We start from the raw sequence: 57671 nt of genomic DNA, 5'->3' as shown, positions 1-57671 counted from the left end.
GACGTCGGGCTCCTGCCGCTGCGGTGGTGTGTGCTGCGCTGAACTCATGCGGGCTGCTCCTTCGGTGTCTTCGTTGACACGGCCGGCCGTGACCGGCCTCCGCTGGCCGATGCGCACTGTGACGGAGCACACATCGGGGCGTTATGAGTATTGCGCTGCCCAGAGTGCTGATCAACGCCGATTAGTGCAGACCACTTCTGCATTTACGCACAGGAGGGGCCCATCACCGCTGTCGGACCCACTCCCGGTGCACCGGCGTCGACCACGACAACCGGTGGGCCACGCGTGCCGGCGCGGCCTCTCCCGTGTGAGTGTCGGAGCTCCTGGGTACGGTACGCGTATGGCTACCCCTGACACCCCCGGTCCCGATGCAACCCACCAGCGCCCCGAGGGCGTCTCCGACCTCACCGTCGAGGCCCTCGGAAAGCTCTCCGAAGCCCTGGAGGTCGTGGAGCACGCCCGCGGCTACCTCTACGGCTTCCACCGCCTCACCGGCAAGGCCGACCTCAACCTGTCCGATGCCGAGGACCTGTTCCGGAAGGCGGGCCACACCGAGATCGCGGACAAGCTGGCCACCGAGATCATCGGCCGCAACGTGATCGAGGGCCGGTGGACGTTCCAGATCATGGAGGACTACGACGACCACTACTACTCCGAGTTCAAGTCCTTCGAGAAGGAAGCCCGCGACTCCCTGGTCCAGGGCAAGCGGCACCTGTTCGAGGCGGAGATGAAGGAGGACCGCCGCACCAAGGGCAAGGAACACCACGAGGCGCTCCCCCCGGAGGCCTGAGCCGCTCCTGCCGTCGTCACCTCGCAAGACTGGTGTGTACATCTGTACGCATGATGCGTACGATCGTACCCATCGGCATCGACGACGGCAGGTAACGCATGACCCGGCACGAATTCATCGAGGACGACGGACGCAGCATCCGCAGGCTCGCCCCGTGACGCCCCGTCCGGTCACGCGCACGGCCGCGGACCGCACGGGCAGCCGCGGGGCACCAGCCGCTCCTGCCGCAGGCGACCCGACGCGCGCCCGCCGCCACGACCCGCAGCGCCGCGAGCGGCTCATCGACGTGGCCCTCGGCGTCATCGCCGAGCACGGTGTCGCCGGCACCACGCACCGCCGCATCGCCGCTGCCGCAGATGTGCCGCTCGGCTCCATGACCTACCACTTCGACGGCATGGACGACCTCCTGCACGCGGCCTTCACCGTGCTCGCCGAGCGGACGGCGGACGTCTTCGATGCGACACTCTCCGCCGCCACCAGCAGGGCGGACGCCGCCGAGGCCGTCGTCGGGCTCATCACCGGCACCACCCTCACGTCGCCGGAGACCATGCTCGCCAGCCTCGAGCTGTATGCGCTGGCCGCCCGGCGTCCCGCGTTCCGCAGCATCACCGACGCCTGGATGGCGCGCAGCCGCGCCGCCCTGCACACCCACTTCGATCCGGAGACCGCACTCATGCTCGACGCACTCATCGAGGGCACCACGCTCCACCGCGCCCTCTCCCTCGACCCCATGGGCGTCGGGACGGTCCGCGCCGCGATCCTGAGGATCGTCCGGCCATGAGCGCCACCACCCCGACGCAGGAGACGGAGTACACACCCCGCCGCCTCGCCCGCGCGCGCTTCGCCGTCAGCGCCCTGTTCCTCGCCAACGGCGCCCTGTTCGCGAACATCCTGCCGCACTACCCGGCCATCAAGGACGGCCTGGACCTCAGCAACGCGGCGTTCGGCATCTCCGTGGCCGCGTTCCCGCTCGGTGCGATCACGGCGGGCCTGGCCTCGGGCGCCCTGGTCCGCCGCTTCCGGTCCTCCCGGGTCGCCACCGCGGGGACCTGGTTCATCGGGCTGTCGATCCTCCTCGCCGGGATCGCACCCTCCTGGGCGGTCCTCACCGTCACCCTGTTCCTGGCCGGGGCGATGGACGCGATCACCGACGTCGCCCAGAACTCGCACGGCCTCCGCGTGCAGAAGCTGTACCGGCGCTCCATCCTCAACTCCTTCCATGCCGTGTGGAGCATCGGCGCGGTGATCGGCGGGCTGATGGGCGCGGCGGCGGCGGGTCTCGCCGTTCCGCGCGGCCTGCACCTGACGGTGTCCTTCGTGCTCTTCAGCGCCCTGACCCTCGTGTGCTACCGCCACCTCCTGCCCGGCGCCGAGCCCGCGGACCCGAGGGATACGGCCGGCACCGCCGACGCGGCAGGTACCAGCACCGAGGGTGCCGGTGGTGCACGGGCACGGCGGCGATCCCTCGCGACCGCCGGCATCCTGGCCGCCCTCGTGGTCATCGGGATCGCCGGAGCCCTCGTCGAGGATGCCGGCAGCACCTGGGCCGCGGTCTACCTCAGCACCTCCCTCGATGCGACGCCGACCGTCGCCGGGCTCGGCTTCGTGGCGCTCGTCGGGCTGCAGTTCGTGGGACGGCTCTTCGGGGACCGCCTCGTGGACCGCTTCGGACAGCGTGCCGTGGCCCAGGCGGGCGGGGTGCTGACGGCGGCCGGCATGGGTATCGCGCTCCTCGTCCCGTCCGTGCCGCTCACCATCCTCGGCTTCGGCCTCGCCGGGCTCGGCGTCGCCACGCTGGTGCCCGCAGCCATGCACTCGGCGGACGAACTGCCGGGCCTGCGTACCGGGACGGGCCTGACCGTCATCAGCTGGCTCATGCGCCTCGGGTTCCTTCTCTCACCCCCGATCGTCGGGGCCATCGCGGACGTCTCCTCGCTCCGCGTGGGCCTAGTGGTGGTGCCGCTCGCCGGGATCCTCACCCTGCTCGCCTCCGGCGTGCTGCCGCGCAGGGTACACCCCCACCGCTGATGCCGTGCGGCGCAAGCTCTTCCGGGGAACGTCAGTACACTTCGAATATGTTGCGCATCCCCGCCGGGTCCCCGAGAATCCCACGTCCGTGACGCCGCCGAGCGGGGCCGCAGGCGCAGCGGTTCAGTCAGGACCTCCCCGCGAGACGGCCGGATCGCCCGCGGACACCTCGGACCCCTCGCTCCGGTTCCTCACGGACAGGGTCGAGGCCGTACGGGACTCCCTCCCCCGGACCCTCGAGCTCGCGCTCGACCTCGGCGCCGCGGTGCCCCTCCCCGGCTCGGGCCGCACCGCCGTGACCTGGCAGCTGCTGACCACCCTCGCCGCGGCGGACCTCACCGTCGCCCGCGTCGTCGAACCCCACCTCGATGCACTCGCCATCCTCGACCAGGCCGGACTGCCCGACGCGGCCGGTCCGGGCGGCCACGGAACCTGGGGCGTCTTCGCGGCCGAGCAGCCCGGCCTCGCCCTCACCGCCACCTCGGGGACGGGCGACGCCTGGACCCTGACCGGCACCAAGCCGTGGTGCTCCCTCGCCGGACACCTCGACCGCGCGGTCGTCACGGCACACCTGGACGACGGCGGCCGGCGGGCCTTCGCCGTGGACCTCCGCAGCGCCGGCGTCACGGCCGAGCCGGCGGGGACGTGGATCAGCCGTGGCCTGCCGACCGTCACGAGCGCGCCCGTCCGCTTCGACGGCGTCACGGCCGCACCGATCGGCGGGACCGACTGGTACCTCACGCGGGACGGCTTCGCCTGGGGCGGCATCGGCGTCGCGGCCTGCTGGTACGGCGGAGCCCTCGGCATCGCCCGCACCCTGCTCGACGCCGCCCGGCGCCGCACCCCCGACCAGATCGCGCTGATGCACCTCGGCCGGGCGGACGCCGCCCTGCACGAGACGCGCACCCTGCTCACCCGGGCGGCGGACGAGGTGGACGCCGGCCGCGCCACCGGACAGGACGGAGCGCTCCTCGCGGCCCGCGTCCGCGCGACCGCCTTCCGCTGCGCCGAGCTCGTGCTCGACGCGGCCGCCCACGGCCTCGGCCCCGCGCCGCTGGCCTTTGACGACCACCACGCCGGGCGCGTCGCGGACCTGCACCTCTACCTCCGCCAGCACCACGCCGAGCGTGACGACGCCGCCCTCGGCCGGCGCGTCCTCGAACGCGCGGCGGCGGGAGGTCCGGCATGGTGAGCTTCACGCACGACGGCGCAGGCACGCCGGAATCGCACTGGCGCACGTGGGAGCACGACCGCACCGCAGGCGACCTGCAGGTCGAAGCCCTGTTCGACGGCCGGCTCCCGGCCCGGTTCCTCCTGCTCGCAGCACACCCGGACGACGAAACCCTCGGCGCCGGCGGCCTCCTGGCGCGGCTCGCGCGCGACGGCGTCCGGTGCGACGTCGTCGTCCTCACCGACGGGGAGGGCTCGCACCCGGACTCCCCCACGCACACCCCGGCGCGGCTGGCCGAGGTGCGGCGCGAGGAGGTCCTGAACGCCGTCCAGGTGCTCGCACCCGCCGCCCGGGTGTCCTTCGAGGGATTGCCCGACGGCGGGGTGGCCGACGACGACGTCGCCGCCGTGCTGGGGCGCGAACTCGCCGACGGCGAGGACACCCGCACGCTCGTCGCCGCCCCATGGCGCAGTGACGGGCATCCCGACCACGACGCCGCGGGCCGGGCGGCGGCAGGGGTGTGCACCGAACGCGACATCCCCCTGCTCGAGTACCCGATCTGGCTCTGGCACTGGGGGTCCGTCGAGGAGCAGGAGGAGGAGCTCGACGGGATCCTCCTGCTGCCGCTCGGCGCGGAGGACCACACCCGGAAGGAGTCCGCGCTCGCCACGCACGTCTCCCAGACCCAGCCGCTCTCGGATGCGCCGGGCGACGAGGTCCTGCTGACGCCCGATGTGCTGGAGCACTTCAGCCGGAACGTCGAGGCGTTCTTCGTGACCGAGGGCCGCTCCACCTTCGAGCGGCTGCACCGCGACCACGCCGATCCCTGGGAGGTGGCCGAGCGGTTCTACGAGCAGCGCAAGCGCGCCCTGACCCTGGCCAGCCTGCCGCGGAGCCGCTTCTCCCGCACGCTGGAGATCGGTTGCTCCGTCGGGGCGCTGACCCGTGAGCTCGCGGCGATCTCGGACAACCTGCTGGCCCTCGACACGAGCGAGACCGCGGTCCGGCGCACCAACGAGGCGCTCGTCCTGGCGGACGCAGCCTCGGCCCGCCTCGCCACGGTGCCCCGCGACTGGCCGCGGGAGGACGGACCCTTCGACCTCGTGGTCCTGTCCGAGACCGGGTACTTCCTCTCGTCGGACCAGCTCGACGACGTCCTCCGGCTGATCCTCGGTTCCCTCGACGAGGACGGCGTCCTGGTCCTGTGCCACTGGCGCCACCCCATCGAGGGCTGGGAGCTGGACGGCGACGCGGTGCACGAGCGCGTCCGCCGGCAGTCCGGCCTGGCGACGCTGGCCCTCCACACCGAGGAGGACTTCCTCCTGGAGGTCCTCGTCCCCGCGCCGGCCGTTTCCGTGGCACGCCGCGAAGGCCTGCTGTGATCCCCGGCCACGTCGCCGTCGTCGTCCCCGCGCGCGACGAGGAGCAGTGGCTGCCCGCGTGCCTCGCCGCGATCGACACCGCGCGCGTGCATCTCCTGCGGACCGTCCCCCGCGTCCTGGTCTCGGTCACGGTGGTGCTCGATCGCTGTACCGACCGCTCCGAGGCCGCGGCCCGCAGCATGCCCGGTGTCTCCGTCATCGCCGGGAACTTCGGCTCGGTCGGTGCGGCACGCGCTGCCGGTGTGCGCTACGCCCTCGCCCGGTCCCGCAGCCAGCCTGCGCGCATGTGGGTGGCCAACACCGACGCGGACACGCTCGTCCCGCGCGACTGGCTGGTCGGCCACCACCGCCTCGGCTCCACGCACGACGTCGTCCTCGGCACGGTCCGCCCCACCCTGACCGCGGACAACGCGGACCGCCTGCAGCTCTGGTCGAAGGCGTACACACCCGACGACGGGCACCACCACGTCCACGGCGCCAACCTCGGTGTCCGCGGCAGCACCTACGAGGACATCGGCGGGTTCCGGGCGCTGGCCCAGGACGAGGACGTCGATCTCGTGCACCGTGCCCGGGAAGCCGGGGCGCGGTGGACCGCCTCAGGGGCGCTGCAGGTCACGACGTCGTCGCGCACCGTGGGACGCGTCCCCGCCGGCTTCTCGACCTACCTCGGAGCCCTCGGCGTGCGGGCGGTCTGACGTTTTTCCTGAATGTCCGGGGGATCTGTTAGACAGGACCTGTCATCAGCGGCCCGCCGTACGGAGCGGGTTGCGGGGCACTTCGGGGGGAAGAACACGGTCATGCGATTCGGGGAGATGCTGCGCCAGGCGCGCGGCGCCAAAGGGCTGACACAGGCCGAACTGGGGGCCGAGGTCTACTCCCCGAGCTTCATCTCCCTGCTGGAGCAGGGGCAACGCCAGCCGACGCCGGACATGGTGCGGCACTTCGCCGCACAGCTCGGCATGGACGTGCAGACGCTGGGCTGGTGGGTGGAATCTCCTGCCGCGGATGACCAGCCCGCGCTCGCGACCGCGATGTTCGCCGCGAACTACGCCCGGGACCTGCAGGACGATTCCCTCGCCGCCTCGGAGGCCGAGCACGCCGCCGTCATCGCCCACGAACAGCAGAACGCACCGGCCTGGTGGGACATGTCGATGCTCCAGGCGCAGTCCCTGATCTCCCGGCGTCGCCTCGAGGAGGCCGAGGCCGTACTCCGGCGCATGCACACCTCGTCCCTGCTGGCCCCGACACCCGAGATGTCCTCGATCGTCCTCGGACGTCTCTCGATCATCGCGCGGAGCCTCGGACGGCTCGACGAGGCCGTGGCGCTCGCGCAGGAGGCCGTGCAGATCGTCGAACACCTGGCGGACCATGACGCGTCCGTCCGCTTCCAGGCGACGTTCATCCTCATCGCCGCCCTGTCGGTGAAGGGCGACCTCGACGACGCGTGGGACGTCGCGACCGGCCTCGACCTGACACCCGATTCGGTGACGGTGCCGTCACTGCTCATCGCCCGGGGAGCCTGGGCCGTCGGCAACATCGCCTTCCGCCGGGGGGACATCGAGAAGGGCCGCGAATACCACGCACTCGCCGCACGGCTCCTCCTGCCGCAGGCCGATCTGGCCGCGTGGGCCCAGTTCCACCGATCGAGTGCCACCCTGCACCTGCAGGCAGGTCTCGCGGACGCGTCCGTCCGCCGTTCCCTGGACTTCGCCGAGCTCGGGTTCACGGTGATCGGCACGGAGGCGCAGCGTCTCGAACTCGCACTCGCGCTCGCCCGGTACGCTCTGCTGGTGGGCGACCTCGACACCGCCGGCCGCTTCCTGGGGACGGTGTCGGGGCAAAGGGAGCTTCTGGATTTCGAGACCCTGACAGATCTGGAGGAATGCCTCGGGATGTACTACGCAGCCCTGGGCTCCAGCAGGCAGGCGGTGCACCACTTCGGGGAGGCGGCCCGCCTGCACGGGGAAGCCGGTGCCGACGAGAAGGCCCGTGAGCTGACGGACCAGATACGAGCGCTCGACGCCTGAAGCGACGATTCGGTCGTTCGGCCGTACGGGCTGTCGCCTACATCGACGCGAGCAGGGCCTCGCAGGCCTGCTCGCAGCGACGGCAGGCCTCGGCGCAGATCCGGCAGTGCTCATGCATGTTCGCGTGCTGCGAGCACTCGTCACCGCAGGCCGTGCAGGCCGCACGGCAGGCTTCGAGGACGGCGCGGCTCAGGTTCGCGTCGTACCCCGTGTGGCGGGACAGGATGCGCCCCGTCGTCACGCAGATGTCGGCGCAGTCGAGGTTGGCCCTGATGCATGTCCGCAGCTCGGCCACCATGTCCTCCGCAAGGCAGGCGTCCGCACAGGCCGAGCACGTCTGGGCGCAGTCGAAGCACGCGTCCAGGCAGGCGACCAGCAGATCGCGGTCGAAGCCGTCGCGGTCCTGCGGGTAGGTGTCGAGCATCGCACCGGCGTTTGTCATGGCAGACTCCTTCGGATCGGTCTCGTGCCCGGCCGGACACGCATTCGACAGTACGCTTACTACTTTCCGTTCCGCCACCGGATCCTCGGATCGGGACCGACCGGTGATCGTCAGCCCACAGGGCGGAAGCGCCGGATGCTGTAGACGATGAAGGCCGCAGCAAGGAGCCCGGAGAGGATCAGGCTCGAGCCGACACTCCAGCCACCGGGCAACCACCACCGTTCATCGAGCGGCCACCAGGCGGGCACCGGTGGGTTGAGACCCCAGAGGACACCGAGCAGCACCAGCACCAGGGCGCCGAGGAAGCTGATGACGATGTTCCGGATGCTCGCCACGCCCTGCGCCGCTGCGGCGAAGGCCTTGCGTTTGACGGGTTGCAACCAGCGCCGCGCCCATTCGTACTGCTGGGCGAGCACCGCGAGGCCTGCCACGAGCGCAAGGAGGCCGGGCCCGGGAAGCACGAGCGCCGCGAGTCCGACGACCACCAGCAGCCATCCGACCACCAGGCCGAGGATGCGGCCGACGCCGTGGGGGCGCGTCCGTCCGGCGAACACGGACCCGCGCCCGCGCCGTTGTCGAGGAGATCGTGCCATCACGAAGTACTCAGCCAGCTGTGCATTCCTCTATCGTTGAGGGGACACCAGATCGCGGCAAGGACTCCGACACCGCTTGGCACCGGGTTGCTCCCCCCTCGAGGAAGTGGTTCGGCATCAGGGTTCGTGACCGGCACGATCACTCACAGACTTCCCGCCCGCAGGGCGGGCCGCTACAGAAGGAGAACATCATGATCGGATTCCTCGTCGCAGGCCTCATCATCGGGGCACTCGCCCGCCTCATCAAGCCGGGCAAGCAGAACCTCGGGCTGCTCGCGACCCTCCTGCTCGGCCTCGTCGGCTCCATCATCGGCGGGCTCATCGCGCAGTTCTTCAACACGGGCGGCATCTTCGAACTCAACGTCCTGGGCTTCGTCCTCGCCGTGATCGCCGCCGTGCTGCTCATCGGCGTCGCCGAGTCCCTCGCCGGTCGCCGCCGCGTCACGCGCTAGGGCCCATCGCGGCACGAAAGGGGCGGCTCCGGCCGCCCCTTCTTCGTGTCACCGGTCCGCCGCCGACGCCGCATTCCGCGCCGTGCAACGCCGTCCGGCGGATGCCGGCACGCCTCGGCCCTCCCGCTCGTTCACCCAGTACACGTGCCCCGAGAACTGTCACAGTGCAGGTGTAGCGTTGACACCAGATGGGGCACAGAAACGTTCGGAAGGCTCAATCATGAACAAGAACTGGCGCTGGCTCCCCGCCGGCATCGTCCCAGTCGTCATCGTCGCTGCCGCCGTAAGTGGGTCCGCAGTGGCCGAAGCCCAACCGCAACTCCCCGCGAAGACCGCGCAGGAGTTGCTCGAATTCGTCGCGACGAGCAGTGACGACGCCTACTCCGGCACGGTGGAACAGTCCTCGGACCTCGGCCTCCCGGACATCGGCATGGCTACTCCCCCGGGCGGGACCTCCAGCTCGGACCCGACCTCCATGGCCCTCGAACTGCTGACCGGCGACCACACCGCGCAGGTGTATGTCGACGGTCCGGACAAGGCACGTGTGCAGGTCCTCGATCAGCTCGCGCAGCGGGACGTCGTCGTGAACACCACCGACGCCTGGTACTACGACTCGGAGTCCAACGAGGCCACGCACGCCGTGCTGCCGGACCAGGACGCCGCGAAGGCCGAGCTCGAAGCGAAGCTGCAGCAGAAAGCTGCTGAATACCCGGAGCTCCAGAACGTCCCCCGCACACCCGCCGAACTGGCCCAGACCTTCCTCGCGAGGATCGACCCCAGCACCGAGGTGGCCGTGGACGGCACCAGCCGCGTCGCGGGACGCAGCGCGTACCAGCTCCTGCTCACCCCTGAGGACCCTGCAACACTGATCGGCTCCATCGCCGTCAGCGTCGACGCCGAGACAGGTGTGCCGCTGAGCGTCACCGTCCAGGCCAAGGGCCAGGAGGATCCGGCCTTCACGGCGGGCTTCAGCGCCGTCGACTTCAGCACCCCTGATGCCGGCATCTTCGACTTCACGCCTCCTGCCGGAGCCACCGTCACGGAAGCACCTACCGCGGACGAGGCCCGGGCGAAGCTGGAGGCAGAGGGAGCACCGGCCGAGACGCCGGAGCAGCCGACCGTCATCGGCGAGGACTGGAGCACCATCGTGGAGCTGCCCGCCGGCAGTGCGGGTCAGCTCGGCCTGGACCTCGGCGACGGGGAAGCCGCGGGAATGGGCGAGATCATGGAGATCAAGCCCGGCATGGACCCCGAGGAAGTCGCCGGAGCCCAGGCGCTCCTGCAGCAGGCACTCACCGAGGTGGACGGCGGCAAGGCCCTGCAGACCTCGCTCGTTTCGGTGCTCGTCACCGATGACGGCCGAATCCTCGCAGGCGCGGTCGGGGTCGACCAGCTCGTCGCCGCCGCCCAGCAGTGACCGGAGCACCACCGAGGTTCTCGAGCGGGCCCGCACGGACAGTGCGGGCCCGCTCGTGAGCGGGGACACCCTCGCGATCGAGACGCTCGGTCTGACCAAGGTCTTCGGCAGGCAGAAGGCCGTCAATGGCGTCGATCTCGCCGTTCCCCGTGGCTCGGTCTTCGGCTTCCTCGGCCCAAACGGTTCAGGCAAGACGACCACCATCCGCATGCTCCTCGGACTGGCTGCCGCATCGAGCGGGGAGATCCGCCTGCTCGACGGCGTCATGCCGAAGGATGCGCGGGCGGTCCTGCCGCGGGTCGGCGCCCTGGTCGAAGGCCCGGCCATCTACCCGTTCCTCTCGGGGCGCGCCAACCTGCAGCGCTTCGACGCCGCGGACCGCCACACCTCGCCCGCCACCCGGAACGCCCGCGTCGACGCCGCCCTCGAACGGGTGGGCCTCAGCCATGCCGCGAAGAAGCGGGCGCAAGCCTACTCCCTCGGCATGAAGCAGAGGCTGGGCATCGCGAACGCGCTGCTCGCCCCGCGGAACCTGCTCATCCTCGACGAGCCGACCAACGGACTCGATCCGCAGGGCACCCGGGAGGTCCGCAGCCTCATCCGGTCCCTGTCCGATGACGGCACCACCATCTTCGTCTCGAGCCACCTGCTGGCCGAGGTCGAGCAGATGTGCGACCGCATCGCGGTCATGAGCGCCGGTCAGCTGGTCGCCCAGGGCACCCTCGACGAGCTCAGGTCCGCAGGCACGGCTCGCGTCCGCGTGGCCACGCCGGACTTCGCGGACGCGCACCGCGTCCTCAGCGGACTCGGGCTGACGCCCGAACCGCACGGACGCGACGATGTCATCACGGCCGAACTCTCGGTACCCGGGCTCCTGCCCGAGACCGTCAACGCCGCACTCGTGCGTGCCGACGTGCGGGTCCGCGGCTTCGAAGCCAGCGGTGCCTCGCTCGAGGACCGTTTCGTCGCACTCACCGGAGAGGGGTTCGACGTTGCCGGCTGAATCCGCAGTCACCCGCCCACCCCGCGCCGGAGGATCGCTCGGGCTCACGCTCGTCCTGTCCGAGGTCACCGTGCTGTTCCGGAGGCTCCGCACGTGGGCGATGATCGGGGCGCTCGCTCTGATCCCCATCCTGATCGCCGTCGTCGTCCGCGTGTCCTCCAACGGTTCGGCCAGCGGACGGGGACCCGCCTTCCTCAACAGCATCACGGAGAACGGCCTGTTCGTGTCGCTGACCGCACTCACCGTCGCCATACCACTCTTCCTCCCGCTGACCATCGGGGTCGTGGCAGGCGACACCATCGCGGGTGAGGCGAACCTCGGCACCCTGCGGTACCTGCTGGTCGCTCCTGCCGGGCGCATCCGGCTGCTGCTCGTGAAATACGCCGGCGCGGCCCTGTTCTGCTTCGTCGCCACGCTCACGGTCGTGATCACGGGCGCCATCATCGGCGCACTGCTGTTCCCCGTGGGGCCGGTGACGCTGCTGTCCGGCGACACCGTGGGCGTCGGCGGGTACTTCGGGCGGCTCCTGCTGCTCGCCCTCTACGTCACGGTGTCCCTCATGGGTCTCAGCGCCATCGGCCTGTTCATCTCGACGCTCACCACCATCCCGGTCGGAGCCATGGCGGCGACCGCCGCGCTCGCGGCCGTCGCGCAGATCCTCGGGGCGCTGCCCCAGCTGGAGTGGCTGCACCCCTGGCTGTTCACGAACTACTGGCTGGGCTTCGCGGACTTCCTGCGACAGCCCATCGTCTGGTCCTCCTTCATCGACAACGCCGTGCTGCAGGCCGGATACATCGCCGTCTTCGGCACGCTGGCCTACGGGCGGTTCAGCACCAAGGACATCCTGAGCTGACGGGGGTGCGGAAACCCTGAGGCAATCCTGCCGTCCCACGGCAGCTCGTGACGGATCCGCCCTGAGGACTCCCCGATAGATTCAAGGTGACCCGGGCGGGGCTTAGACCGCCCGGGTCACCTTGGGGCTGGACGGGTCCCGTCGGGAACCGATCGAACGGGCAGGAACAGGCGATGAGCAGTGCCGAGCCGATGGAGGAGCACCCGGGGCTGATGACCGGGAAGACGGTCGGCCTCCTCATGCGGCGGGAGCCGGGACAGTCGGTCATGGAGGAAGTGCTGGCCCTCCAGTCCGGGCAGCCGGCCCGTGGACGCCTGCAGCGCCTCTTCGGAGCCAGCCCGCTCGGAGCCTCCGCCTGGCCCTGGTACCAGGGCGCGCTCGGGGAGCGCGCCGTCGGGCGGCGCCTGGCAGCCCTCGGCCCGGACTGGCGGGTGCTCCACGCCGTGCCGGTCGGCGAGAAGGGTTCCGACGTCGACCACGTGGTGATCGGCCCCACCGGTGTCTACACGCTCAACACGAAGCATCACGCGGGCCAGACCATCTGGACGGCGAAGGGCACGTTCATGGTGAACGGTGTGCGGCAGCCGCACGTCCGCAACGCCGAGCACGAAGCCACCAGGGCCGCGAAGCTCCTGGCCGCAGCGGTGTGCCATCAGGTCACCGTGGACGCGGCGATCGTCGTCGTCGGAGCCCGCAGGCTGACGGTCAAGGAGAAGCACAGCAGCGTCACCGTCCTGACCTCCGACCAGCTCCTCCGCTGGCTCACCCGTCGCCCCGTGGTCCTGACCGCCGACCACGTCGCCATCCTCGCAGCGGCAGCGGCCCAGCCGTCCACCTGGCGCCGCACGCCACCGGAGCTGCACTCGCCCGCCGACGTCGTCGCCCGGTTCTCTGCCCTCCAGCACCTGGTGCACCAGGCACGACGGAGGCGCATCGGCTGGCTCCTGGCCATGCCGGCCGCCGCCCTCGCCACCGTGGCCGGCGTCCTGCCGCCGTTCTGACCGGTCCGCCCCTCCCCTCCCGCCGAAAAGACACCCGTGCTCCATTTCCCCTCGACGAACACTGCCGCCCATACGGCCGCTCCGGCAGACGTTCACCGCCTGCATCAGCTTCTCGGCGACCACGTCTGGGCGTTCAGCAACTGTCGGGTCGACGCGCCGGGATTCCCGGTCGCCGAGGTGGACTGGCTCTTCTACAACGCGACCAGGGGCACGTTCATCCTCAGCGAGTGGAAACGGTACCCGGCGGCGGTCTCCCGGGTGCGGGACGTGGGCGAGCCGTGGGTCCTCGTGACCGGTGCCGGCGTGCCGAACCCGGTCGAACAGGTGGCGCGGCAACTCGACGCGGTCCGCAGGGTCCTCCGGCAGGTCGTCGCGAAGGACCACTTCCCGTCCGCTGACCTCGTCTCCATCAACCCCTTCCAGAGCGTCTACTCGCCGCAGGTCGGGCCGGCGACGCAGGAGGAGCGCCTGCGGTTCGGGGCGGTGCACGGATCGCTCGAGGAACTGGCCCGGACCATCGAGAGCCGCTCCTCGCCCGTACCGCTGGTGGTCGCGGCCGACGCGGGGAGGACCGCGCTCGCGGAGACACTGGCCGCACTGTTCCGCTGCGCCGTCTCGACCGTGATCCGCCGTAAGCTCGCGACCGGTACCGGTACGCCGGGCCCGCCGTCGAGGGTCGCTGCCATCCACCGCGAACTGGCGGCGCTGCATCTGGAACTCGCGGCGCTCGCCGAGCAGGAGCTCACTTCGGCAGCAGCACCCGCCCCGGAGGCAGCCGCGGTTCCGGTGCGACCGGCAGCAGCGGTTACCGCTGCGAAGGCGCCGGCGGGTGCCCCGGCCGTTGTGGCCACGCCACCAGCAGCACCTCCCGCCGCCGGAACGCCCAGGAGGAACACCTCGGTCAGCGGCCACCTGCGACGCCACGTCGTGCAGCACGTCCCACCGTCGGCCGGTCCCGAGCATGTCCGTGCGGCCTTCCTCGCTGCCCTGCAGGACGGGCAGCTACGCGCGAGCGGAGTGCACGTGGGGCAATTCGGTGCGCTTGTGGGGCAGCGCCTCGACCGGGACAGGAAGCTCGCGAGCCTTGCCCTCGGCGGCCTCGTGACGTGGTGCCTCGCGCAGGCGGCGGCGGCAGGTATAGCTGCCGTGAAGGACCCGGCTGCTCCATCGATCGTCAGATTGAGCAGGTAGAGGTCTTTATCATGATCGGCCCCGTGAGCCCTCGTATCTGTATTAAAAAGTCGTCCGCCTATCCGATCCCCAAAGATGAAACGGTCTCAACCTTGAAGCACTCACAATCATCCGAAATCAGGATTTTCGACACGTCGTTCGACTACAAGTCAGACCGACCCGCCAAAACCAGACCCGATGCGGACAGAGACAGTCCGAGACTCCGGTTGGACCACGAGTTGCTCTGGACAAAACCTCTGCGCTCCGGCCTTATTTTTTCCCCAACCGCGCAGAGAAGACGTCGGGACGGCTACCTGATCTTCACCGACACGTCTGGAGGAAGGTCCTGGTATGGCAGTGATGCAATCACCAATTCCTACACCACGTGGTCCAGGCCGAAATCGCTGGCCAGCGCACTCGCCTCGCTGGAGGAGGACCAGCGGTCTCGCTACCTCAACCCGCAGTACACCATCGGCAGTGCAATGATCTGGCCCGTCCGATCGAAAGACCGTCCCACCATGAACACGGCGCGAGGTCTAAGACTGCGGATCGCTGATCGTATTGACCTCACCCTCGAGTGCATCCGCCGTCACTACCTCGGAGTACCAGAAAGCCCTCTCGCCAGCGTCATCGACGCCTACGCGGACTTCTTCGCACTCTTCGACGGGTTCACCGAATTCGTGAACTTCTTTCACCTGCGGGATCTCGTCGCGCATGACTACACCGAGGTCCAGTTCTTCCTGCCGTTCGATAATTTCAGATACGCCGGAACACCCGCGACGACCGAGGAGTATGTCACCTACCGTGAGGCTTCGCTTGAATTCATCGCTGGGCGGCAGCATCGAATGGCTAGGTGGGTCTCAGAAAATCACCCCGACATAGAGGTTCGTCAGTAGCGCCTGAGTTGTCGGGACGGAGTGCCTACAGGGCCGGCGCCCGCTTCGCCCAGCCCGTCGCCTGCTCGAACGCGTACGCGACCTGCAGGAGTCCGACGTCGCTCCCGTGCGGCATCGCGAGCTGCAGCCCAACGGGCAGGCCGCCCTCACTGAACCCTGCCGGGACCGAGACCGCCGGTAGCCCGGTCGCCGAGACGAGGCACGCCGAGCGCATCCAGTCGAGGTATGTCGCGAAGTCGACGCCGTTGACCGACGTCGGGTACCGCGACGCCGCGTCGAAGGGCAGCACCTGCGCGGAAGGGCTTGCGAAGACGTCGTACCTCCCGAAGTAGCGGCGCACGCTGGTGTCGAGCCGGGTCCGGGCGAGGGCTGCGTCCACCAGGTCCTGCGCCGTCAGCTTCCGCCCCTGCTCGATGTTCCACCGGATCTCCGGCTTGATCGCGTCACCGTGCTTCGCGGCCAGTTCACCGAGTCCGAGCACGAAGTCGAAGGCGCGCGTCGTCCCGAACACCTGGTCGGCGTCGCGCAGGTCCGGGGCCGCCTCCTCGACTATCGCGCCGAGGTCCGTGAAGACCTGCAGCTGCCCCTCGAGCACCCGGAGCACCTCGCGGTCCACCGGCACGCCGAGACCGAAATCCGGTGACCACCCGATCCGCAGGCCCGTGAGATCCCGCTGCAGCGGATCGGCGAAAGAGCTGGTGACGGGGTAGCCGAACGGGCTCGCCGGATCGGACCCGGCGATCGCGGTCATCCCCAGGGCGATGTCCTCGACATCGCGCGCCATCAGCCCGTGCCGCGAGAGCCACGCCCAGGCGTTGCGCGTGGGCAGGGACGGCACCACGCCGATGGACGGCCGGTAGCCGACGACGTTGCAGAATGACGCCGGGATGCGGAGCGACCCGCCCATGTCGCTGCCGTCGCCCAGCGGCTGGATGCGTGCCGCGATCGACGCCGCCACGCCCCCGCTGCTGCCCCCGGCGCTGCGACGCGTGTCGTAGGGATTTACGGTCGTCCCGAAGACCTCGTTGAAGGTGTGCGATCCGGCGGCGAACTCCGGCACGTTGGTCTTGCCGGTGGTGACGACTCCGGCTTTTTTGAGGCGCCCGATGATGAGGTCGTCGAACGTCGGCACGAAGTCCTTGAAGATCGCCGACCCCTGCGTGGTCCGCAGTCCCCGCGTGTTGTGGGTGTCCTTGTGCGTCATCGGCAGGCCGTGGAGCGGCGGAAGATCAGCGCCCGACGTCGTCAGCCGGTCCGCCGCGGCCGCGAGCGCCGCCGCACCCTCCCGGTCCTCCGCGATGACCGCATTGATCGAGCCGTTGACGGCGTCGATCCGCGCGACGTGCGCGTCGAGCGCCTCCCGCGCAGACACCTCGCGACGGCGGATTGCACCGGTCAGCTCGACGGCGGACAGCTCGTGCAGCGCAGCGCTCACGCCGTCGTCCCCACCGTCGACAGCAGCGCGGTCATCGCCGCGCGGACGCCGGTGGTCAGGGTCGGCTCGATCACCGGTGCGAAGAACGGCGAGTGGTTGCCGGGCGGGGTGCCGGCGTCGAGCGTGTCCTGCGCGTGCCCGCCGAAGAACCAGTAGACGCTGGGGACGCCGATGGCCTCCGCGAGGAGGCCGAAGTCCTCGCTGCCCATGACGGGCGGCGCCTCGATGACGGCGTCCTCGCCCAGCACCTCGCCGAGCACGGCCATCAGGTCCGTGGTGGACGCGGGGTCGTTGTAGCACTGGGGGAAGCTGGTGATCTCCTCGATGATCGGCTCGGGCGCCCCGGATGCCGCGGCCTCGGCGCTGATGATCCGGCGGAGCGAGGCCAGCACGCGGTCCCGCACCTCGGGATCGAACGTCCGCACATTGAGGGTGAGCTCCGCCGAGGCGGGGATGATGTTCTCCTTGAGTCCGCCATGGAACGTGCCGATCGTGACGACGGCCGACTTCATGGGGTGCACCTCCCGCGAGACGATCGTCTGGATGCGGACCACCATGTGGGCGCCGAGCACGATCGGGTCGATCGACTGCTCGGGCTGCGAACCGTGGGCCTGCCTTCCGTGCACCGTGACCCGCCAGGAGTCGGCCATCGCCATCGCCGTGCCCTTGCTGATATTGACGGTTCCGGCCAGTCCGGGCCAGACGTGCTGCCCGTAGATGATGGACGGCTTCGGCGCCTTGTCCCACAGCCCGTCCTCGACCATCGCCTCGGCGCCCTCACCGATCTCCTCACCGGGCTGGAAGATGAACACCACCGTGCCGGCCCACGCTTCGCGGTGCTCGGTCAGCAGCTGTGCCGCTGTCAGGCCGACGGTGATGTGCGTGTCGTGGCCGCAGCCGTGCATCACCGGGACGGCCGTCCCGTCGGCCAGGGTGCCCGTCGTCGTGCTCGCGTAGTCGAGGCCCGTGTCCTCCTGCATGGGCAAGCCATCCGTGTCGGCTCGGTAGCCGACCACCGGTCCGTCGCCGTTGCGCAGGATCCCGACGACGCCGGTTCCTCCGCACATGAACGTCTCCAGTCCGAGGTGCGTGAGCTTCTCGAGGATGAAGGCCGCGGTGTGCGTCTCCTGCATGGAGAGCTCGGGGTGCGCGTGCAGGTGCCGGTACAGCTCGTGCATCGCGGTGGTGTGCGCATCGGAGAGGTCGAAGACGGCGGTGTCGATGGTCATGGTGTCCTTTCGGAAGACGTGGCCCGTGCACGAGTACATCAGGTGGTGGTTCCCCGACGCGAGAGCTGGCCCCGGAACTCCGACCTCGACACTGCGTCCACGGTGACGCGTGGCCTTCCCCGATAGGTCATGATGGCTTCGGCTCCTTCTCTGGCGTCGTGCAGGAGGAGATCGTATGTCCATCACGTCCAGTCGGGCTCGCAGCTCCGTACTCGCCCTTGCCCTCGGTGTCGCATTGTCGCTGACGGCCTGCGACGCGCCGGCAGGGACGGGGGACGAACCGCCGGAGGCGGGGGCGACGACGGCTACGGCCACTGCTACGGAGGCAGCACCGTCGACTGAGCCGGCGCTGGAGACGGCGATGCCCGAAGCCTCGGCGCAACCCACCGCTGCCCGCGCCGAGCCGAGGCCGGCGTCGTCGGCCGCGCCCGCCGCGAATCTGCCGATTCCAGCAATGCCGGCGGAAGCGGACGAGGAGTCACGCGAGGGGCTCGAGGCCTTCACCTCGCACTGGCTGAGTCTGCTGTCGTACTCCTACGAGGCGAACGACCTCGAGCCACTCCGAGCCGTCAGCGACCCCGCGTGCACCTTCTGCGCGGATGCCGAAACCGCCATGGCACAGATCTATCAGCTCGGGTGGGCTCTCGGAGGAGCCACCACCCTGGCAGACTTCTCCACCGACTTCGTCCCGGATGCCGCCGGGACCTACACCGCGGAGATCACCACCACGCAGGGCGAGATCTTCTACTTCTCCGGCGAGGGGTGGCTCGGTTCGAGCGAGGCCAGCCCGAACTCCCCGCACACCGTGACGGCGCGCTATGTCGATGGCGCCTGGCAGCTGGTCGACTACACGGCACCACCCGTGACCGAGTCACCGGAGGGCTAGGCACCGCGGCGGACGGAGTTCGCGCTGGTCGGCCCGGATCAGAGGGGCGCGATCCTCCCCACCGTGTCCGTGGCCAGCTCGTACGCCCGGCCGACGGCGAGGACGGTCTGCTCGGCGAAGGGCCTGCCCATGATCTGCACGCCCAGCGGCAGGCCCGCGGCGGAGAACCCGCAGGGCACCTGGAGCGACGGCAACCCGAGGAGGTTCGCCGGGATGGACAGCCGGCCGAACTCGACGTTCGCGTCCTCGCTGGTGCCGTCCGGCCGGAAGCGTTCCGTGTCCTGCGCGGGGAGCGCCGGGGTGAGGACGGTCGGAGCGACGACGACGTCCACCGTCCGCATCATGTCCTTCCACGCGTCCTTCATCGACTGCCGGAAGCGGAGGGCGTCGATGTAGTCGGTCGCGAGGATGGTCTCGCCCACCTCCAGCAGGCTGCGGACCTCCTCGGTGAACAGTTCCGGCGTCTCGCGCAGCGCCCGCCGGTGATAGGCGCTGGCCTCGGGCATCATGATCCCGGTGATCACCGCACCGAGGTGCTCGGCCTTCGGGACCACGACGGGCACGACGACGGCGCCGAGGCCCTCCAGCACCCGCACGGCTGCTGCGACGGCCGCGTCCGTCTCGCCGTCGAGGTCCTCCGTGAAGAAGTTGGTCGGGATCCCGATCCGGAGACCGTCCACGCCGTCCTCCAGCCGCTCGGTGAAGTCGGGAACGGGCGTCCGCGCGGAGCCGGGGTCGCGCGGGTCGTGGCCGGCGATCGCGTTCAGCACGAGGGCCGCGTCGGTGACGTTGCGGGTCAGCGGCCCCACGGTGTCCAGGGACCAGGCCAGGGAGGCGACGCCGACGCGGGAGACCCGGCCGAAGGTCGGCTTGAGGCCCACCGTCCCGCAGAACGACGCCGGGATCCGGATGGACCCGCCGGTATCGGAGCCCAGGGCCGCGAGCACTCCCCCGTAACCGACCGCGGCGGCGGATCCACCGCTGGACCCACCCGCCATGCGCTCGAGGTTCCAGGGGTTGCGGGTGGTGGGCGTGACTCCCCCGTACGCGAATTCGTGGGTGTGAGTCTTCCCCACCATGACCATCCCCGCGCGCCCGACGGCCTCCACGACGGCCGCGTCGGCGTCGGGCACGAACTGCGCGCGGACCTTCGAGCTGGCGGTGGTGGCGGTCCCCGCGGTGTTCATCAGGTCCTTGATGCCCACGGGGATCCCGTGCAGCGGTCCGCGGTAGGTCCCCCGGGCGATCTCGGCGGTGGCGCGGTCCGCCTGTGCGAGCGCGATCTCCGCGGTGACGGCGGCGAAGGCATGGACGCGCCCCTCCACGGCCTCGATGCGGGCGAGCGCGGACTCGGTCAGTTCCCGCGGCGAGAGCTCGCCGGAGGAGATGCTGGCGGAGGCCTCGGTGAGGGTCAGTTCATAGGGCTGCATCGGCGCCTCAGTCCCACGCCGCGTCGAAGGAGAGGGCCGGTGCTGTCTCGCCGAGGTCGACGGCGGAGAGGGTGCGGAGCCGGGCATGGATCGGTGCGGCGGCCGCCGCCAGATCCGCGACGCGCTCCTCGGGGAGGTCGAGGCGGGCCTGCAGGGCGATGGCCCGCACGAAGGCCTGGTCAGGGGTGGATTCGCTCATACCTCGACCGTAGCCGGTGCACCGGAGCACCTCGGTGTCGGCGCCGCACAGGACCGGTAGCCTGAGGCAATGAAGCCTCTCGCAGACCTCCCTCCGTACATCTACGGCACCACCCGGCTGGGGCACGACGACGTCCCCCGCGACCAGCAGGCCCATATGGCCCGGACCGCCATCGACACCGGTCTGTGGCTGCACACGTCCCGGCAGTACGACCACGCCCTCGAGGTCCTCGGCGCCGCGTTCGCCGAGGACCGGACGAAGGTCCCGCCGGTCATCGTGAAGCTGGGCGGCGGGACGGCCGACGACGTCCGGGCGACCATCGCGGAGAACATCGAGCCCCTGGGAATCAGCTCCATCGACATCGGCCAGCTCACCGGCGTCGGGGCGTTCGCCGATGACATGCGAACCAGCGGACCGGTGCTCACCGAGCTGCAGCGCATCACGGACGAAGGGCTGGTGGGACGCTTCGTCCTCGAGATCTTCCCCTGGACATCGGAGGCTCCCCTCGCAGCGCTCCGGGCCGGGCACCTCGACGGTCTGATCGACGGCTACATCTTCTACCTCAACCCGCTGCAGCGCTTCGCGTCGAACGAGCTGTGGGACGAGCTGCTCGCGCAGGACAAGGCGATCATCTCGATGCGGACCGTCGCCGGCGCCCCCGTCCACACCCTCCGTGACGTGCCGGGCGCCGCCTGGAAGCCGTACCTCCAGGAGCGGGCCGTCGAGGTGGCTCCCATCTTCGAGCGTTCCGGTGTCGCGAGCTGGGCGGAGTTCTGCCTGCGCTTCGCCCACAGCACCCCGCAGGTCGTCTCCACGGTCGGCTCGGCGAGCCGCGAGGAGAACCTCCGTGAGCTCCTCTCCTTCAGCCGGGACATCGAGCCTCTGCCGCGGGACATCGTCGACGAACTCTTCGCCCTGCAGCACCGCTGGTCGGACGAGACGGATGTGCACGCGGAGCTCTGGAGCATGTAGCTCGTCCCGGGCAGACGACGACGGCGGGGCAGTCACTCTCGGTGACTGCCCCGCCGCCGTTCGTAATGAGGTCGGGCTAGCTGTCGCAGCCGATGCCGTCGCCGTCCCGGTCGAACTTCGGCTGGAAGCCAGGCGTGCCGGCGTAGATCGGTGCTGCGCCCGCTGCGCGGACCGCGTCGCAGTTGGCGTAGACCGGTGCAGGGGCCGGCGCGACGGGAGCAGGTGCTACCGGGGCCGGCGCGACCGGAGCGGGCGCAACCGGCACAGGTGCCGGAGCGACCGGCTCCGACGCTCCGCCCTCGCAGGCGACGCCGTCTCCGTCGCCGTCCTGGTCGGGTGAGTACGCGGCTGAGCCGACGGGGATGTTCGAGAAGCCGGCTGCTGCGGCTTCGCTACAGTTCGCGAACGGCCCCGGCGCGGGCGCGACGACGGGCGCCTCCGGTACCGGCTCCGGCGACGGCGCAGTCTCGACCGGCTCGGGCGGTGCAGTCACCGACGGCGCCATCTGGTTGGTCGGGGCCAGGATGCCATTGCAGTCGGACAGGATGCGCGCCATCGCGTCGTGCTCCGCCTGCGTCACCCAGAGGGTGTAGGTCGCCTTCACGGACACCTGCCGCGCGACGTACTCGCAGCGGTAGCCCTTGTTCGGCGGCAACCAGGTGGCGGCGTCGCCCGCACCCTTCTGCTGGTTCGTCGGTCCGTCGGTGGACTGCAGGTTCAGTGGATCGTTGGCGAAGGCGACGCGCTGGTCGAAGGTGAGCTGCTGCGCACCCTTCTGCCAGGCGTCGGACAGGGCCACGACGTGGTCGATCTGCACCTTCGTGCTCGTCGACTGTCCACGCTGGAAGGCGATCGACATCGCCGTGTACGGGTCGGCCAGCATGCCCGACTGCACCTTGCAGGGCACGGCATTCGTGTGCACGATGTCCGTCAGATCACGGTTGAGCATGTCGTTGCGGGTGTCGCACCCGTTCCGGTCGACGTCGAGCCAGGCCTGGCCGAACTGCTCGCGGTCGTACCCGGTCTTCGGTGCACGGCCCTTGATGGCCAGGGTCTCGAGGAGTGCCAGCGCCGTCGTGTTCGCGGCCGGCTGCTCGGCCGGCGCACGCGGCGTCCCTGCTGCGTCGACGACGGCGTCACCGTCGAGGGGTGCGACATCAGCGTCCGTCGGCGTCGGAGTGGCAGACGGCGTGCGCGTGGGCGTCGGGCTCGCGGAGGGCGACGGCGTGGCCGGGGCTGTCGAGGCGGCCGTCGTCGGCGTCGCCTCCGGCGCAGCCTCCTGGGTCTGCTCGGCGACCGCGGTCGGTACGGACTCGTCGGCCGGGGCGATCGCTCCGCCGATGAGGAGCGCGACGACGCTCGCGCCGGCGGTGATGGCGCCCGCCCTGCGCCCATTCAGGCGCGCCCAGGAGGGCCGGTTCGTCACGGCCGTGTAGAGGCCGGTGACGAGGGCGACGACGGCCGCCATGATGATGCCCCCGCTCAGACCGCTGACGATGAGGCCGATCACGACGAGGAACAGGGCGACACCCGCAAGCACGGCGGTGGACCTCTGCACGTAGAAGCCTCCCGTGGGTGACGGCTTGTGGGCAGGCGGAGGTGAAGACGGCAGCATGGAACCCCATTGGTGTACGCGAGAAAGCGCTGTCATCGAGTGATGACGCGACAGTCTGAAGTGTAGAACGTGCGTTCAGGCATGAACGCGCCAAGGAGACCGGACACGAGCGGCGTAGGTGAAGATCGGCCTGAGATGAAGCTTTGCCCCCGGACCACCCGTGCACACGCACCGTTCAGCCGCGTCGTAGAGAATGAGGCGATGATCGACTCCTCCTTCGGCCGCCACGGGCGCTTCGCCGCCTCCGCGGCGATCGCCGTTCTTCTCCTGGCAGGCTGCGCCACCGAGCAGGCAACCGTCGTCGCCTCCCCCTCGCCGGCGCCGCCGTCGGCATCCGCGACGGCCACGGCCGGTGTGCCGACGCCTGACGCCGCGACCGCTCCGACCACCGCTCCCGACGCCGTTCCCGACGCTCTGCCGGAGGTTCTGCCGCGGTCCGAGCCTGTTACCTTGAGCCTGCCGTCCACCGGCACGACTACGGACCTCATGTCGCTCGGGCTGCAGGACGACGGGTCCCTCGAGGTGCCGCCCGGCGAGCCCGGGTCCCCCGCCGGTTGGTACAACCAGTCGCCGACGCCGGGCGAGCGCGGCCCCGCCGTCGTCCTCGGGCATGTCAACGCCACCGACGGCGGAGCGGGTGTCTTCGCCTCCCTCCGCGACCTCGGCGAGGGCGACACGATCGAGGTGACCCGACAGGACGGCTCCGTGGCGACATTCGTCGTCCAGCGCGGCGAGCAGTACGCGAAGGACGAGTTCCCCACGATCCAGGTCTACGGCAACACCAACGGGGCGGAACTGCGCCTGATCACCTGTGATGGGTACGACCCGGAGACCGGCCTGTTCGATGACAACTACGTCGTCTACGCGACGCTGCAGGTGACCTGAGCCGCTGGCCGCCAGGCGGGTGGCCCGGCAGGTCCTCTGCTCTCAGTCCTCGACTCCTCCGACATTGATCCGTTGCAAGGAACCTTCCGGGTCTCCCGTCCCTTAACCCTTCAGACGCTCTTCCCGACGGTCGGGCGAATCATGGCATCGCAACGGAAGGGTTGGCGTCAGTGAGCTGGACCAGCACAACACGTGCCTGCCGAGGCGCGACGGCGTGCGGTGCCTACCCGGTCCTTCGCGAGACTGGTGCCGGCTGTGGTCAGTAGCAGCGTTGTGCGGCGTCGACGGCGCGCTGCCGCGGCCCTGCTCGGGCTCGTGGTGGTCGCAGCCGTCGTAGCGGTGCTCGTGCTGATGGGTCCGGGGCTCGTCGGTGGGCTGCGCGCCGGCAGCGGTCCACTCCTCGGCGGGTCGGAGTGCACGGTGCAGACGCCGGGCGGAGAGGTCGGACTGACGCGCGACCAGGCCCAACAGGCGACGACGGCGGTTGCACTGCAGGCGCGTGGCGTCGAGGCTGCGGCGCCTGCGGACGTCGAGGAGGGCGTTCTGCAGGCTCTTGCCGACGGGCCCGTGGACGACGCCGGGGCGGTCCTCAGTTGCCGGGGCAGCGTGGACGCGGACCTCCAGGTGGAGGAGCTGACGCCGTCGGGCCTGACACCGAGGGCCGAGCAGGTGCGGACATCCATGGCCGAGGTGTTCGGCGAGCAGAGCCTGGGCGGGTTCGAGCCTGGCGGCGTCGGCTCCGGGCACGGCGGGGAATCGACGCACTACGACGGGCGTGCCATCGATGTGTTCTTCCGTCCTGTGTCCGAAGAGAACCGGCGGCAGGGCTGGGCGCTCTCCCACTGGCTCCTCGCCCATGCCGAAGACCTGGACATCCAGTACGTCATCTTCGACGATCAGTTCTGGAGCGCGCGCATCGCTCGGGGCGGGTGGCACCCCTACGACGCCCCCGCGCCGGCGAATGAGATCCTCCGGCACGTCGACCACGTGCATGTGGATGTACTGGCGGGCGAGATCTGAGCTTATGGTTGCGCACGTACCGCTAAGGACGATGCTGCGACAACTGCTCGGTGCCATTGCCGCCCGCGGCTTCCGGCTTCCGGCTTCCGGCTTCCGGCTTCCGGCTTCCGATCGATACGCAAGTGACAACTGCTTGTGAGCAAAGGGGCTCGTAACGCCGCCGTCCACGGTTACCGGTGAACCGGGAGGGGCGTCTGTGATGCCTTGCCTGCTCTAGAGCTGACCGCAACGGTACCGAAGTTCGGAAATGACTGCTTCCTCGCGGGTGCTGACGGCACCATCGACCGTGGCGACTCGATTGGCCACATCAAGGATGTCGCTCAAATCCCCGGGTTCGGCGTCAATGCGGCGCCAAACATCGGCGGGGTCAATATCGACGAGCCGGGCAAGCTGATCATCAATGATTTGATGGTCTTCTCGGGCAAGCTTCACTAGGTGCCTGATCAACAGCGCCTCCTCATCAGCTACCTTGTGGTCCGCTTTTATGACGAGCCACGCGACCCACAGCATCAACTGTGGGTGTCGACTACGCAAGCTGAGATCTTCGGCTAGCTCGATTATGCGAGCCTCACTGCGGAAGACTGCTTGCGCATGACGTCCTGCGAGAAGGGTCGTATAGCGATTCAGCACCACGGCAATTGGAACGCCCACAAGCGGAATGCCAACCTTTAGGACGTTGCGCTGTAGTAGGTGCCTGCCGACGACAGGCAATCCCTTTGAGGCGGCGAGGACAGACCCGGAATAAAAGCGTTTGATGACGGGCCGCATAATCGCCGGAACCACCTTAACCACACCCTCGCGCACAGCTTCACCGCTCTTGATGGTGAATGCTACTCGGACGAGTTTCCAAAGGTCATCAGGGTCGGACAGGTCGAGTGGCACTCGATACAGAACCGCGATGTCGTAAGCCAGACGAAGCTGGAGTTGAGTAATGAATGCAACATCAACCATGACGGTGGCGATGGCAGCCGGGACAGTTGCAGGGCTGGCCCCACCAAGGCTCCCAAGAGTAGCGGCGATGGTCGCGGTGTAAGCTCCTGCGGATAGTCCGCCTTCAAGCGCCGCAAAACGGGCTGCCATCTTAACGCGCTGGTCGACGATGGCGTCGGCGGGAACACCCTCGTACTTCTCCTGGAAGTACTCCCAGTTGACCTTCGTGGTGTAGGCACCAAGAGCTCCAGAGATGAGCTTCGTGAACCATCCACCTGATCTGATATCGTCCGGGCTCAACCCTCTGATGAAATCTCGAAGCTTAGCTCGCTCGTCCTCGACAAATTCCCCCTCAGCATCATTCGCGTCGTCGACGATAACTGAGTCAATAGGAGCTCGGGTCATAGAGGGGGTCCCCCAAGAGGATTTCGTGCCAGAAAAGGCTGTCTGCTCATGACAACACCGCTGGCATCTCAACGAAAGTGACACGCCGACGAGCACGCTCGTCACACGGTGCCTCGATGTACGGGAACGCTCGCACGACTTACGCAGTACGTCGATTGATGTGACTGTAGTGCAACAGAAGCCGAACATCGAACCCTGTAAGTTCGCGCTGCACATGGGGCGGGCGACCTTCGCCAGAAGTTCATCAGCGGATAGGGTCACATACTCCGCGTGGCCAGAGGTGCAACGTGTCGCCTACGACCGAACCGGGTGACACATCGCTCCTGACGTCGCCGCCACATCACTTGTGTTTTCCTCCCGGTGGCCGGCCCATCTCCTCATCCCATGAAGTGGGCGCCACGGCACCGATAGACCCCGATGAGATCTGCCGCTTGATCTGCTCCAGCTCGTCCTTAAGTGAATCGACAGTCGCGCGATACTTCTTAAAGTCCGCCTTCCGGCGCTGCGCAGCAAGGAAGCTGACGCACGCGGCAAGAATCACCAAGGGGAACGACACCAGCAAAGCCCATCCAGAATCAGAAAGGAAGTCGAGCCCGATGGGAAGTGCATGTTGGAATGACCGGAAGTCATTCACTCCTCCCACTACTCCTTCCAGAGCGGAGTCAAGCGGCTCGAGGAACTCGCCCACGAGAGGCGTTTCGGAGAGCGACGGAGCACTCAAAGGCGTCTGGCCATCCGGCGCCCACCGTGGATCGCTGAAGTGACTCAGGACGTAGATCCCGGCTGCTCCGCTGAGCGCGGCGAAAAGCAGTGTCGCACCGAGCACGATCCAGTGAAGATTGCGCGGGCGCCACACGCCGAACACCAGTGCAACAAGGGCGGCGGCAACCCACGGGAAGGCGCGGAGCACATCGGGGCTCATATTGCCCAGCAAATCCAAGGAGACCCCCATGAAGAAAGCTTCAGAACGCGCCAAAAATATCGATGGCACGCCGCCGCAAGGCTATAGCTACTCGTCCGCATGGCTGGTCAGCCACACTGTAGCGCTGGGTTCCAGCATCATTCGTTCAGGAACGCCACTTCTCTGACAGCCGCGTAGAACTGAGGCGCATTGGGAGAAGGGCCGTTGAACACAGGCGGGCCGCCCACCCGAAGGTGACCGGCCCGCCGTCGTGCGCTTGAAACTTAGAACGTCCGGATGGGAATTTCCGCCGGGTCCATGAGCAGCGACTCGATCTCGTCGTCGAGCCTGACCAGCGTGATGGACGCACCGGCCATGTCCAGGGACGTGCAGTACTCCCCCACGTAGCTGCGGCCCACGCTGATGCCCTGCTCCGCGAGCCGCTTGTGCGCCTGCCCGTACAGCAGGTACAGCTCGCTGATCGGGGTGCCGCCCAGGCCGTTGACCATCAGGGCCACGCGGTCGCCGTCGCCGAACGGCAGGTCCTTCACCACCGGCGCCAGCATCTCCTCGACGATCTCGTTGGCCGACATCATCTTTCCCCGACGGCGCCCCGGCTCCCCGTGGATGCCCACGCCGATCTCGATCTCGTCGTCGCCCAGTTCGAACAGCGGGCTGCCCTTCGCCGGCGGGGTGCACGCGGTCAGGGCTACGCCCATGGTCCGGGTCACCGAGTTGACCTTCTCGCCGATACGGATGACCTCATCGAGGTCCGCCCCGCGCTCAGCGGCGGCAGCAACGGCCTTGATGACGAAGAAGTTGCCCGCCACCCCGCGGCGCCCGATCGTGTAGGTCGAGTCCTCCACGGAGACGTCGTCATTGATGAACAGCGTCTTGACCTCGATACCCTCGGCCGAGGACATCTCCTGCGCCATCTCGAACACCATCTTGTCGCCCGTGTAGTTGTTCACCAGCAGCAGCACGCCCTTGGGCGACGCCATCAGCTTGGTCGTCTCGTACACGTAGTCGAACGGCGGCGCCGCGAACACGTCACCCGGGCAGGCGGCGTCGAGCATGCCCTTGCCCACGATCATCACGTGCGCCGGCTCGTGCCCGGACCCCGAGCCCTGCACGATCGACACCTTGTTCTGGTCCGGACCGTCGGCGCGCATGATCAGGTTGTACTCGGGCACGTACTTCAGGGTGTCCGGATTCGCGAGCGCCAGGCCCTCGAGCATCTCCGGGACGAACTGCTGCGGATCGTTGACGAACTTCTTCATGAGGGCTCCAAGTCGTTGTGAGTAGGGATGAGTTGAAGGAGGAGAAGGGTCAGGGCCAGTCGGCCACGATGCCCTCGACGATGATCGCCACGGCCACCGCCCCGGCGTCGGGCGAACCGATGCTGCGTTCCCCGCTGTAGCTGGCACGGCCGCGCTTGGCCTGGAGGGTCGACGTCGCATCGGCGCACTCGCGGACCGTCGTCGCGAACGCCGTCCGGCACTCCTCCGGTGACGCGCCGGCTGCCAGCTGGCGTTCGAGTTCGTCGGTTGCCGGGATCAGGGCGTCGAGCAGGGTCTTGTCGCCGAGGTCTGCGTTGCCGCGGGCCTTGATGCCGTCGGTGGCCCCGCGGAGCATGGCGACGACGGCGGTCCCGTCGATCGTGTCCGCCGCCTTCGCGGCCGCGGACGCCCGCAGGAAGGCAGTCCCCCAGAGCGGCCCGGACGTCCCGCCGATCCTGCTGGAGATGGCGAGCGCGATCTGCTGCAGGAACGTGGCGACGTCGTCGCGCTTGAACGAGTCCCAGTCCGCGAGGACCTTCTCGAAGCCGCGGGCGAGGGAGTAGCCGAGGTCGCCGTCGCCCACCACGGCGTCGAGATCGCCGAACTCCTTCTCCTTGTCGACGGCGGTCTGCGCCAGGGAATGGACGGCGTATTCGACGTCGGCGAGGTCGGTGGCGCTCATGAGGTCTCCGTTTCGGTGTTCGCGGCGTGTGGGGCGGGAGCGGACAGCAGCTCCTGCAGGGTGGCGAGGGTGACGACGTTGGAGGGCTCGACGCCGACGGGACTCGCCAGGACCTCGGCCTGCTCGCCGTCGGGATCCCCGAGGGAACTGACCACGAGCGAGGCGCCCGTGAAGTCCTCCTCCCGCGTGAAGCCGCTGACCGTGACCACGGTCCTGAGTCCGGCGGCGACGGCTGCGCGCAGCCCGTTCCCGCTGTCCTCGACGACGATCGCATCCTCCGTGGACACCCCGAGCTCCCGCAGGGCCAGGAGGTAGATGTCCGGGGCGGGCTTCTTGGCCGGCACCACGTCCCCGGCGAACACCGAGAAGTGCGCGGCGAGTGACTCCCCGACGGCGTGCGTCAGGACGGCGCGCACCGCGGGTTCAGCGGACGTGGACGCGACGGCGAGGGTCCAGCCGGCGTCGTGCGCCTCCTGCACGATGCGCGCGATGCCCGGGCGTGCAGGCATGACACCACTTTCGACGAGGCCCTTGTAGACCTCGGTCTTCCGCTTGTGCCAGGCGAGGATCGCGGCGTCGACGGCGTCGTCGTCCTGCAGCCCGAGAGTGGAGGCCAGCGAGGGCGTCAGGATGCTCCTCATCCGTTCCTTGCCGCCGCCGATCTTGACCTTCTCGGCGTACTCCTCGACGCTCCACTGCACGGGCACGTCGAAGTCGGCGAAGGTCTGGTTGAACGCGGGGAGGTGGCCGTACTGCTCGGTGTCGGCGAGCACGCCGTCGCAGTCGAAGATCAGGGCCGGCATGATCAGCGGCCGCCCTTGCCCGCGCTGCCGAACTGGCCGCAGAGATCGGTGACCATCGCGACGATGTCGGCCCGCGTGTGCTTGAACAGCGACGGCGGATCCCACGTGTTGTTCTGCTCCGCCTGCTTCAGGAACGCCAGGCTGGACTGCATGTACGTCTCCTTGAGGGCCGTGGAGATGTTGACCTTCGCGCAGCCGCGGGCGATGAGGTCGGCGAACTGCTCGGGGCTCAGGCCGCTACCGCCGTGCAGGGCGATGGGCACCTTGCGCGCCTCGACGATCTGCGTGACGCGTTCGACGTCAAGCACCGGCGCGGCCTTGTAGCTGCCGTGGGCGTTGCCGATCGAGGGGGCGAAGACGTCGATCCCGGTGGCGTCGATGAACGCGAGCGCCACCTCGAGGCTCTGCTGCTTCGAGACGTCGTCGGACCCGTGATCGTCCTCGACGCCGGTGATGGCCTCGATCTCGCCCTCCACCTGGGCGCCGTAGCTGCGGGCCTCGGCGACGACCTCCACGGTCTGGCGCTGGTTCTCCTCGACCGGGAGGTTGGAGGCGTCGAAGAGCACCGAGTTCCAGCCGGCCTTCAGGCATTCGGTGACGACGTCCCGGTCCGGACAGTGGTCAAGGTGCAGGGTGACGGGCACCTCGATGCCGCGCGTCATCGACTGCCACATGTCGAAGAGCACCCGCGAGCCGATACTGCGCACGGTCTTCACGGAAGTCTGCAGGATCACCGGGGAGTTGGCCTCCACGGCGCCGGCGAGCACGCCCTCCATGGTCAGGTCGTTGAAGATATTGATGGCGGGCACCCCGTAGCGTGCCTCGAATGCCGGGTCGACGATGTTCTTCAGCGGTACAACGGCCATGGTGATTCCTCCTGGTCAGGCTGACCCCCACGCTAGGTGGGCGAGGCCACGCTGGGTATGGGGGTTCTCCCGCCCTTCCCCTGGGGGTAATCACCACCTCGTCAGCAATGGATGCGCGTGGTTGAGTGGGCCGCGGCCGCCCGGCCGCCCACTTCGACGACGAAGGACCCCCATGACTCCCGAATCAGTACTCGAAACCATCACGTCCAAAGAGGCCCGCCTCGTCATCGACGCCGCGGCAGCGAAGGCCGAGGAGATCGGCCAGCCGATGGACATCGCCGTGGTCGACGCCGGCGGGAACCTGAAGGCGCACGTGCGGATGGACGGCGCGAACATCGGCAGCATCAGCATCGCGATCAACAAGGCCTACACGTCCATCGCGTTCCAGTGCGAGACCGGTGACCTGCAGGGCGTCACCCGGCAGGACGGCCCCATCTACGGGCTGAGCGATGCCCACGGCGGCCGGCTCGCGGTGTTCCCCGGTGGCATCCCGCTGGTGCGCGACGGCAGCATCATGGGCGCCATCGGTGTCTCCACCGGCACCATCGAGCAGGACCAGGAAGTCGCCTCAGCCGGCGCCGCCGCCTACTGAGTCGACTGATGCTCCGAGGAAGAACGGTGCTGAATTTTCTTACCGTCGCCTCGAGGCGTGCAGCGTGTTGGACTAGCTTGAGCATCGTGAGGACGGCCCGGAATGATGCCTACGGGATTAATCGAGGAAGTAGGCGCGGGTCCTCTCTTTGGACTCCAGGATCTCGTCTGCAGGGACGCCGAGTTGTCGGGCGAGCTCGGCTGATCCGAGAAGTGCGATCTGCATGTCAGGCGAGAAGGCTCGTTCGAGCAGTCCGAGATAGTCGGACATGCCCTCGTCCAGCTTGTGTATGAGTTCCTGGTGCTCGGCGGTGAGTTGCCCGTCGAGGAGGCGTTGCTCGTCCACGTAACGCTCGATCAGCTCGGTCTCTCGCTTGGAGAGGGACGATGCGACCGTCCTGTACATGATGGTGCCGACCGTGTTGCCGATGACGGCGCCGAGTACGGGAACGGGTATGAGCGCCTGGCCAACGAAGGAGGACAGCGCGCTCACGGCGGCTTCTAAGGACAGGAGCTCAGCGTTTTCGATGAACTCGAGCTCGTCAATCTCACCGCGGCGAAGCTTGTTCGCCTGCTCTGCAATACCAAAAGTCGCAGTGACGACTGAGCTGGCGACCGCGGCGGACGTGACCGTGAAGTTCGTCAACGCATAGATGCTGGAGCCTCGGATCCCACCTTTGCCGAAGCTCACGCCGGTTTCGCCTGCGATATCGAGCCAGTCCTGCTGAGTGAACTCTCGAAGTGGCTTTCCTTCCCGCTTCTTGGAGACCACGGCCAGCACGAAGGCAGTCCCGCCCTCGACTGCGGCGGCTGTAAGGGTCGCCGATGCTCCTCCTCGCAGAGCTGGCCGGCTCTCCTGATATGCGTTGTCACGCAGAGACCGGTCGGTGGAACGAAGCGAGTTTTCCTCGGCCGTCATCGTGGACTCGTAGGTGCCCTTTTGGACTTGACGGTACTCAAGCGTCGAAGGTTCGAGCGATTCAAAGTCGATCGACCCCTGCCGGAAGAACGCGTCGATCCGTCGCCAGTCCGTGAAGGACGGCCCGTCGTCGCTGCGCGCCAGCTTTCCTGCTTCCTCCGGTGACATAGAGCGCAGGCGTTCGACCATCTTGAAGTGATCACAGGGAATCTGGTACTTCCCGCCGTTCTTCACGTAGTCGGGGTACTTTTCAAGGTGCTCGACGATTGCTCCCAGTGAGAAGCGACCTCCCGATGCGACGAACTTTTGCTGGATGTCCACACCGCTGCGGATAAGGTCCACGGGCCCGTTATCGTTGACCCACTGGTAAACAGAATCCTCGCCGAGGACCTGCTTGCGGGCATTGCCGATACCCACCTCAGCGAGCTCCGCAATGAAGCCGTGCATGCCGTGCTGGCCTCCGCGATTGGAGGTGACCACCTCGAGATTGATCCTCTTGGTAGCTTCAGCAATGCTGCTCAGTGCGTTCAGGAGGTTCTCGTCCTGCTGTCTGAACGAGCTCAGTAGCTCGTCGATGCGTACCTGGTTGAGATAGTTCACCCAGGAGGCAAGTGCCTGCTCCTGGTTGCTCTTGATGAACTTCGCGAAGTCATTCATCAACGACGACCCACTCGACACGCTTAGACAGCAGGGCCGCGCACGACTTCGTGTTGTTCACCAGGACCGCCAGGCTGTCCTGCTGGGAAGTCGAAAGCGACCTGAAGTCAGCGCCGAAGCACGCCAACGCTCCGACATAAGAGCCCCTCAGCTCGATACGCAGCGCCGTTGTCTTCTGAAGGAGATCATCAATCTGAGCGTCACCGCCCTTGACCGACGCGATGTTCCGCTTCAGCGCAGCCAGTGCTTCCTGCTTTGCCTCCCGCGTCTCCAACTTCTTCTTCGAGAGCAGCACGACCGACGCGAGGAGGGAAGCCCCTGCGACCGTCCATCCAACAGGGCCAGCCAGAGCCAACAGGGCACCTCCCGCAGCGGTACCTCCACCTCCCGCGGCCAGGGCGCCGCCGCCCAGCCAGGCGAGAGCGGCGTTGCTCGCGGCGGCCCCGGAAAGTGTGGAGATCGCGGTGCCAGTGGACGCAGCACCGAAAGTAGTGGCAACCCACATGGCAGCCGTCGGTGCAACGCTCACGACTGCAGCTCCCGTAGCAAAGCCGGCGCCGGCGCCTGCAGCAGAACGCTTCGCGGCTTCGAGATCCTTACGGGCGAACTCCTCCGCATCCAGGAACCGGGCTCTTTGGGCGTCGATTTCACCCAGTGAGGACTCGAACGACTTCGGCGTGTTCGCGATGCTGTTCACCAGCAATTCGACGAGCTCGATCAGGTCCGCCGACCGTTCGCGCTGGCGCAGGAGTGTATCTCCCTTGTCGCTCATCGCGGTGAAGGCTGCGTTGTACTCCGCGATGACTTCTTCGTAGGGGTCTGCTGCCTTCGCAGCCAGCTTCTCGACTTTGTCTTTGGCGGCTTCTGTAGCGTCTTTGGCAGTCTGCTTGACGCTTCCAGCGTGCTCGACGATATGAGTGGAAGCGCCTCGCAGGGCCCTACCGATGCCCTCTTTCGCATTGCTGACGTCGAAATGTGCAGCCATCTCTTCTCAACTCCTTCGCTAACTATTGCTGAGGAGAGAGTATCGACTGCGGGTGACCGTTCAGCTTCTGATCCAAAGGACACCTGGGTATAACGCACGAACTCCTGTTCCGTGAGATTCCCTGCACCGACCCGGAGAACAAGTGCTGGTGTACACGTCGACCTGAGATCACCGCTCATGATGGCTACGCAAGAACCAATCGGTTGGAGCAAGTTATACGCCACAACGAAAAACCAGATGCGCGCGTTTCTTATGGTGGCTTCGACGGGAAACTTCTCCACGGCCGCGGCCGCGGTGGAGATGCAGATGGCACAGCCGTCCGTATGCGAGATGATCAAGCGGATCGAGCACGGTACGACGACGACGGTTACGTCCCGGACTCGGCGATGCGCTTGATGGCGGCGAGCGTCTTCGGGATGCCGTCGAGCGCCTGTCTGGTCCGGTCGATGATCTGCGCGGGTGCATCATCCCCGAACTTCTCCTCGAACATGGCGATACCGCCCGGCAGGAAATCCCAGGATTCGGTCAGAGTGGTCCCGGTGCCGGCCGGCGTGAGTGTGTAGCCCCAGCGGACTCGATTGCCGCCGACCACCCAGGCGAACTCACGGCCGCGCTCTGCGGCCACGACCTGCGACCGGGTCTCCCAAGTGCGGTGCGGAAGCTCATTGCGCCCTGTGAACCAGGCGCCGACCTGGCCTGCGTCGGCGTCGTCCTCCCACCAGCAGTGCCTGCACACCGGGCTCCACTCGCCGGTACGGGTGATGTCGGAGACCAGGTCGTAGATGCTGTCCGCCGATGCCTGGATCGTGACGGACTCCTGGTGGTGGCGGATCTCGGTCTGGTTCATGCGCCCATTCTCACAGAGGAATCTCCTCGTCCTGCCGGGATCGGCTGCAGCGATCGGTGCCCGCATAGACTGGGTCCTCCCGCTGCCTACGGAAGGCCCTCACATGTTGAACACCGAACGGACCGGCACCGGAAAGCCACTCGTCCTCGTGCACGGGCTCGGCTCGAGCGTCCGTACCTGGGACCCCGTCCTCCCCCTGCTGCAGGAACAGCGCGAGGTCATCGCCATCGACCTCCCCGGGTTCGGCAGCAGCGAGCCGCTCGCGGGCGAAGTGACCGTCGCGACCCTCACGGACGCCGTCGAGCAGTTCCTCGAGCAGGAGCACCTGCGCGACGCGGATATCGTCGGAAGCTCGATGGGTGCGCGGATCGTGGTCGAGCTGGCGCGGCGGGGCCATGCCGGCAACGTCGTCGCCCTCGATCCCGGAGGATTCTGGAACGACACCCAGGTGCGCATCTTCAACGGCAGCATCACCGCGTCCATCGCGCTGGTACGGCACCTCCAGCCCGTCCTGCCGTCACTCGTCCAGCAGGCCGCGGGCCGGACGGCGCTGCTCGCCCAGTTCTCCGCGGCACCCTGGAAGCTCGACCCGAACCTCGTCCTGACAGAGCTCCGCGGATTCGCCGCCTCGCCCAGTCTCGACGAAGCACGGAAGTCGCTCGCGCACGGGCCGCGCCAGGCAGGTGCGCCGCAGGGGACGATCAAGGGCACGCTGGCGTTCGGCTGGGGCCGGTCGGACAGAGTCACCCCGCTCAGCGAGGCCGCCGTCGCCATGTCCCTCTATCCGGACGCCACCCTGCACGTCTTCGAGGACTGCGGGCACTTCCCGCACTGGGACCAGCCGCAGGAGACAGCCCGGTTCATCCTCGACGCCACCGCTGCTAAGTCGTCGTGACTATCCGCTGAGCCGCACACCTGGCGAGCGTGCTGGTGACGCACCAGTACGCAGGCTCAGAACGGGCGCCGTCGCCTACCTGGAGTTCGCAATCACCTGACCCTGGTGCTGCAGGCCCACCAGCATGGTGCGGTTACGTGCCCCGGTCTTCCGCAGCATGGCGCTCACGTGCTTCTCGACCGTCTTCACCGAGATGGCGAGCCGCGTGGCGATCTGCTTGTCCGCCAGCCCCTCGGCCAGGAGGTCCCGCACCTCGAGTTCGCGGGCCGTCAGTGATATCCCCTCACCGGTGTCCGCCGCGCGATTCTCCGTGAGTCGCGTGAACATCGCCCCGTCCAGCAGGGCGTCTCCGCGGGCGGCAGCGACGACGACGCGCGCCACCTCGGCCGGCGTCGAAGAGGGTGAAAGGAAGCCCCGCACGCCCGACGACGCGGCGGCCGCCAGGAGTTCGTCCGCGAAATGGTCGACGACGGCGACCACCGGCCGCTCGACGGTCTCCGCGTCCGTCACTCGGGCTTCGGTATACCGGGACAGCAGGTGCTCGTCGAGGACGATCATGTCCGGCTGCAGCAGGGACACCGACTCCGTGAGGTCCTCGAGCGTCCCGAACTCGCCCAGGACCTGCACCGACGGCTCGGACGTCTCAAGCAGCCGGACGAGCCCGGCCCGGAGAAGGGGCTGGGTGCAGGCGACGAGGACCTTCCACCGTTCCCGGGAGGAGTCGCCGTTCGAGGAGTACGGCACCTGCGCCCGGATGCTCGTCCCCCAGCCCAGCGTCGACTCCACGTGGAGTTCGCCCCGCAGGTAGTGGGCGCGGGCTGCCATGCCGTGCAGACCGAGCCGGCTGCCCTTCAGGTTCGTGCTCTCCTGGCCCTCGAACCCGCGGCCGTTGTCCTCGACGACGGCCGTGATGGCGGTGGTGTCGTAGAAGATGCCCACCCGGCACGCGGTGGCGCAGGCATGCGCCACTGCGTTGGTCACCGCTTCCTGGATGATCATGAAGAGCTGATGGGCGACAACGGGTGCCAGTTCGTGAGGATTGCCGGTCACGAGGAGCGTCACGTCCATCGGATCGTTTGCGCTTACCCGGTCGAGTTCCTGGCGGACCGCCTCCTCAAGCGAGCGGTCGGCCAGGCTGGAGGGTCCGAGTCCCAGCACGGTGCGGCGGGTCTCAAAGAGCGCCTCGTGGGCGAGCACTCGGGCGGAGTCGATGTGCTGGGTGGAGGGTGATCCGCCCGGCGTAGCCTTGTCCGCGCGGTCGAGGTGCAGCAGGAGCGAGCCCAGGGACCGGCCGATCGTTTCGTGGACTTCCTGTACGGCGCGCTCGCGTTCACCCGCGACGGCAGCCTCGCGTTCCTTCGCTGCTGCGGCCTGGTGGAGCCGGGAATTCATGATGGCGATGGCGGCATGGTTGGCGAAGAGTTCCACGAGGGACGCGTCGCCGGGGCTGAAGACGCGGCCGGGACCGTCGCTGAAGATGGCGAACGTGCCGATGATCGTGCCAGCCCAGGTGATAGGGACGCCGATGACGGCGCTCCCCCAGCGAGGGTCTGCCGGGTCGATGTGGCCCATCGGCACGGACGCGTAGCGGTCGAGGATGACGGTGCCGCGGGTCTTGACGATCTGTCCAGTAAGGCCTTCGGTCAGGGGGAAGGTCTGGCCCTCGCGGCAGCCGACGCCCTGGTCCACTTCCTTGCGGTAGTAGCCCTCGGTCTCGTGGACGATCGAGATGGAGCCGCTCTCGCACCCGAGGAGGGCGGCGGCGTGTCCAAGGACGCGTTCGAGAAGCGGGACCAGCTCGAACTGTCCGGCGAGATCCCGGGCAAGTTCGGTGATGCGGTCGAGCTGGGAGGGCGGAGGGTTCTGCTCGTTCTGGGTGATGCTGGGCGTGGGAAGCTGCTGCATGTACGGCACCTGTCTCCTGCAACCCGGCGCGACGCTGCGCACGGGCCTTCAGGATAGCGGGCGCATATGAGCTTTACTGGCTTCGAGCAAGTCCTCCGCCACTCGGGAACGTTGGTACGCCTACACATGCGTCGACGTCTACCCGTGCATAATGACGACGAACCGCAACCTATTTTTGGGGGAACATTGGCTTACTGGTGGGCGACGCAGAACGACAACTATCCGCTGGCGATAGCAGAAGGGTCCCTTTGGACTTGTCCACGATCCGCCGGCAGGGAACTGGGTGCTGGCCGCAGGGCGATCTTTGATCTGCAACCGGGGGACTTAGTATTTCACCACCAACAAAGCTACCTGCGCGCAGTCAGTCGAGTCACCGCTCCGTTCCGTGATTTCCCGAGAACGGCGGCGTATGGTGCGCGGGAGAATGAGGGCGACATGGGTTGGCGCGTCGACGTCGAGCCGCTCCACACCAATCTCGCATTGCACTTCTCTGAGGTCGCCAGACTAATCGATGTGGGATCTCCGGGTCCTTTCGGAATCGATGGACGACCCCAACAAAAGTTTCTGTCGCCCCTGTCCGAGCAGGATGGAACACTGCTACTCGCGGCGCTAAAGATCAAAGCACCGTTGCCTCAGGGATTACTTGGAAGGCCAATCGATTCGTGGGCCGGGAAGGGGACGGACGAAGTATCACTCGGCGTCATTCGAAAGGAACAAAGCGCGCTCAGGCAGCACCTACTAGTGGGGGCTTCAAGCGCTCGCTGTGCTGTGTGTGGAGAGGATTTCCCTGCAAACTTACTCATTGCTGGGCATATCAAACCACGCAGTCTGTGCTCGGAAGCAGAACGTGTTGACTTCACCTCCGCAGCGATGCTCATTTGCAATCTTGGTTGCGACGCCCTCTTCGAGTGGGGGTATGTCATCGTAGACCCGACTGGGATTCTACGCCGCGGGAAACAAGCTGAAACGGAGTCCGTACGTGACAGAGTTGATCTGCTGGTGGGCAAGCAGTGTAGCGCCTTCAACAACCTCACCGCCCCGCGTTTCAGAGCTCATGCTGAGCTGCGCGTCGGGTCGGTCGAGATTCAGTAGCTGCTCGGTTGTCCAGGGGGCTATTGTGCCACCGCTGCCGCCTCAACAAAGACGTCAGCCGGCATTGGCCGGTGCAGCTTCCAAGTGATGGCTATGGGCTTCTGTCCTGAGTGCTGTACGTAGTCCACCGCGCCAAGGCAGGTGTACGGCACAGCGAGCCCGGTCTCGTCCTCCGCGGTGGGCCGCGTAAAGATCAGCACGTGAGAACCGTGGCTGTTTCGATCGAGGTACCGGCGCCCGGTCGGGCTTGAGGGCGACGTCGCGTTCTGAGATTCCCAGTGGAACAGCTCAGGACTGATTGCGTAGTCCTTGTACATCGTCGACGCTGAATGATTCTTGTCGTCCTTATTAAGCGTGACGAAGAAGGCGTCGGTCGAGGTTTGAGGACACCAGGCAACGCCCTCGCGGTGCTGCACGTTCTTCCCCGCTTCGAGGGAACCGTAGTTCAGCGCGGCGAGTACCTCCTCTCGGCGGTAAGTCGCATGTGACAAGAGTGGAATGTGCTGCAACCCTAAGCCGAGGCCCTTGCCCGCGTGCCGCGATGTCGTCACCCCAAGCTCAATCAACTGCCGAATCTCGCTGCACACAAAGCGGTATTGGCGAAGGTGGTTGAGACCCGCGTCGTACGTGCTGAATCCGCCGCCGTCGTTCCAGAGCGTATAGAACAGCATCCGCGCGAAGGTCTGCTCGCGCGGACCGAGCTCGGCGTAGGGCGGGCACGCCGGATCAACGAGTTTTGTATAGGCTTCTCCGCGCTCGGGATCATCGACGTGCAGGAAGCGCACCATCCGACCGAGAAGCTTTTGCTCGTCTGGACTGGACAGTTCGAGGATCTGCTGACCCGTGCCCGCTTCCGCGAGAGAGCCGATCAAGCCGGCCTGGCGTAGGTAGCCGGTCCAGGAGTCCTTTGTGTTCCGATACAGCTGCTTCAGGTCGTTGCCGGACTTCTCGAGATAGGAAGCCAAGTTTGTCTCGCCGTAGGAGGCGACGTCCTGAACTAGTTGCGACCGATTGAACCTTAGCTGCGACCTGATGTTGTCGAGCACGACCTTCTGAGCAACACGATCGAGGATGATCTGCGATCCCGACGGGAGGTATGGGAACTCATGCTCCACGGCCCTCTCAAGTTGCTTCCGTCCGTAACCGGTGAGGGCTCTGTACCGAAGGTCGAACCGGAACTCACGGCGTTGTTGGCCGATGAAGTCCAACACAGTGAGTACGGACTTCCCTTCAGCTCTCCTAAGTCCACGGCCGAGTTGCTGGAGGAAAACCGTCGAGCTCTGGGTGGGACGCAGGAGGAGCACCGTGTCCACCTGCGGTAGGTCGAGGCCCTCGTTGAAAAGATCAACAGTGAAGAGACAGTTGATGGTGGAGTCTCGCAACTGCGCGAGGGCGAGCGCACGCGCAGCGTCGTCGGTACCACCATCGACGGCGAGCGATCGGATTCCCGCCCGGTTGAAGGCCTCTGCCATGTAGTGCGCGTGCTGAACTGAGACACAGAACCCGAGCGCGCGCATGTCATCGGTATTGGTGACCTTGTCGCGCAGTTCTCGAATCACCTTCGCTGCACGGGCGTCATTACCCGTGTAGAGGCGGTTGAGTTGTGCGACGTCGTAGTTGCCGCGCTTCCATTCCAGCTGGCTGAGATCGACGTCGTCTGACACTCCGAAGTAGTGAAACGGGACTAGGAGGTCAGCATCCAAAGCGTCCCAAAGTCGAAGTTCGCTCGCAGTCCGACCAGTGAAGAACTGTTGAGCCACGTCAACGCCGTCACCCCGTTCAGGAGTGGCCGTCAACCCGAGCAACTGCTGAGGGCGGAGATGATCGATGATGCGGCGATAGCTTGGCGCCATGGCATGGTGGAATTCGTCAATTACGACGACGTCAAAGGAGCCCGGTTCCAGCGTTTCGATTCCGCGCGAGGCGAGCGATTGTACCGACGCGAAGACCTGGTTCCACTGCGTCGGCTTGTTGTCTCCCACGTAGAGTTCGCCAAACGTGCCGTCCTGCATGACAGTGCGATACGTACTCAGCGCTTGCCTCAATATCTCCTGCCGATGCGCCACGAAGAGCAGCTTGAGGCGCCGACCCGCTGCTTGGCAGAGACGCTGATAATCGAGAGCGGCGATGACGGTCTTACCGGTGCCGGTTGCCGCAACCATAAGGTTTCGCGTGTGACCCTTGAGTCGTTCAGACTCGAGATCCTCGAGCATCTCAATCTGGTGCAGGTACGGCTCTAGCTCAAGTCCAGTTTCGGTCTTTGGTGCACCGGTGCGTCGACCACCGTTGCGTTCGAGCGCCGCATCAAGTTTGTCGCCGTCTCGCCCAGGGTCGTAGGACTGAAAGGCGCGCTGCGCCCAGTAACTATCGAAGGTCACCTCGAACTTCTTGAGGAGGTCTGGCGTGGCGACAGAACTGAGGCGCACGTTCCATTCCAGCCCGTCGACCAACGCTGCCTTGCTCAAATTCGAGCTGCCCACGTAGGCCGTGTCGAAGCCGGTGTTGCGACGGAACAGCCACGCCTTCGCGTGCAACCGCGTCGCTTGCGATTCGTAACTGATCTTGACTTCAGCGCCGTATCGATTCACCAACTCGTCAATGGCTCGACGCTCAGTAGCACCCATATAGGTAGTCGTGATGACGCGTAGCTGCACTCCGCGCTCGGCTAATCGCTCAAGAGCAGGGTGGAGAAGCCTGAGCCCGGTCCATCGCACGAAGGCACAGAGAAGATCGACGGTGTTGGCGGATTCCATTTCAGCGCGCAGCTCCGCCGCCAAGTTGGGTTCATCTTTGCCGTTGGTCAAGAGCGCAGAGTCGGAGAGCGCCGTCGCGGGCCGCCGCAGGTCGCGCCGCTTGACTGATTCAGGCTTGTGTAGCGATAGGAGTTGCGACGGCCCCTGATCGATTGCATCGTTCGCTGAAAGTGCCAGTAGGAGTTGGTTTGCTACGGCGAGCCGCTTTTCAGGCTCGGTCTTACCCAACGCTTCATTCACAACTGTGGCGAGGTGCCTCGAAATGGCGGCAAGAGCGTCGCACTCGCTTAGTGGTTGAACTCTTGCTTCGAGTTCGGCTACACCCGCTAGCCGCTCTGCGAGTATGCGGGTAACAAGCGTTTCATAGAGACCCTCGGACAGCATCTGCCCGGCCACTCCCCCATCGGTTTCGTTCACCTTCTCAGAGTAGGTCCGTGGCGCGACATATTCCGGCACGTTGACTGGTCAGTACTCACGTGATGCTCTCCAAGGTTCAAGAGATCACCACGGCCTTCCATAGTGGACAGCTGCTAGCGAGATACTGTGCTGCTATCACTTAGGGGGAATTATGCGTTCAATTCCGGCCGAGCCCGACTTCACAAAGTCGCAGTCCGCCGAGAAGGTTGTGTGGGAGAAGCTACGCCAGGACCTGCCCGACGATGCCGTCGTCGCCCACTCCGTGCAGGTGCGCGACGGCCGCGCCGAGTGCGAGATTGACCTGCTGGTGTTCTGGCCCGGCGTCGGCCTTGCTGCCATCGAGGTCAAGGGTGGCCTCGTGTCCGTCGAGGGCGGTCAGTGGTACCAGTCGGGCGGCGCCGACGGACGACACAAGATCCAGAGCCCCATCGTGCAGTCCCAGAGCTCTATGCATGCCCTCCGTACCTGGATGGAAAAACAGCTGGGTAGCCGTGTTTCGAGCAGGTTCGCGTACTTGGCGTGCTTCCCCTACACGGAAGTGGCACAGCAGTGGGAGATGGCAGGTTGCACGCGCACCCTGATTCTCGACGCCAACGACCTCGTCTCCCCCGCCGCCCGTCTTCGTGAAGCCATCGAGCGCGAGGGTGGTGGCACCAATCCGCTGGCCACCTCTTTTATGGAGCGCATGCTGCCGAAGTTAGGGCAGCTCGAGTCGATAGTTGACCTGTCCTATTCAGCCCGCGAAGTGGAGGACAACCAGGACCACCTCACCGAACGCCAGGCGATCCTACTCGCCGCCACGCGCTCACTGCCGCGAGTGCGGTACGTGGGCGGGGCAGGAAGCGGCAAGACCTGGCTAGCCATAGAGAAAGCTAGACGCCTGGCAAAGGAAGGCAAGCGGGTAGGTCTCTTCTGCTGCAACAAAGGGCTCAGCCAGCACCTCCGGAACCAGGTGCAGGGCTGGCGCCAGGCAGCCCCGGTTTTCACGGGCGAGTTCCACGAATATGCCCTCACACTGGGCGTACGGGATGGCGAAGGTCAGGAGTATTTCGACGAACAGCTTCCTCAGGAGCTCCTGGCTCTCGCGGCGTCCCTACTGCACACGGAGAAGCTCAATGCCGTCGTCGTCGACGAGGCGCAGGACTTCGCCCCGCTTTGGTGGCAGGCCCTGAAGATGTGCCTGAAGGACCCGGAGGCAGGCGAGATCCACGCTTTCATGGACGACCAGCAGGACGTGTACCGGCGCTGGAAGGCTCACACGCTTGAAGAGGGAACCGCTCCGATTACCGACCTCGTACCAATTCATATCGATGACAACCTCCGCAATACCCGAAGGATCGCGGAAACCTTCAAAGGCTTTGCTGGCCCCCACTTCAGACCCAGAGGTACAACTGGCCTGCCTGTCCGCCGTGTACGCTGCTCAACCGAGGACGCCCTCGACCTGGCCGGGGACTGCGTCGATGCCCTCATCGAGGAGGGCTGGGCCACAAATCAGATAGCGCTCCTCACCACTCGCCACCGCCATCCCGTGCACCAGGAACACTTTGATAACGGCACCATTGGCGACTACTGGCGTGAGTTCCATCAGGACTACGCCGAGTTCTACGGACACGTCCTCGGGTTCAAGGGTCTTGAACGCTCCGTCATCATTCTGTGCGTCAACGGCTTCCATGACATGGAACGGGCGGCCGAGCAGCTGTACGTCGGGCTGTCCCGAGCGAGAAGTCTTTTCGTCATCGTCGGTGACGATGACGAGATTACGGCAGCTGGCGGCCGAAATCTCGACCTGGCACTGCGGAGTGCCGAGCAATGGCTCTCCGCTGCCGGTACGCCCGCTACTCGGGTCTGACGTCCGCGACGACCGCAACGAGACGTCTCACGGAATCGAAGGACAGCTCGGACAGCGGTACATTTGGGCGGCGTTTCCATTCGGACTCGCGCAGGATTGCCGCAGCACGGTGGAACTCCTCAATCTCCTCGAGGTGCCTGAGAAATGCGCCCATGCGATGGTGATAAGCATTCGATCCGGCCGCTTTCGGTACTGCCGTGAAACTGAGTTCAATGGACGTTGACGTCGCCGTGTAGTGATACACGTAGACGTGCCCGGTTGTGCCGACATCGTCCAACACGATCTGAAGGGACCCGGCCGGCACGCCCTTCTCCCGCTTCACTGAACCGACGAACGGAATACTGCGGTGCCGGGCCTCTTTGAGGAGTAGATCGAACCTGGACAGGTTCTCCGGGTCGTTGTCCCGCATCCATGAACGACATTCCTCCTCGGTCCAGCGCCCGTGGGTCCGCTCCGCCGCAGCAGTCTTAGCCTCGGCGAGTTCCTTCCCGTACGTGGTCGGCATAAGGATCTCGGTGTGCTCGGTCAGCAGCCGCTTGTATGCGACGGCAATGACCGACGTTGCCGGTCCGGACGTCGCGTTCAGGTACTCGACAATGCGCTTAAGGTCGTCGTTGATAGCGTCCACTGCGAGAACGATATTGAAGCGCCCCTCTTCCAAGTTTGCAGCGACGGCGCCCGCGAAGTCAGGATTCGCTGAGGCGACGCTATTGGAGAGGCTTATGCCGGACCGAGCAAGCCATCGCTGCTCGAAATCGGCCAGCGGCATCCGCCAGAACGCCGAAGCGTAGTCGAACATCTGCCCGATGATCTCGCGCCGCACCTGGCGGTACGAGGCGAGCTTGCACTCGACCAATGTCAGGCCGCCTGCCTGATCCACAACAATCAGGTCAGCAGGGCCTGCTCCGGACTGCAACTCCTTACAGGCAACGGCGTCCTCTCCTACCCCCGGGATGAGACCAGGATGGTCGGCAAGAATCTGCTGCAGGTCGGCCTCACGCTCGTAGCTGACCTGCAGAGGCTCGCTCCAGGAGCCACCCAGCGGACGCACGAGGATAGAGGACATCCCTACTCCTCGGGTTCCGCTATGTCATCGTCACTCTCAGGCTTGAGCCCAATCTCGATGCCATGCATCCACAGCACGATGTCCATTACTCGCAGCACAGAAATAGTGGCCGGCGCACCGGCCGCCTCGCGAATTCTCTCAAGCCTGCCAGGCAGCGCTGTGTCGTTGGTGAGCGCAGCGTGCCAGACAGTCCATTGGCCTCCGGAATTTTCCAGTCCCATGAGTGGACGAACCACGGAGTCGTAAATGGGTATCAAGCGCGGACGTTTGCGGGCCATGATCTTGCTTGCCCGCGTGGGCCCAATGCCCCACTTGCCGTACTTGCGTCCGCGCAGCAGATTCCAGAGCTCGTACTCGGGTCCGCTTGGACTGTTCAGCCGCTCGAGCTCCGCATCCCAGAGGTCGACGTCGACCGGAATTTTCCGGAGCAGATCAGTGACCTCGTCAGCGTGCTTTTCGAGCAGGCCGATTGCCGCCCGTCCCCTGATGTCCACGGAAAGAAATGACACAGCCACTAGGTCATCGGCGGTGATGCGGTCAGCAACATCGGGATGATCACCGCCGCCTGCCCAGTCATCAAACCGCGTGCCCGCGCGAGGGGTTGTGTTGCCCTCAATCGGCAGGTAGTACCGTCTAACCAACTCCGCTGCCCCGTCAACATGCTTTTCATCGAGGATCTCCGGGTAGTTCATTGGGCTCAATTCAATAGTCGGTGCAGTGCAGATCCTTGCCTACCTTCTCCAGGGCATCAAGGGTCGGGCGCTGGCTGGCAATTCCGGTTTCCTACCACCACCGATGTCCGCACCTATCACTTTGACACTCCCACTCGGGAACCCCGTACTCAGCCGCGCCAGTGACAGGGTCGATCTGACGCTCCTCAGAAACCACACAGCCTGCGAAGACCGTCTCGGGATGGGCCTCGTAAACACTTGGGGGAACCATGCCATACATGATGGGCCAGGCACTGTGGCCGCACACAGGACAGCTATGGACTTGATCCCTTCTTTTCACGATCGTCATGAGCAGAGGCTATTCCAGTCCGGTGACATCTCATGTTGCCTCCGCTTAGCAACTCGCTAAACGTTTTTTGTAATTGCTCCTTCACCTGCACTGTGGCAGCTCAGTCGGAACTCCAGGCAGCTTGAGCCACGACCCGAACAATCCTGTTGGAACCGCAGCCGAGGCCTATAGTTCTCAGACCCCGGCACTTAGACGGGCGAGCTCTGCCACGACGTACGGCCGGAGGTTGGATGGTACGGACTCCAGTTCGGCTAGTAGCTCCTCTGCGGCAGCCTGCACCATTCTCCGCTCGACCCTACTCAAGCTGCCCTGATGAAGCTCCTCACGCTCGCCTACCCGGTTTATGCCTCCCACGTAGCCAGGAGAGGACGACGAGTTGACCTGATTGATTCCGCCAGATGTTTCAGGCGACGGTTGCGGTGCAGGCTCAACACCAGCCGATTCCTCACTAAGCGGCTTCCCACCTAGGACCTCCGGTAGCTTCCCAACCGGATACAGCACGTCCAAGCGGGTCGTCGTTCGCGTGAGTGCTATGTACAGAAGACGCGCTCCGTGGGGTTCGTCGAGAATCTCCTGCGGGTCAACCACAATAACGGAGTCGAACTCAAGCCCCTTTGCATCCTTCGGAAGCACGAGATTTATTGACTGGCTCAATTCCCCGCTGGTGGACTCGCCCCACGAGATCTCCTCGGCGCGGAACGTCTCTCGAAGACGAGGCCAGCGGTGCGCCGCAGCGATGACACCGACAAAGCGTCCACGCCCACTGTGGTGCAGCACCACCTTCACAAGCTCGCCCGGCAGTTCATCCGCTTGGACCTCCGAAAACACCGGTGAGGCCCCGACGCTCCGCACGATATGTGGTGCTCGGACACTTGGCGCCGCCAACTCCAGAACTGGTCGCGCGACATCAAAGACTTCGGACGGCACCCTATAGCCGTGATCAAGATCTAGAACGGCAGTGGGCAGAGAAGACTTAAGCCCTTCCCGCACCCGGTCCCACGTATCCGCGGCATGTGCCCCGGTGGATTGAGCTATGTCTCCCACCACGGTGAAGGATCCGTTGCGGGAACGCCGGCGAATAGCCATAATCTGCATGTCTGACAGGTCCTGTGCCTCGTCGATGACAATATGGCCGTACAGGTCTGGAACTGAGCGGATGATCTCAGTAGCTTCATCCAACAGCGCCAGGTCCGCGCTTGTCCACGGCTCGTCGCCCACCTTTTCGGCCATCGGGCGGTGCAGCAGTTCCACCTCGGAGGCCGTCAGGATATCGCGCCCCGCCCGCAGCAGGCGCTCCCTCGACCCCAGCAACTCGCGCAGGAACTGCTGAGGCGATAGTCGAGGCCAAATGCGCTCCAGCGCTCCTTCAAGGGACTCTCGCTCGAACATGTCGGCGGTTGCCGCAAGGCCCCTCGCACTAAGCTGTGTTGCGCTCAACTCGAGGAACACATCCCGCAACTTCCCCCGACCGTCGTTGTATGTCTCAGCCTTGAGTCTGGTCATATTGGACCGGACGGTCTCCGCCTCGAGCTCAACAAACGAATTTGTGTTTCGACGCCGAATCCGTACCGCTTGCTCAGGTTCACGTAGCCGGTCGTACACGGCGTTATAGAGCAGATCGGCCATTTTCGCCGAACCCTTCAATCGGGCCAGAGCAACGGGCTCCTCCCCTCGAGCGCTTGCGCCGTCAGCGAGCAAATCTGTCAGTGCTCTGTGAACGACGTTCTGATCACCCAGGGCCGGAAGTACCTTCCGTATGTACCGGGTAAACGTCGCATTCGGCCCGACGACCAGAACATCCTCTGGCTGAAGATCGTCCTGGTGGTTGAACAGCAGCCAGGAGACCCGGTGAAGCGCTACTGCCGTCTTGCCCGTGCCCGGCCCGCCCTGAACAATGAGCAACTGGTCCTTGGGCGCACGCACAATCTTGTCCTGGGCGGCCTGAATCGTCTGCACGATGTCCGCCATCTCGCCGTTACGAGCACTCTGCAACGAGCTGAGCAGCTCGTCGGAAAGAAATTGCTCATTTCCAAGCTCCGCCACGGCCGCAGCGATATCAGCGAAGACAGCATCGTTGAAGCGCCGTACTTTATTTGCCGCGACGTCGAATGTTCGCTTCTTGACCAGCCCACAAGGATCCTGTGGAGTCGCCTGACTGAACGCAGCCGCCGCCTTCGACTGCCAGGGAATCACAAGTAGATCGCGAGCTTCGTCGTAGACAGCAGATTTCCCAATGTAGTAGACGTCTCCATCCTCAAGATCGATACGCCCGAAGGCAACGTTCTCATTGGGGTCGAAAACCCGCTTCTCCGCAGCGAGTTTGAAGGCCCGCCGCTCGGCTGGAGTTACGCCTGACCATTTGTCGGGCTTCCAACCTGCGGCCGCCGTCTCGCGGGCCGCAACCGCGTTATCGAAGTACTCCTGCTCAGACTTCAGTTCAATCTCACTCAACGTTGTTTCCCCCACTGCTGCCCTCCCTGGTAAGCACATCCTTGTGCAGTCCTTCATGGAAGATACCTTGGCTATCGGACAATTTGAGACACCCGGAGAAAACGAGTCGGGGCAGGCACCGAGCTAGGCGAGGTAGAGCCTCCCACCTTCCGGCGAGCGCGTGATAGGAACGAGCATGGAAACCTCACACGTCTTCGTCACGATGGGCGATCTGAAGAACATCGCATGCGATGCCTGGCTGCTGCCTACGGACCATAGGCCGCGGGTTAGCCGGTCGTGGATTGAAGGCATTCCCGGTCTTGAGACGGCCGTAGCCCCGGAGCACGCTCAGCGGTTCTATCGGGACAAGGAACACGCATTCTTCCCTTCGGACTGGCCGCTCGACCGGCCGCTTCCCGTGCTCACGGCCGTGCCGATGGCTGGCATCACGAGTGCCGAGCAGGTCGTTCCCGCTATCACTCACTTCATCCAGGTAGCAGCAGCTGCTGCCCGGAAACGGCGCGCAAGGGTCCGTGAGTCGGGTAGAGCCGGGATGCCGTCCAACCGACCGGTCCCGCTCCTCGCGTTGCCGCTCTTTGGGACCGGGGGCGGCGGTGCGGCTCCGATCCGTGGCGAGATCATGACCACCCTCCTCCGGGTGTCCCTGGACGCGGCCACGCAGGAGGGCGTCGACGTCGTCCTTGTCCTGCGGGACCAGCGGGACTTCGCTCTCGCCCAGCAACTGAGGAAACGGGATCGTGAAACCTGGAACCGCGCATTGGACCCAAGCCTGCAGGATCAAGCTGCGGCGCTTGCGCAGCGCGCACGCACCGGTCAGCTGGTCCCGTTCATGGGCGCCGGCGTCAGCGTCAGTGCGGGAGCCCCGACGTGGTCGGAACTGATCCACCGGCTCGCCGCGCGGGTGGAGCTCAGCCAGGATGAGCTTGTCGAGCTGAAGAAGCGCAATGTGCTGGACCAGGCCGGCATTCTGCGCACGATCTTCGAGCAGAAGAAGCTGTCGCTAAACGACGCCATCATTGCTGAGGTCACACTCGAGCGTTACGGCCTTGCGCCGGCGCTGCTCGCCAGCCTTCCCTGTAAGCAGGCGATCACCCTAAACTACGACGACCTGTTTGAGAAAGCCTCCCTTGATGCTGGTACGCCGACGGCTGTCATCCCCAACGGGACATCCGGACAGCACGGCCGTTGGCTGCTCAAGCTTCACGGCTCGGTGACTCATCCGGATTCGATCGTCCTGACGCGCGAGGACTACCTCGGCTTGAACACCTCGCGCTCGGCACTGTCCGCGCTGGTGAAGGCCAACCTCGTTACCCACCACCTGCTTTTCGTGGGCTTCGGGCTCACTGATGACCACTTCCACGAGATCGTCCATGACGTGCGCCGGACGTTCCCGGAGTTGTCGTCCGACAAGGGTGAGGTCGCAACCGCGCTTACCCTGTCCCGCGACCCGCTCGACGAGTATGCGTGGAAGGACAAGCTCACCCTGCTGCCCATAAGTGAAGGCGCGGATGTGCCCGCTGCTGCCCGCACCCTGGAGATCTTCCTGGACATGCTCCTGGCGCACGCCGTCGACAGCCACTCCTACCTGCTCGCCGATGGGTACGAGGAAGTCCTCACGGCCGAGGAGTCCTCAGTCCGCACCAAGCTGCTGGAACTTCGGGGCAGTCTCTCAGCTGATGAACGGGCGAGCAGCGGAGGCACCCGGGTCCGCGCGATGCTCGAAGATCTGGGGGCCGGGTCCGTAGACGAGCGAGTCCCTGCCATTGGAGCGCGACGCCGTCGCTAGTCGAGGTCAGCGGTCGGTCGGACGAACAGGCGCGACGGCCGCCCCCGGCCGCCGTCGGACATGTCCCCCGTATCCAGCAGCTGAGGTTCCATGAGGCGGCGGAAGGTATCCCGGACAAGACTCTGTCCCGCGACGATTTCATGCAGAGTTCGTAACTGACGCAGCGTGAAAGCTCCGGAGAGCAGGCCCCCGGGATCTGGCTGTCCGGCATAGGCGGAACGCACCCACTCAAGAGCTTTGGCCAGGATGTCCGGATGATCGAACGGAAGCGTCTTCCCGCCTGTCGACAGGTCCTCCACCTGCACCAGCTGTACGCCGTCGTGCTCCAACGACTCAGCGAGCCTTGCCTCCGACACCACGTCGACGTGCGCCACGGAGAGTACCCACCCGCGAGGATCGCGTGTTGGATCATCGAAGACATAGAGCTGCTTCGGTGCACGACCCGTGACACCGGCCTTATCCCGCAGCGAGCGCAGGACGGCGTCGGCCAATCGCTCACCAGGATGCAGAAAGGACCCGGGAAGGGCCCAGCCTTCCGTACCGAGCGGACTCGCGACGACGAGCACACAGAGGTGTCCGTTGGAAACCGTGAGTACGGCGGTGTCCACAGCGACGGACGGGCGCGGGTACCGCTCGAGGGATGAGCCGGCGGCGTTGTCCATACCCCTATTTTGCGCACTCTTGCGCGAATAAACAAAAGGACTCATACTCGACTTTGCGCAATATGTCAGCTGGCTGCTGGGCGGTTCGAACGGAGCTGCTATGAAGATTCGTCAATTACACATCGGCAGTGGGCATCACGTCGGGCCGCTCACTTTCTTCCCCGTATGGGCAGAGGGTCCCGCGACCGCAGGCATCACCAGTGGAACGGCCGCACAGCTCTCCGTCGCAGAACTCGCCTCCGGACCGGCCGTGAACCGGTTGGCGGTGACCAACAAGAACACTCGCCCGGCACTGCTACTCGAGGGTGAACTGCTCGAGGGCGGACATCAGCACCGGGTCTGCGCCGTGGACGTAATCATTGCGCCGGGCGAAACGGCGGAAGTGCGGACATTCTGTGTGGAACAGGGGCGTTGGGGTGGCGCTACAGTCCACGGCAAATCCGGCCGGCGAGCGCCCGTCAACGTCCGTGCGGAACTGCAGTGGCGGCCCGGAGTAAATGATGGTGAGCACCAGCGGCAGCGCAGGGTGTGGGAACGCGTCAGCCGATGCTCGCCACCCGGTCGAGTCTTCTAACGAACCACATTTCGCAAAGGCAATCTCAACCGCAGGCAGTTGGCTAATTGCCTTTATCGAATGGGTTCCTGTACTTGCGTACTGGGCAACTCAACAACAAAGTCACGCGACGTCCCAAATCCGTTTGCTAACCTCAAAGAGCAGTCCGTGGCGCGCCTCGACCGCATCTAGCCCAAAGGTGTCGACGGGCCTGAAGTTCAAGTCCTCGAGTCGAACAAAATCCAGGAAGTCCAGCTTGCTCTTGTACGTGTCCTCACGCAAGGTTTCGTTCCAATACAACGTATTTGCGTACGATCGAAGCTTGTCACCATAAGGCTCGTTGCTGCTGGAGATATTGTCGCGCCCCCGAAGCAGCAGGACGGCCCCAAGCCGATTCCTTTCAACTTCAAACAATTCCTCGTTTCGATCGAAGTGCGCCAAGTTCTCGTCATTGTATGACAATACGTGTTCAATATGAAATCCATTGCGGGTGCCGGTCTTTGACACAAGGTCGTATATCGAATGCTTCATCTCTCGTTCCATGCCCTGTGCTAGATAACGCTCCACTCGCCCAAAAAAATAACGCACGAAACGAGTGGGAAGCCTGTCTACTGACATCGGACGGAACAGCTGATAACTGAATAACTCAGTCGCACTCGCTTTCCGGCGCTCCTCAATCTCCGCAAGGAGCTGCTCGTCCATGAGGCTTCGAATTTTTTCTGCCGGCTGCTCGCGGATCGCCACACTCATCTCGACAATCCGACCGACAAATTCGTTCGAGTCGTACAGGCCCTGCAGTCGCAGCAAGGAAAACGCTCTATCCAACCCCTCCGACACCAAGACAATCTTCTCGTCCTCCTCAGGGTCATTTACACTGCAAGCTGCCATGATAAGTTGCATCTGAGTGTTCATCTCCGTAAGTCTGCCGTTGAAGAAGACAGCAGAGAAACTTGCAGTTTCCCGCCCGGCAAGAGCCAACACTTTATCGTACAGCGAGGAATAGTACTGAAACTCCGTTGTAAGAAAGCTCTTGACTGCCAAGGGATTATGATCCAACTTCAGCTGGTCATTCAGATCCTTCTTGAAGATCTCTCGATGGTAATCACCGTCGAAGCGAGCACCTAAGCCCCTGCTCGCGGCGAACTTAGCCTTCAACCACGACCTGAAGAAGCTGTCGATAGTGTCAGGTCCGAAGTGGTTGAGCTTCTCCACCACATCATCCCATCGCTCGTTATACCTACCGGCTACCAATTCTCGCTTATCGATCTGTCCCAGGAGCTTGCCCTTAAGAATCTCGTGGGGCTTGAGGCGGACCCCTCTGTCATTTATAACTTCGAAGACCATGGGAACATGTGTGGTATCAACAGAAAGATTGATTAGAACGAGCCTGTACAAAAAATAGTGCACGAAAATCTCAAACTTGCGTCGGCCCTGAATCTTACTGACCAAGATCTCACTAATGATTTGGAAGTTGGCAACAAGGTTCTCCGCCGTCACCCCGGAGGTCACATCGATCGTAGAGGGATCTTGCTCCTTGAGTAGTGAATGCAGGACATCAATGTGGCCTTCATGGTTCATCCAGAACGAGCGCTCCATACCGGAGTAACCCGCAATCCTGCTTTCGAGCCATGGAGCGGTCGGAGAATCAAACCCTCTGGCCATGTGCGCCAACTTGATGAGCGTCAAGGTGAGCGTCGTCAGTCTTTGTTGCCCATCTACAACAAAGACGCGGCCCTCTACAGTATTCGTGACATAGGTGTTCAAGTAATACCAAGGGTAGTTGGCGTCAATGTTCGCCCGATTTGGGTCGAGATCCGGATTCTTCTTCCATGACTCCTCAAACTCATACAGTATGTCATCGAAGAGTCGTTGGACCGGCTCTTCTCCCCACTTGTAGCTCCGCTGATAAAAGTCAATATTGTAGACCGTGTTGGAGAAGGTCTGATCGAGGTTCTGTTTCTCTGGCTGTATTTCCAATGGATTCCTACTTCATATCATAAGGTCGAGTTGAACAAGTCAGAGCCATAAACAGGGATAGTCATGCGCTCATTGCCCTCGCGGAAAGCAGGATTCAGGGATGGTTGCACTAAGCCGCGTTCCCAGAAATTAGGAAGCAGGAGCACCCCGCAAGTTGCGCTGGTAGATCACATTGAACGACTTAACCCTACGAAATTCTTGCACGCTCTGCCCGAGGTAAAGTTGCTTCTCCGACCGCTCGAAAATGTCAAGCCCGCGACCGAGCGAGATGTCCCAGCCTGTGTCAATTCGCACCCAGCGGTCGTGAAGCTCGGCTGAATCCACAAGCTGGACGTCCATCTTTATCCCAGCTGCCTCTACCGATCCCTTAATCTGAAGGAGGTCTCCCAGCTGTTTTTGCGCATAGCTCGGGTCGTCATCCTGGACCGTCTTCACCAGCATCTGTACCTCATCCCCCGCCTGTATTCGGCGGGCCCAAGTAGCGATGAAGTCAACCAAGTTGCGCATCTGATGCGGTGCACGAAGGTAGGGATCCTCTAAAACAACACTTGTGGCGCCGTCCAGATAGGGGCCGAAGATGTCCTCGTAGCTCGCACCAGTCTCACCGCTCTGAAACGTGAGGGTCTGCCCTAGCTGTTGCGACGCACGTTTTGGGGTGCCCACAACAGATTCATTCTGTGCAGCTCCAGACGGCGACCCATCTGCGCTGCCACCATCGTGAACCGCATCATGCTTTTTGTCCAAATTTCCAGGAGACGCATAAGTGCACGACCGGTTGTAGATGGTGGGGTACTGCAGCTCCTCAGCGGTTGCAACGGCCCGCCACTCCCCCTCGAGCGTCTCGTACCCAAACTTTACGGGCGACATCGTCTTATCGATACGAAGGATCTGGTCCTTGACGCGCTTCCTGCCCTCAATGGCCAGGCGCAGTATCTCTTCTACCTCCTCAGCGCTTGCGGCACCGTGCGGGTACAAGATTTTCATGAGCCCTGAGAAGGTCTTGTGTATGCCGTCTCGGTCCCGCGTGGAGATGTCTGTTGAAAGAGTGAAGAACTCCGTGTACCGGTCGGAGTAATCGTGGGCCCGCTGCGATCTGAGGATCTCGGCGATGTAGTCAACCACGAAGCCATATCCTTCGGAAAACATCTCACCCCGAATGATATCGACTTCCCAGCCGGGAATGTAGTGGTGCAATCGATCGAGGAAAGCGGCGTCGTGGTAGGACGGCGGCAACTCGTCAAATAGGTCGGAGTGCTTCAGCATGTGGGGAACGGTGTGTTGTGTGTTGCCCACAAACACCATGGAAGCTTCCGCACCAAGCGTCTCCACGCCCCGCGAGAAGGTCTTGTTCGCCATGTAGTTCTTCATGATGTCGACGAGAGCCTTGTCCGACTTCTTGGTCTTGCCGGCAAACTCGTCGAAAGCGACGGCGTCCCAATACCCAACGAGCCCCAGACGTCCGTTCGCGTTGTTAACAAAAAGCTTCGGGACAGTAATCTCTCCACCGGAGATCAGCATGCCGTGAGGCGAAAACTCTGAATAGATGTGGGACTTGCCCGTCCCCTTGGGACCCAGCTCGACTAGGTTGAAGTTGCGTTCGCAGAACGGAATGAGCCGAACAAGCTGGATGAGCTTGGCGCGGCGGTCAAACATCTCCGGATTGAAACCGACTGACTGGATCAGCAGATCAATCCACTCATCGGTGGTGAACTCAGCCCGGTTGGCTAGGTAGGAGTTTAGGTCAAAGTTGGAGAGCTGAATCGGCTTCAGAGAGGCAAGAATCCAGGGGCTCTGCCCCTTGTCGGGTGAGTGCTCGTACTCAACATCTGCTAAGCACCACACCCCGCTGACCAGCAGCTTTGGGTGTTTCTTCACTGTGCCCGCGTCGACGAGCACCTTGTTCAGTTTGAGGTTTGAGAATGTGGCCTCGTAGACGTCGTCCTTGTCGTTGAGGGTGACGCTGATCTTATCAATCACTTTATGGCGCCCACGCTCGCGGATCAGCGAACGCACCAGCTCGGATTCGTTGCGGTGCACGTAGTGGTCCGCTAGGATCCTCCGCACTGATGCGATACCGCCTTGAATCGTCGCCTCGTCGTCCGTGGCGCAGTACTGGCCCAGGAGGTACTCCAGCACATAGGAGGGCACGATGGCGTTACCCTTTACTGTTTTGACGAGGTCCTTGCGCACCACAGAGCCAGCAAAAACGCTGTTGATCTTCCGATCGAGCGACTCCACACCATTCCCCTTTGTCTGTTCGGCTTCACCGACAGTTTCAACGTCCATCAGAAGCCGGTGAACTTATTGTTCAGTGCTGCCCCGAATCTGGGGTAGTTGGTCTTGACCCCGTCGTCCAGGTCGATGGCGATCTGCTCGGTCGCGAGCGGGTAGAGCACGCTTTGTTCCCACTCCTCCAGCTCCAGCAGCATCTTGCCAATCTGCTCGGATTCCTTGCGCGCAGTGGACTGCTGCTTGACAGTGGACACGGTCGACACCGCCACCTGGTCCACGTTTGCCCGACGGGCTCGCAGCTTCGCTTGGAACTCATGCAGGTAATCGTTCAGCACCACACTTACCGTGTCCGGCCGGTACCGGTGCATATAAATCAACGCGCTGAAGGAACCCTTCGGCGAGGAGAACATCCAGTAAATCGGACGCTTCTTGTACCGCTGGACGTGGTCCTTGTAAAAGTCCTGCACAAAGTACTTCCGGATGTCCTTGCCCAGAGACTCCTCGACAAAGCGAAGGTTCTCTTCGAAGTGCTCCTCCCCGAAGGATGCCTTCAGGAAGCCGCGGAACCGCTCGACAATGTCATCCTCGAACCAGGCATCCGCGAGCACTGGCAGCACGTTGTCCCTATCTGGCATGAATGACGGCGACGGCACCTTCGCCAAATACTCCGTCAACGTGTCACCCTGATCCGCCAACACCAAACCTGGAGTGTTCAGGCTGTAACGACCAAACATGCAACCCACTGCGTAAGAAACGACGTCGAGCACCATATCCCTCCGCTGTCGATCGTCGCGATCTGGCGCTTGAGGCCATTTGTAATAAATGTTAGTCCGGAGAGGCACATCTTCAGGTGCGAGATCCGACGTCATCTCGTCTAGCAGCCCGTAAGCCTTGAGAAAATGCGCGTTGTTAGCTTGTTCCATTCCTCGCATTTGCTCTGTGCGTTCAGCCCATAGCACTTGGGTCATCCGAATGCAATCCGACAATGTGGCTGCCGGAGACCTACGAGCGATCACCTCCAATTGCTGAAACTCCCATGAAGTCTCCATGCTGTTCCAATCATCCCGGTACGCCGCCACTAGCGGCGCAACGGTGGCTTTTACCTCCTCGCGAGCTTCGTCCTTCGGGAGCGGAATCGATTCCAGATATCCAGGATGGAGGTTCAACGTCGGATTGAGACCAGCCAAAATCATGGCCGCCGGCTTGGAATTGAGGAGACCAAGCATGTACGTGTCGTCATTAGACTGGTAGATACCAGCAGCAGCATCGAATAAGAAGCCAGGCGGCGTATATCTAAATGACGGAGAAGATGTTGACACAACGGTCCAGCTAATCCCCGGATTAAAAATCCGGTCGAGGTTGAAATTGGTGGCCCTCACTCGCGACCCATCCGCCGTCATAGTCGTCCGGATCTCGTGCCCACCATGTTCCCAATTCACGACGGCCGAAAAATTGCCATACCACTTGCGGAAATCTCCGCCTTTGGCGTAACGAAACCACTTCTTTCGAGCTATTCTCGCATGCTCCGGCGATTGTGACTCCAAATCCAGCTTACTCAGAGATACCTCACTCCATTCACGAACAAATTCGTCATTGTTCGCGGTTACCAGTCCCTTTGCAGCACGACCAACCGAACCCGTAGTCCGTGTACCGCCAAATAGTTCGGTAAGTCGGTTGGAAAACCAATACACTATCGGCGCGCCAGGCAAGAGTGAAAACGCTACTGATGAAGCGTGATACCTGTTGCCGGATGACGACTCCGAGATGGCTGACAGCAAGAGAGTCATCTTAGATTCTTCAGATATGCCATCGGTAAGACGCACAAATGATCCATCCGCGGTTGCCGAACTGTCGGGCTCGAAGATGAAGGCAGTCGTGGAAACGACGTCTCCGGCAATGGAGTCGAAGGCATTACTCCCAAAATGAGCCATAGTTCGAATGGATCCCGAACGAACTAGCTCTTCTCGGAGCTTTTGATAGGTTCCTAAGAACATCCACGATTGCATTGTAATCATGGCCATAGAACCCCTGCTCTTGACGACCTCTGTTCCACGCTCCATGAACATGGCGAAGAGGTCTGACTTGGCGTCCGGGTACTCGCGTTTCGCGAACTCCGTCAGCTTCGGTCCCATGTTGCCGGAGCCCATGTAGGGGGGGTTGGCGACGACCACGTGGTACCGGGTGGAGAGGTACTCAGACTGCCGGATCACCTTTCCGGCGCGTTCAAGGATGTCCCCGCCGAACAGGGTCT

At 65.0% G+C, this 57671-nt stretch carries 52 protein-coding genes (1 of these 52 running past the window's edge); 26 read left to right on the top strand and 26 right to left on the bottom strand.

The genetic code is table 11. From position 1 onward, the window contains the following. On the bottom strand, positions 1-48 hold the beginning of the coding sequence (locus ACTIMO_RS07125) for an MFS transporter (protein WP_448181961.1). Its footprint begins 1335 nt before the window's first position; 48 of the gene's 1383 nt are visible here — the first part of the coding sequence; its start codon is at positions 46-48; its stop codon lies beyond the left edge, outside the window. Between the two features lie 292 nt (positions 49-340). Here ACTIMO_RS07125 and ACTIMO_RS07120 point away from each other — a divergent pair, with 292 nt between their 5' ends. The 7 genes from ACTIMO_RS07120 to ACTIMO_RS07090 all read left to right on the top strand — a co-directional run bounded on the left by ACTIMO_RS07120 (position 341) and on the right by ACTIMO_RS07090 (position 7398). After that, positions 341-790 carry a hypothetical protein gene (locus ACTIMO_RS07120; protein WP_055769861.1) on the top strand — a complete coding sequence of 150 codons (450 nt, stop codon included), beginning with the start codon at positions 341-343 and terminating at the stop codon, positions 788-790. Positions 791-944: 154 nt separating this feature from the next. Continuing rightward, positions 945-1571 carry a TetR/AcrR family transcriptional regulator gene (locus ACTIMO_RS07115; protein WP_448181960.1) on the top strand — a complete coding sequence of 209 codons (627 nt, stop codon included), beginning with the start codon at positions 945-947 and terminating at the stop codon, positions 1569-1571. Next, positions 1568-2818: an MFS transporter gene (locus tag ACTIMO_RS07110; RefSeq protein ID WP_448181959.1), complete on the top strand. Its 1251-nt coding sequence runs from the start codon at positions 1568-1570 to the stop codon at positions 2816-2818. The genes ACTIMO_RS07115 and ACTIMO_RS07110 overlap by 4 nt, the downstream gene beginning before the upstream one ends. 88 nt (positions 2819-2906) lie before the next feature. Then, positions 2907-4010, top strand: a complete 1104-nt coding sequence (locus ACTIMO_RS07105; protein WP_448181958.1) for an acyl-CoA dehydrogenase — start codon at positions 2907-2909, stop codon at positions 4008-4010. Continuing rightward, positions 4004-5371, top strand: a complete 1368-nt coding sequence (locus tag ACTIMO_RS07100) for a bifunctional PIG-L family deacetylase/class I SAM-dependent methyltransferase (protein ID WP_055769858.1) — start codon at positions 4004-4006, stop codon at positions 5369-5371. The genes ACTIMO_RS07105 and ACTIMO_RS07100 overlap by 7 nt, the downstream gene beginning before the upstream one ends. Then, positions 5368-6066 carry a glycosyltransferase gene (locus ACTIMO_RS07095; protein ID WP_448181957.1) on the top strand — a complete coding sequence of 233 codons (699 nt, stop codon included), beginning with the start codon at positions 5368-5370 and terminating at the stop codon, positions 6064-6066. Before ACTIMO_RS07100 ends, ACTIMO_RS07095 begins: the two co-directional genes overlap by 4 nt. Positions 6067-6168: 102 nt before the next feature. Further along, positions 6169-7398 (top strand): helix-turn-helix domain-containing protein, encoded by a 1230-nt coding sequence (locus ACTIMO_RS07090; protein ID WP_448181956.1) that lies wholly within the window; start codon positions 6169-6171, stop codon positions 7396-7398. A 37-nt stretch (positions 7399-7435) separates the two neighbouring features. Here ACTIMO_RS07090 and ACTIMO_RS07085 read toward each other — a convergent pair whose 3' ends face one another. Both ACTIMO_RS07085 and ACTIMO_RS07080 read right to left on the bottom strand, forming a co-directional pair. Then, positions 7436-7840, bottom strand: a complete 405-nt coding sequence (locus ACTIMO_RS07085) for a four-helix bundle copper-binding protein (RefSeq protein ID WP_448181955.1) — start codon at positions 7838-7840, stop codon at positions 7436-7438. A gap of 110 nt (positions 7841-7950) precedes the next feature. Continuing rightward, entirely contained in the window at positions 7951-8433 is a 483-nt protein-coding gene (locus ACTIMO_RS07080) for a PGPGW domain-containing protein (RefSeq protein ID WP_448181954.1), read from the bottom strand. Positions 8434-8624: 191 nt separating this feature from the next. On the opposite strand from ACTIMO_RS07080, the gene ACTIMO_RS07075 reads away from it, so the two are divergent. The 7 genes from ACTIMO_RS07075 to ACTIMO_RS07045 all read left to right on the top strand — a co-directional run bounded on the left by ACTIMO_RS07075 (position 8625) and on the right by ACTIMO_RS07045 (position 15225). After that, positions 8625-8885 carry a GlsB/YeaQ/YmgE family stress response membrane protein gene (locus tag ACTIMO_RS07075; RefSeq protein ID WP_055769848.1) on the top strand — a complete coding sequence of 87 codons (261 nt, stop codon included), beginning with the start codon at positions 8625-8627 and terminating at the stop codon, positions 8883-8885. Positions 8886-9105: 220 nt separating this feature from the next. After that, entirely contained in the window at positions 9106-10302 is a 1197-nt protein-coding gene (locus ACTIMO_RS07070; protein ID WP_448181953.1) for a LolA family protein, read from the top strand. Further along, complete coding sequence (locus tag ACTIMO_RS07065; RefSeq protein ID WP_448181952.1) at positions 10238-11305, top strand: ABC transporter ATP-binding protein; 1068 nt, start codon at positions 10238-10240, stop codon at positions 11303-11305. Before ACTIMO_RS07070 ends, ACTIMO_RS07065 begins: the two co-directional genes overlap by 65 nt. Further along, entirely contained in the window at positions 11295-12158 is an 864-nt protein-coding gene (locus ACTIMO_RS07060; RefSeq protein WP_448181951.1) for an ABC transporter permease, read from the top strand. Before ACTIMO_RS07065 ends, ACTIMO_RS07060 begins: the two co-directional genes overlap by 11 nt. A 173-nt stretch (positions 12159-12331) precedes the next feature. Further along, positions 12332-13159, top strand: a complete 828-nt coding sequence (locus ACTIMO_RS07055; protein WP_448181950.1) for a nuclease-related domain-containing protein — start codon at positions 12332-12334, stop codon at positions 13157-13159. Between the two features lie 36 nt (positions 13160-13195). Next, a complete protein-coding gene (locus ACTIMO_RS07050) occupies positions 13196-14350 on the top strand; it encodes a hypothetical protein (RefSeq protein ID WP_448181949.1) in 1155 nt (384 codons plus the stop codon). Positions 14351-14373: 23 nt separating this feature from the next. Beyond that, on the top strand, positions 14374-15225 hold the full coding sequence (locus tag ACTIMO_RS07045) for a DUF6994 family protein (protein WP_448181948.1): 852 nt from the start codon (positions 14374-14376) through the stop codon (positions 15223-15225). A gap of 25 nt (positions 15226-15250) precedes the next feature. Here ACTIMO_RS07045 and ACTIMO_RS07040 read toward each other — a convergent pair whose 3' ends face one another. Both ACTIMO_RS07040 and ACTIMO_RS07035 read right to left on the bottom strand, forming a co-directional pair. After that, positions 15251-16660, bottom strand: a complete 1410-nt coding sequence (locus tag ACTIMO_RS07040; protein WP_448181947.1) for an amidase — start codon at positions 16658-16660, stop codon at positions 15251-15253. Beyond that, positions 16657-17889, bottom strand: coding sequence for an amidohydrolase (locus ACTIMO_RS07035; protein WP_448181946.1), 1233 nt, complete (start codon positions 17887-17889; stop codon positions 16657-16659). The genes ACTIMO_RS07040 and ACTIMO_RS07035 overlap by 4 nt, the downstream gene beginning before the upstream one ends. 175 nt (positions 17890-18064) lie before the next feature. Between ACTIMO_RS07035 and ACTIMO_RS07030 the strand changes: the two genes are divergently transcribed. Further along, positions 18065-18775, top strand: a complete 711-nt coding sequence (locus ACTIMO_RS07030; protein ID WP_448181945.1) for a DUF6318 family protein — start codon at positions 18065-18067, stop codon at positions 18773-18775. Positions 18776-18813: 38 nt separating this feature from the next. On the opposite strand, the gene ACTIMO_RS07025 is transcribed toward ACTIMO_RS07030, so the two are convergent. Both ACTIMO_RS07025 and ACTIMO_RS07020 read right to left on the bottom strand, forming a co-directional pair. Next, positions 18814-20205, bottom strand: a complete 1392-nt coding sequence (locus ACTIMO_RS07025) for an amidase (protein ID WP_448181944.1) — start codon at positions 20203-20205, stop codon at positions 18814-18816. A gap of 7 nt (positions 20206-20212) precedes the next feature. Then, positions 20213-20404: a hypothetical protein gene (locus tag ACTIMO_RS07020; protein ID WP_152815345.1), complete on the bottom strand. Its 192-nt coding sequence runs from the start codon at positions 20402-20404 to the stop codon at positions 20213-20215. Between the two features lie 69 nt (positions 20405-20473). Here ACTIMO_RS07020 and ACTIMO_RS07015 point away from each other — a divergent pair, with 69 nt between their 5' ends. Next, a complete protein-coding gene (locus ACTIMO_RS07015; RefSeq protein ID WP_448181943.1) occupies positions 20474-21376 on the top strand; it encodes an aldo/keto reductase in 903 nt (300 codons plus the stop codon). A 76-nt stretch (positions 21377-21452) separates the two neighbouring features. Here the strand turns inward: ACTIMO_RS07015 and ACTIMO_RS07010 are convergent, their stop codons facing one another. Beyond that, positions 21453-22934, bottom strand: a complete 1482-nt coding sequence (locus ACTIMO_RS07010) for an excalibur calcium-binding domain-containing protein (RefSeq protein ID WP_448181942.1) — start codon at positions 22932-22934, stop codon at positions 21453-21455. A 258-nt stretch (positions 22935-23192) separates the two neighbouring features. Between ACTIMO_RS07010 and ACTIMO_RS07005 the strand changes: the two genes are divergently transcribed. Both ACTIMO_RS07005 and ACTIMO_RS07000 read left to right on the top strand, forming a co-directional pair. Beyond that, complete coding sequence (locus ACTIMO_RS07005) at positions 23193-23876, top strand: class F sortase (protein WP_448181941.1); 684 nt, start codon at positions 23193-23195, stop codon at positions 23874-23876. Between the two features lie 255 nt (positions 23877-24131). Then, positions 24132-24896, top strand: coding sequence for a hypothetical protein (locus tag ACTIMO_RS07000; RefSeq protein WP_448181940.1), 765 nt, complete (start codon positions 24132-24134; stop codon positions 24894-24896). A 213-nt stretch (positions 24897-25109) separates the two neighbouring features. On the opposite strand, the gene ACTIMO_RS06995 is transcribed toward ACTIMO_RS07000, so the two are convergent. Then, complete coding sequence (locus tag ACTIMO_RS06995) at positions 25110-26336, bottom strand: tellurite resistance TerB family protein (RefSeq protein ID WP_448181939.1); 1227 nt, start codon at positions 26334-26336, stop codon at positions 25110-25112. Positions 26337-26571: 235 nt separating this feature from the next. Then, positions 26572-27183, bottom strand: coding sequence for a hypothetical protein (locus ACTIMO_RS06990; protein WP_448181938.1), 612 nt, complete (start codon positions 27181-27183; stop codon positions 26572-26574). Between ACTIMO_RS06990 and ACTIMO_RS06985 the strand changes: the two genes are divergently transcribed. Continuing rightward, positions 27182-27319 (top strand): hypothetical protein, encoded by a 138-nt coding sequence (locus ACTIMO_RS06985; protein ID WP_448181937.1) that lies wholly within the window; start codon positions 27182-27184, stop codon positions 27317-27319. The genes ACTIMO_RS06990 and ACTIMO_RS06985 overlap by 2 nt on opposite strands. Positions 27320-27416: 97 nt before the next feature. Here ACTIMO_RS06985 and dhaK read toward each other — a convergent pair whose 3' ends face one another. The 4 genes from dhaK to ACTIMO_RS06965 are packed head-to-tail and all read right to left on the bottom strand — an operon-like array spanning position 27417 to position 30763. Further along, complete coding sequence (gene dhaK, locus ACTIMO_RS06980) at positions 27417-28412, bottom strand: dihydroxyacetone kinase subunit DhaK (protein ID WP_448181936.1); 996 nt, start codon at positions 28410-28412, stop codon at positions 27417-27419. A 49-nt stretch (positions 28413-28461) separates the two neighbouring features. Next, positions 28462-29094 (bottom strand): dihydroxyacetone kinase subunit DhaL, encoded by a 633-nt coding sequence (gene dhaL / locus ACTIMO_RS06975; RefSeq protein WP_448181935.1) that lies wholly within the window; start codon positions 29092-29094, stop codon positions 28462-28464. After that, entirely contained in the window at positions 29091-29897 is an 807-nt protein-coding gene (locus ACTIMO_RS06970) for an HAD-IA family hydrolase (protein WP_448181934.1), read from the bottom strand. Before ACTIMO_RS06970 ends, dhaL begins: the two co-directional genes overlap by 4 nt. A 2-nt stretch (positions 29898-29899) precedes the next feature. After that, positions 29900-30763, bottom strand: a complete 864-nt coding sequence (locus tag ACTIMO_RS06965) for a class II fructose-bisphosphate aldolase (RefSeq protein ID WP_448181933.1) — start codon at positions 30761-30763, stop codon at positions 29900-29902. A 172-nt stretch (positions 30764-30935) separates the two neighbouring features. On the opposite strand from ACTIMO_RS06965, the gene ACTIMO_RS06960 reads away from it, so the two are divergent. Then, positions 30936-31355 carry a GlcG/HbpS family heme-binding protein gene (locus ACTIMO_RS06960; protein ID WP_448181932.1) on the top strand — a complete coding sequence of 140 codons (420 nt, stop codon included), beginning with the start codon at positions 30936-30938 and terminating at the stop codon, positions 31353-31355. Between the two features lie 117 nt (positions 31356-31472). Here ACTIMO_RS06960 and ACTIMO_RS06955 read toward each other — a convergent pair whose 3' ends face one another. Then, positions 31473-32930, bottom strand: a complete 1458-nt coding sequence (locus ACTIMO_RS06955; RefSeq protein WP_448181931.1) for a hypothetical protein — start codon at positions 32928-32930, stop codon at positions 31473-31475. Beyond that, the gene (locus ACTIMO_RS06950) at positions 32923-33915 is read right to left on the bottom strand and encodes a hypothetical protein (RefSeq protein WP_448181930.1); all 993 of its coding nucleotides are present in this window, start codon (positions 33913-33915) and stop codon (positions 32923-32925) included. Before ACTIMO_RS06950 ends, ACTIMO_RS06955 begins: the two co-directional genes overlap by 8 nt. A gap of 177 nt (positions 33916-34092) precedes the next feature. On the opposite strand from ACTIMO_RS06950, the gene ACTIMO_RS06945 reads away from it, so the two are divergent. Continuing rightward, entirely contained in the window at positions 34093-34311 is a 219-nt protein-coding gene (locus ACTIMO_RS06945) for a LysR family transcriptional regulator (RefSeq protein ID WP_448181929.1), read from the top strand. Here ACTIMO_RS06945 and ACTIMO_RS06940 read toward each other — a convergent pair. Beyond that, on the bottom strand, positions 34283-34762 hold the full coding sequence (locus ACTIMO_RS06940; protein WP_448181928.1) for an SRPBCC family protein: 480 nt from the start codon (positions 34760-34762) through the stop codon (positions 34283-34285). The genes ACTIMO_RS06945 and ACTIMO_RS06940 overlap by 29 nt on opposite strands. A 103-nt stretch (positions 34763-34865) precedes the next feature. Between ACTIMO_RS06940 and ACTIMO_RS06935 the strand changes: the two genes are divergently transcribed. Continuing rightward, positions 34866-35657 (top strand): alpha/beta fold hydrolase, encoded by a 792-nt coding sequence (locus tag ACTIMO_RS06935; RefSeq protein WP_448181927.1) that lies wholly within the window; start codon positions 34866-34868, stop codon positions 35655-35657. Positions 35658-35732: 75 nt separating this feature from the next. On the opposite strand, the gene ACTIMO_RS06930 is transcribed toward ACTIMO_RS06935, so the two are convergent. Next, positions 35733-37562, bottom strand: coding sequence for a hybrid sensor histidine kinase/response regulator transcription factor (locus ACTIMO_RS06930; RefSeq protein WP_448181926.1), 1830 nt, complete (start codon positions 37560-37562; stop codon positions 35733-35735). 144 nt (positions 37563-37706) lie between these two features. On the opposite strand from ACTIMO_RS06930, the gene ACTIMO_RS06925 reads away from it, so the two are divergent. Then, positions 37707-38654: a hypothetical protein gene (locus tag ACTIMO_RS06925; protein ID WP_448181925.1), complete on the top strand. Its 948-nt coding sequence runs from the start codon at positions 37707-37709 to the stop codon at positions 38652-38654. A 20-nt stretch (positions 38655-38674) separates the two neighbouring features. Here ACTIMO_RS06925 and ACTIMO_RS06920 read toward each other — a convergent pair whose 3' ends face one another. Then, positions 38675-41788, bottom strand: a complete 3114-nt coding sequence (locus ACTIMO_RS06920; RefSeq protein WP_448182103.1) for a DUF3427 domain-containing protein — start codon at positions 41786-41788, stop codon at positions 38675-38677. A gap of 187 nt (positions 41789-41975) precedes the next feature. On the opposite strand from ACTIMO_RS06920, the gene ACTIMO_RS06915 reads away from it, so the two are divergent. After that, positions 41976-43673: an NERD domain-containing protein gene (locus ACTIMO_RS06915; RefSeq protein WP_448181924.1), complete on the top strand. Its 1698-nt coding sequence runs from the start codon at positions 41976-41978 to the stop codon at positions 43671-43673. Here ACTIMO_RS06915 and ACTIMO_RS06910 read toward each other — a convergent pair. From ACTIMO_RS06910 to ACTIMO_RS06900, 3 genes are all read right to left on the bottom strand, one after another. Then, positions 43660-44739, bottom strand: coding sequence for a hypothetical protein (locus ACTIMO_RS06910; protein WP_448181923.1), 1080 nt, complete (start codon positions 44737-44739; stop codon positions 43660-43662). The two genes, ACTIMO_RS06915 and ACTIMO_RS06910, sit on opposite strands and share 14 nt — an antisense overlap. 2 nt (positions 44740-44741) lie before the next feature. Beyond that, positions 44742-45431 carry a DUF6308 family protein gene (locus ACTIMO_RS06905; protein WP_448181922.1) on the bottom strand — a complete coding sequence of 230 codons (690 nt, stop codon included), beginning with the start codon at positions 45429-45431 and terminating at the stop codon, positions 44742-44744. A 502-nt stretch (positions 45432-45933) separates the two neighbouring features. After that, the gene (locus ACTIMO_RS06900) at positions 45934-48210 is read right to left on the bottom strand and encodes a HelD family protein (protein ID WP_448181921.1); all 2277 of its coding nucleotides are present in this window, start codon (positions 48208-48210) and stop codon (positions 45934-45936) included. Between the two features lie 175 nt (positions 48211-48385). Between ACTIMO_RS06900 and ACTIMO_RS06895 the strand changes: the two genes are divergently transcribed. After that, positions 48386-49996 carry an SIR2 family protein gene (locus ACTIMO_RS06895; protein ID WP_448181920.1) on the top strand — a complete coding sequence of 537 codons (1611 nt, stop codon included), beginning with the start codon at positions 48386-48388 and terminating at the stop codon, positions 49994-49996. On the opposite strand, the gene ACTIMO_RS06890 is transcribed toward ACTIMO_RS06895, so the two are convergent. Next, complete coding sequence (locus ACTIMO_RS06890) at positions 49993-50604, bottom strand: NUDIX hydrolase (RefSeq protein WP_448181919.1); 612 nt, start codon at positions 50602-50604, stop codon at positions 49993-49995. The genes ACTIMO_RS06895 and ACTIMO_RS06890 overlap by 4 nt on opposite strands. Before the next feature lie 154 nt (positions 50605-50758). Between ACTIMO_RS06890 and ACTIMO_RS06885 the strand changes: the two genes are divergently transcribed. After that, positions 50759-51232, top strand: coding sequence for an ARPP-1 family domain-containing protein (locus ACTIMO_RS06885; RefSeq protein ID WP_448181918.1), 474 nt, complete (start codon positions 50759-50761; stop codon positions 51230-51232). A gap of 102 nt (positions 51233-51334) precedes the next feature. Here the strand turns inward: ACTIMO_RS06885 and ACTIMO_RS06880 are convergent, their stop codons facing one another. The 3 genes from ACTIMO_RS06880 to pglX all read right to left on the bottom strand — a co-directional run. Then, positions 51335-53188: a DUF262 domain-containing protein gene (locus ACTIMO_RS06880; protein ID WP_448181917.1), complete on the bottom strand. Its 1854-nt coding sequence runs from the start codon at positions 53186-53188 to the stop codon at positions 51335-51337. 129 nt (positions 53189-53317) lie between these two features. Continuing rightward, a complete protein-coding gene (gene brxL / locus ACTIMO_RS06875; RefSeq protein WP_448181916.1) occupies positions 53318-55474 on the bottom strand; it encodes a BREX system Lon protease-like protein BrxL in 2157 nt (718 codons plus the stop codon). Then, the coding region (gene pglX, locus ACTIMO_RS06870) for a BREX-1 system adenine-specific DNA-methyltransferase PglX (protein ID WP_448181915.1) at positions 55474-57671 on the bottom strand (2198 nt) is incomplete at its 5' end. The genes brxL and pglX, both read right to left, overlap by 1 nt.

The organism is Arthrobacter sp. CP30 (genome assembly GCF_053470025.1).
This window is presented reverse-complemented; position numbering and strand designations above follow the sequence as displayed.

Bases quoted from the DNA above. Each gene is read 5' to 3' on its own strand.
- ACTIMO_RS06960 (WP_448181932.1), top strand. From the start codon at position 30,936: ATGACTCCCGAATCAGTACTCGAAACCATCACGTCCAAAGAGGCCCGC.
- ACTIMO_RS06885 (WP_448181918.1), top strand. From the start codon at position 50,759: ATGAAGATTCGTCAATTACACATCGGCAGTGGGCATCACGTCGGGCCG.
- ACTIMO_RS06940 (WP_448181928.1), bottom strand. From the start codon at position 34,762: ATGAACCAGACCGAGATCCGCCACCACCAGGAGTCCGTCACGATCCAG.
- ACTIMO_RS06985 (WP_448181937.1), top strand. From the start codon at position 27,182: ATGAAGAAAGCTTCAGAACGCGCCAAAAATATCGATGGCACGCCGCCG.
- ACTIMO_RS07030 (WP_448181945.1), top strand. From the start codon at position 18,065: ATGTCCATCACGTCCAGTCGGGCTCGCAGCTCCGTACTCGCCCTTGCC.
- ACTIMO_RS06905 (WP_448181922.1), bottom strand. From the start codon at position 45,431: ATGAACTACCCGGAGATCCTCGATGAAAAGCATGTTGACGGGGCAGCG.
- brxL (WP_448181916.1), bottom strand. From the start codon at position 55,474: ATGGACGTTGAAACTGTCGGTGAAGCCGAACAGACAAAGGGGAATGGT.
- ACTIMO_RS07005 (WP_448181941.1), top strand. From the start codon at position 23,193: ATGATCGACTCCTCCTTCGGCCGCCACGGGCGCTTCGCCGCCTCCGCG.
- dhaL (WP_448181935.1), bottom strand. From the start codon at position 29,094: ATGAGCGCCACCGACCTCGCCGACGTCGAATACGCCGTCCATTCCCTG.
- ACTIMO_RS06910 (WP_448181923.1), bottom strand. From the start codon at position 44,739: ATGTCCTCTATCCTCGTGCGTCCGCTGGGTGGCTCCTGGAGCGAGCCT.
- ACTIMO_RS06950 (WP_448181930.1), bottom strand. From the start codon at position 33,915: ATGGCTGCACATTTCGACGTCAGCAATGCGAAAGAGGGCATCGGTAGG.
- ACTIMO_RS07020 (WP_152815345.1), bottom strand. From the start codon at position 20,404: ATGAGCGAATCCACCCCTGACCAGGCCTTCGTGCGGGCCATCGCCCTG.
- ACTIMO_RS07055 (WP_448181950.1), top strand. From the start codon at position 12,332: ATGAGCAGTGCCGAGCCGATGGAGGAGCACCCGGGGCTGATGACCGGG.
- ACTIMO_RS06965 (WP_448181933.1), bottom strand. From the start codon at position 30,763: ATGGCCGTTGTACCGCTGAAGAACATCGTCGACCCGGCATTCGAGGCA.
- ACTIMO_RS07080 (WP_448181954.1), bottom strand. From the start codon at position 8,433: ATGGCACGATCTCCTCGACAACGGCGCGGGCGCGGGTCCGTGTTCGCC.
- ACTIMO_RS06955 (WP_448181931.1), bottom strand. From the start codon at position 32,930: ATGAATGACTTCGCGAAGTTCATCAAGAGCAACCAGGAGCAGGCACTT.
- ACTIMO_RS06895 (WP_448181920.1), top strand. From the start codon at position 48,386: ATGGAAACCTCACACGTCTTCGTCACGATGGGCGATCTGAAGAACATC.
- ACTIMO_RS07025 (WP_448181944.1), bottom strand. From the start codon at position 20,205: ATGCAGCCCTATGAACTGACCCTCACCGAGGCCTCCGCCAGCATCTCC.
- ACTIMO_RS06930 (WP_448181926.1), bottom strand. From the start codon at position 37,562: ATGCAGCAGCTTCCCACGCCCAGCATCACCCAGAACGAGCAGAACCCT.
- ACTIMO_RS06990 (WP_448181938.1), bottom strand. From the start codon at position 27,183: ATGGGGGTCTCCTTGGATTTGCTGGGCAATATGAGCCCCGATGTGCTC.
- ACTIMO_RS07100 (WP_055769858.1), top strand. From the start codon at position 4,004: ATGGTGAGCTTCACGCACGACGGCGCAGGCACGCCGGAATCGCACTGG.
- ACTIMO_RS07090 (WP_448181956.1), top strand. From the start codon at position 6,169: ATGCGATTCGGGGAGATGCTGCGCCAGGCGCGCGGCGCCAAAGGGCTG.
- ACTIMO_RS07085 (WP_448181955.1), bottom strand. From the start codon at position 7,840: ATGACAAACGCCGGTGCGATGCTCGACACCTACCCGCAGGACCGCGAC.
- ACTIMO_RS06915 (WP_448181924.1), top strand. From the start codon at position 41,976: ATGCGTTCAATTCCGGCCGAGCCCGACTTCACAAAGTCGCAGTCCGCC.
- ACTIMO_RS07035 (WP_448181946.1), bottom strand. From the start codon at position 17,889: ATGACCATCGACACCGCCGTCTTCGACCTCTCCGATGCGCACACCACC.
- ACTIMO_RS07015 (WP_448181943.1), top strand. From the start codon at position 20,474: ATGAAGCCTCTCGCAGACCTCCCTCCGTACATCTACGGCACCACCCGG.
- ACTIMO_RS07070 (WP_448181953.1), top strand. From the start codon at position 9,106: ATGAACAAGAACTGGCGCTGGCTCCCCGCCGGCATCGTCCCAGTCGTC.
- ACTIMO_RS06970 (WP_448181934.1), bottom strand. From the start codon at position 29,897: ATGCCGGCCCTGATCTTCGACTGCGACGGCGTGCTCGCCGACACCGAG.
- ACTIMO_RS07110 (WP_448181959.1), top strand. From the start codon at position 1,568: ATGAGCGCCACCACCCCGACGCAGGAGACGGAGTACACACCCCGCCGC.
- ACTIMO_RS07065 (WP_448181952.1), top strand. From the start codon at position 10,238: ATGACGGCCGAATCCTCGCAGGCGCGGTCGGGGTCGACCAGCTCGTCG.
- ACTIMO_RS07075 (WP_055769848.1), top strand. From the start codon at position 8,625: ATGATCGGATTCCTCGTCGCAGGCCTCATCATCGGGGCACTCGCCCGC.
- ACTIMO_RS06945 (WP_448181929.1), top strand. From the start codon at position 34,093: ATGATGGCTACGCAAGAACCAATCGGTTGGAGCAAGTTATACGCCACA.
- ACTIMO_RS07120 (WP_055769861.1), top strand. From the start codon at position 341: ATGGCTACCCCTGACACCCCCGGTCCCGATGCAACCCACCAGCGCCCC.
- ACTIMO_RS06935 (WP_448181927.1), top strand. From the start codon at position 34,866: ATGTTGAACACCGAACGGACCGGCACCGGAAAGCCACTCGTCCTCGTG.
- dhaK (WP_448181936.1), bottom strand. From the start codon at position 28,412: ATGAAGAAGTTCGTCAACGATCCGCAGCAGTTCGTCCCGGAGATGCTC.